At 55.3% G+C, this 57,671-nt stretch carries 53 protein-coding genes and 1 riboswitch (1 of these 54 running past the window's edge); of the genes, 27 read left to right on the forward strand and 26 right to left on the reverse strand.

Features of this window, described 5'->3' with window-relative positions; translation table 11 throughout:
• Positions 1-338 precede the first annotated feature (338 nt).
• The 5 genes from K9N21_13995 (at position 339) to K9N21_14015 (ending at position 6,624) form a co-directional block, all read left to right on the forward strand.
• Positions 339-716: a DsrE family protein gene (locus tag K9N21_13995; GenBank protein MCF8145024.1), complete on the forward strand. Its 378-nt coding sequence runs from the start codon at positions 339-341 to the stop codon at positions 714-716.
• A gap of 285 nt (positions 717-1,001) precedes the next feature.
• On the forward strand, positions 1,002-1,583 hold the full coding sequence (locus tag K9N21_14000) for a rhodanese-like domain-containing protein (GenBank protein MCF8145025.1): 582 nt from the start codon (positions 1,002-1,004) through the stop codon (positions 1,581-1,583).
• 3 nt (positions 1,584-1,586) lie between these two features.
• Positions 1,587-2,336, forward strand: a complete 750-nt coding sequence (locus K9N21_14005) for a rhodanese (protein MCF8145026.1) — start codon at positions 1,587-1,589, stop codon at positions 2,334-2,336.
• A 195-nt stretch (positions 2,337-2,531) separates the two neighbouring features.
• Complete coding sequence (locus tag K9N21_14010) at positions 2,532-2,945, forward strand: hypothetical protein (protein ID MCF8145027.1); 414 nt, start codon at positions 2,532-2,534, stop codon at positions 2,943-2,945.
• 352 nt (positions 2,946-3,297) lie between these two features.
• A complete protein-coding gene (locus tag K9N21_14015; GenBank protein ID MCF8145028.1) occupies positions 3,298-6,624 on the forward strand; it encodes an AAA family ATPase in 3,327 nt (1,108 codons plus the stop codon).
• 92 nt (positions 6,625-6,716) lie between these two features.
• Here K9N21_14015 and K9N21_14020 read toward each other — a convergent pair whose 3' ends face one another.
• Both K9N21_14020 and K9N21_14025 read right to left on the reverse strand, forming a co-directional pair.
• Positions 6,717-6,965, reverse strand: coding sequence for a zf-HC2 domain-containing protein (locus K9N21_14020; GenBank protein MCF8145029.1), 249 nt, complete (start codon positions 6,963-6,965; stop codon positions 6,717-6,719).
• Positions 6,962-7,576 carry a sigma-70 family RNA polymerase sigma factor gene (locus tag K9N21_14025; GenBank protein MCF8145030.1) on the reverse strand — a complete coding sequence of 205 codons (615 nt, stop codon included), beginning with the start codon at positions 7,574-7,576 and terminating at the stop codon, positions 6,962-6,964. The genes K9N21_14020 and K9N21_14025 overlap by 4 nt, the downstream gene beginning before the upstream one ends.
• Before the next feature lie 331 nt (positions 7,577-7,907).
• Here K9N21_14025 and K9N21_14030 point away from each other — a divergent pair, with 331 nt between their 5' ends.
• The 3 genes from K9N21_14030 (at position 7,908) to queG (ending at position 11,218) form a co-directional block, all read left to right on the forward strand.
• A complete protein-coding gene (locus K9N21_14030; protein ID MCF8145031.1) occupies positions 7,908-9,131 on the forward strand; it encodes a hypothetical protein in 1,224 nt (407 codons plus the stop codon).
• Positions 9,132-9,355: 224 nt separating this feature from the next.
• Entirely contained in the window at positions 9,356-10,246 is an 891-nt protein-coding gene (gene map / locus K9N21_14035) for a type I methionyl aminopeptidase (protein MCF8145032.1), read from the forward strand.
• Positions 10,247-10,279: 33 nt separating this feature from the next.
• Positions 10,280-11,218, forward strand: coding sequence for a tRNA epoxyqueuosine(34) reductase QueG (gene queG / locus K9N21_14040; protein ID MCF8145033.1), 939 nt, complete (start codon positions 10,280-10,282; stop codon positions 11,216-11,218).
• 217 nt (positions 11,219-11,435) lie between these two features.
• Here the strand turns inward: queG and K9N21_14045 are convergent, their stop codons facing one another.
• The 4 genes from K9N21_14045 to K9N21_14060 all read right to left on the reverse strand — a co-directional run bounded on the left by K9N21_14045 (position 11,436) and on the right by K9N21_14060 (position 13,766).
• Positions 11,436-12,032, reverse strand: coding sequence for an IMP cyclohydrolase (locus K9N21_14045; protein MCF8145034.1), 597 nt, complete (start codon positions 12,030-12,032; stop codon positions 11,436-11,438).
• A 199-nt stretch (positions 12,033-12,231) separates the two neighbouring features.
• Entirely contained in the window at positions 12,232-12,657 is a 426-nt protein-coding gene (locus K9N21_14050; GenBank protein ID MCF8145035.1) for a DUF1178 family protein, read from the reverse strand.
• A gap of 60 nt (positions 12,658-12,717) precedes the next feature.
• Entirely contained in the window at positions 12,718-13,419 is a 702-nt protein-coding gene (locus tag K9N21_14055) for an XRE family transcriptional regulator (protein ID MCF8145036.1), read from the reverse strand.
• Between the two features lie 140 nt (positions 13,420-13,559).
• Positions 13,560-13,766 carry a dodecin family protein gene (locus K9N21_14060; protein ID MCF8145037.1) on the reverse strand — a complete coding sequence of 69 codons (207 nt, stop codon included), beginning with the start codon at positions 13,764-13,766 and terminating at the stop codon, positions 13,560-13,562.
• Positions 13,767-14,114: 348 nt separating this feature from the next.
• Here K9N21_14060 and K9N21_14065 point away from each other — a divergent pair, with 348 nt between their 5' ends.
• Both K9N21_14065 and rsmG read left to right on the forward strand, forming a co-directional pair.
• Entirely contained in the window at positions 14,115-14,768 is a 654-nt protein-coding gene (locus K9N21_14065) for a TIGR00730 family Rossman fold protein (GenBank protein ID MCF8145038.1), read from the forward strand.
• Positions 14,761-15,429 (forward strand): 16S rRNA (guanine(527)-N(7))-methyltransferase RsmG, encoded by a 669-nt coding sequence (gene rsmG, locus K9N21_14070; protein ID MCF8145039.1) that lies wholly within the window; start codon positions 14,761-14,763, stop codon positions 15,427-15,429. The genes K9N21_14065 and rsmG overlap by 8 nt, the downstream gene beginning before the upstream one ends.
• A gap of 246 nt (positions 15,430-15,675) precedes the next feature.
• Here rsmG and K9N21_14075 read toward each other — a convergent pair whose 3' ends face one another.
• Positions 15,676-15,885, reverse strand: a complete 210-nt coding sequence (locus K9N21_14075) for a dodecin family protein (GenBank protein MCF8145040.1) — start codon at positions 15,883-15,885, stop codon at positions 15,676-15,678.
• Between the two features lie 291 nt (positions 15,886-16,176).
• A riboswitch (cobalamin riboswitch) is annotated at positions 16,177-16,496 on the forward strand.
• 66 nt (positions 16,497-16,562) lie between these two features.
• Here K9N21_14075 and cobT point away from each other — a divergent pair.
• Positions 16,563-17,618 carry a nicotinate-nucleotide--dimethylbenzimidazole phosphoribosyltransferase gene (gene cobT / locus K9N21_14080; GenBank protein ID MCF8145041.1) on the forward strand — a complete coding sequence of 352 codons (1,056 nt, stop codon included), beginning with the start codon at positions 16,563-16,565 and terminating at the stop codon, positions 17,616-17,618.
• Positions 17,619-17,710: 92 nt separating this feature from the next.
• Positions 17,711-18,514 carry an adenosylcobinamide-GDP ribazoletransferase gene (locus K9N21_14085; GenBank protein ID MCF8145042.1) on the forward strand — a complete coding sequence of 268 codons (804 nt, stop codon included), beginning with the start codon at positions 17,711-17,713 and terminating at the stop codon, positions 18,512-18,514.
• A gap of 418 nt (positions 18,515-18,932) precedes the next feature.
• Here the strand turns inward: K9N21_14085 and K9N21_14090 are convergent, their stop codons facing one another.
• The 9 genes from K9N21_14090 to K9N21_14130 form a co-directional block, all read right to left on the reverse strand.
• Positions 18,933-20,393 carry an ATP-grasp domain-containing protein gene (locus K9N21_14090; GenBank protein MCF8145043.1) on the reverse strand — a complete coding sequence of 487 codons (1,461 nt, stop codon included), beginning with the start codon at positions 20,391-20,393 and terminating at the stop codon, positions 18,933-18,935.
• An 18-nt stretch (positions 20,394-20,411) separates the two neighbouring features.
• Positions 20,412-21,449 (reverse strand): ATP-binding cassette domain-containing protein, encoded by a 1,038-nt coding sequence (locus K9N21_14095; GenBank protein MCF8145044.1) that lies wholly within the window; start codon positions 21,447-21,449, stop codon positions 20,412-20,414.
• 32 nt (positions 21,450-21,481) lie between these two features.
• A complete protein-coding gene (locus K9N21_14100; GenBank protein ID MCF8145045.1) occupies positions 21,482-22,435 on the reverse strand; it encodes an ABC transporter ATP-binding protein in 954 nt (317 codons plus the stop codon).
• The gene (locus tag K9N21_14105; protein MCF8145046.1) at positions 22,436-23,341 is read right to left on the reverse strand and encodes an ABC transporter permease; all 906 of its coding nucleotides are present in this window, start codon (positions 23,339-23,341) and stop codon (positions 22,436-22,438) included.
• 153 nt (positions 23,342-23,494) lie between these two features.
• Positions 23,495-24,472, reverse strand: coding sequence for an ABC transporter permease (locus K9N21_14110; GenBank protein ID MCF8145047.1), 978 nt, complete (start codon positions 24,470-24,472; stop codon positions 23,495-23,497).
• A gap of 97 nt (positions 24,473-24,569) precedes the next feature.
• Positions 24,570-26,309, reverse strand: a complete 1,740-nt coding sequence (locus K9N21_14115) for an ABC transporter substrate-binding protein (GenBank protein ID MCF8145048.1) — start codon at positions 26,307-26,309, stop codon at positions 24,570-24,572.
• Positions 26,310-26,363: 54 nt separating this feature from the next.
• A complete protein-coding gene (locus tag K9N21_14120; protein ID MCF8145049.1) occupies positions 26,364-27,359 on the reverse strand; it encodes a glutathione synthase in 996 nt (331 codons plus the stop codon).
• Complete coding sequence (locus K9N21_14125; GenBank protein ID MCF8145050.1) at positions 27,341-28,243, reverse strand: RimK family alpha-L-glutamate ligase; 903 nt, start codon at positions 28,241-28,243, stop codon at positions 27,341-27,343. The genes K9N21_14120 and K9N21_14125 overlap by 19 nt, the downstream gene beginning before the upstream one ends.
• 12 nt (positions 28,244-28,255) lie before the next feature.
• Entirely contained in the window at positions 28,256-29,938 is a 1,683-nt protein-coding gene (locus tag K9N21_14130) for a radical SAM protein (GenBank protein ID MCF8145051.1), read from the reverse strand.
• 441 nt (positions 29,939-30,379) lie between these two features.
• On the opposite strand from K9N21_14130, the gene K9N21_14135 reads away from it, so the two are divergent.
• The gene (locus tag K9N21_14135) at positions 30,380-31,492 is read left to right on the forward strand and encodes a hypothetical protein (GenBank protein MCF8145052.1); all 1,113 of its coding nucleotides are present in this window, start codon (positions 30,380-30,382) and stop codon (positions 31,490-31,492) included.
• Between the two features lie 148 nt (positions 31,493-31,640).
• Here the strand turns inward: K9N21_14135 and K9N21_14140 are convergent, their stop codons facing one another.
• The 3 genes from K9N21_14140 to K9N21_14150 all read right to left on the reverse strand — a co-directional run bounded on the left by K9N21_14140 (position 31,641) and on the right by K9N21_14150 (position 34,262).
• Positions 31,641-32,492 carry a hypothetical protein gene (locus K9N21_14140; protein ID MCF8145053.1) on the reverse strand — a complete coding sequence of 284 codons (852 nt, stop codon included), beginning with the start codon at positions 32,490-32,492 and terminating at the stop codon, positions 31,641-31,643.
• Between the two features lie 74 nt (positions 32,493-32,566).
• Positions 32,567-33,901, reverse strand: a complete 1,335-nt coding sequence (locus tag K9N21_14145) for an ammonium transporter (GenBank protein ID MCF8145054.1) — start codon at positions 33,899-33,901, stop codon at positions 32,567-32,569.
• 22 nt (positions 33,902-33,923) lie between these two features.
• Entirely contained in the window at positions 33,924-34,262 is a 339-nt protein-coding gene (locus tag K9N21_14150) for a P-II family nitrogen regulator (protein MCF8145055.1), read from the reverse strand.
• A gap of 346 nt (positions 34,263-34,608) precedes the next feature.
• On the opposite strand from K9N21_14150, the gene K9N21_14155 reads away from it, so the two are divergent.
• The gene (locus K9N21_14155) at positions 34,609-36,321 is read left to right on the forward strand and encodes an NAD+ synthase (protein ID MCF8145056.1); all 1,713 of its coding nucleotides are present in this window, start codon (positions 34,609-34,611) and stop codon (positions 36,319-36,321) included.
• Positions 36,322-36,342: 21 nt separating this feature from the next.
• Here the strand turns inward: K9N21_14155 and K9N21_14160 are convergent, their stop codons facing one another.
• The 3 genes from K9N21_14160 to K9N21_14170 all read right to left on the reverse strand — a co-directional run bounded on the left by K9N21_14160 (position 36,343) and on the right by K9N21_14170 (position 40,588).
• Entirely contained in the window at positions 36,343-37,869 is a 1,527-nt protein-coding gene (locus K9N21_14160) for a sigma 54-interacting transcriptional regulator (protein ID MCF8145057.1), read from the reverse strand.
• 70 nt (positions 37,870-37,939) lie between these two features.
• Positions 37,940-39,013 carry an iron-containing alcohol dehydrogenase gene (locus K9N21_14165; protein ID MCF8145058.1) on the reverse strand — a complete coding sequence of 358 codons (1,074 nt, stop codon included), beginning with the start codon at positions 39,011-39,013 and terminating at the stop codon, positions 37,940-37,942.
• Between the two features lie 387 nt (positions 39,014-39,400).
• Positions 39,401-40,588 (reverse strand): DegT/DnrJ/EryC1/StrS family aminotransferase, encoded by a 1,188-nt coding sequence (locus K9N21_14170; protein ID MCF8145059.1) that lies wholly within the window; start codon positions 40,586-40,588, stop codon positions 39,401-39,403.
• Between the two features lie 463 nt (positions 40,589-41,051).
• Here K9N21_14170 and K9N21_14175 point away from each other — a divergent pair, with 463 nt between their 5' ends.
• From K9N21_14175 to K9N21_14200, 6 genes are all read left to right on the forward strand, one after another.
• On the forward strand, positions 41,052-42,218 hold the full coding sequence (locus tag K9N21_14175) for an exo-alpha-sialidase (GenBank protein MCF8145060.1): 1,167 nt from the start codon (positions 41,052-41,054) through the stop codon (positions 42,216-42,218).
• A complete protein-coding gene (locus K9N21_14180) occupies positions 42,218-42,829 on the forward strand; it encodes a hypothetical protein (GenBank protein ID MCF8145061.1) in 612 nt (203 codons plus the stop codon). The genes K9N21_14175 and K9N21_14180 overlap by 1 nt, the downstream gene beginning before the upstream one ends.
• A 336-nt stretch (positions 42,830-43,165) precedes the next feature.
• Positions 43,166-44,182 (forward strand): glycosyltransferase family 2 protein, encoded by a 1,017-nt coding sequence (locus K9N21_14185; protein ID MCF8145062.1) that lies wholly within the window; start codon positions 43,166-43,168, stop codon positions 44,180-44,182.
• Positions 44,179-45,111, forward strand: a complete 933-nt coding sequence (locus tag K9N21_14190) for a flippase-like domain-containing protein (protein ID MCF8145063.1) — start codon at positions 44,179-44,181, stop codon at positions 45,109-45,111. The genes K9N21_14185 and K9N21_14190 overlap by 4 nt, the downstream gene beginning before the upstream one ends.
• 9 nt (positions 45,112-45,120) lie before the next feature.
• Positions 45,121-46,248 carry an LPS export ABC transporter permease LptF gene (lptF, locus tag K9N21_14195; protein MCF8145064.1) on the forward strand — a complete coding sequence of 376 codons (1,128 nt, stop codon included), beginning with the start codon at positions 45,121-45,123 and terminating at the stop codon, positions 46,246-46,248.
• 6 nt (positions 46,249-46,254) lie between these two features.
• The gene (locus K9N21_14200) at positions 46,255-48,084 is read left to right on the forward strand and encodes a glycosyl transferase (protein ID MCF8145065.1); all 1,830 of its coding nucleotides are present in this window, start codon (positions 46,255-46,257) and stop codon (positions 48,082-48,084) included.
• Here K9N21_14200 and K9N21_14205 read toward each other — a convergent pair.
• On the reverse strand, positions 48,077-48,805 hold the full coding sequence (locus tag K9N21_14205; protein MCF8145066.1) for a molybdenum cofactor guanylyltransferase: 729 nt from the start codon (positions 48,803-48,805) through the stop codon (positions 48,077-48,079). The genes K9N21_14200 and K9N21_14205 overlap by 8 nt on opposite strands.
• 23 nt (positions 48,806-48,828) lie before the next feature.
• The gene (gene fdhD, locus K9N21_14210; GenBank protein MCF8145067.1) at positions 48,829-49,644 is read right to left on the reverse strand and encodes a formate dehydrogenase accessory sulfurtransferase FdhD; all 816 of its coding nucleotides are present in this window, start codon (positions 49,642-49,644) and stop codon (positions 48,829-48,831) included.
• A gap of 331 nt (positions 49,645-49,975) precedes the next feature.
• Between fdhD and infA the strand changes: the two genes are divergently transcribed.
• A complete protein-coding gene (gene infA / locus K9N21_14215) occupies positions 49,976-50,191 on the forward strand; it encodes a translation initiation factor IF-1 (GenBank protein ID MCF8145068.1) in 216 nt (71 codons plus the stop codon).
• Positions 50,192-50,202: 11 nt separating this feature from the next.
• On the opposite strand, the gene mce is transcribed toward infA, so the two are convergent.
• Positions 50,203-50,610 (reverse strand): methylmalonyl-CoA epimerase, encoded by a 408-nt coding sequence (gene mce / locus K9N21_14220; GenBank protein ID MCF8145069.1) that lies wholly within the window; start codon positions 50,608-50,610, stop codon positions 50,203-50,205.
• Positions 50,611-50,821: 211 nt separating this feature from the next.
• Here mce and K9N21_14225 point away from each other — a divergent pair, with 211 nt between their 5' ends.
• The 6 genes from K9N21_14225 to K9N21_14250 all read left to right on the forward strand — a co-directional run bounded on the left by K9N21_14225 (position 50,822) and on the right by K9N21_14250 (position 57,354).
• Positions 50,822-51,070 carry a cytoplasmic protein gene (locus K9N21_14225; GenBank protein MCF8145070.1) on the forward strand — a complete coding sequence of 83 codons (249 nt, stop codon included), beginning with the start codon at positions 50,822-50,824 and terminating at the stop codon, positions 51,068-51,070.
• Between the two features lie 108 nt (positions 51,071-51,178).
• Complete coding sequence (locus K9N21_14230; protein ID MCF8145071.1) at positions 51,179-52,765, forward strand: FG-GAP-like repeat-containing protein; 1,587 nt, start codon at positions 51,179-51,181, stop codon at positions 52,763-52,765.
• Positions 52,766-52,923: 158 nt separating this feature from the next.
• On the forward strand, positions 52,924-53,097 hold the full coding sequence (locus K9N21_14235) for a DUF1573 domain-containing protein (protein MCF8145072.1): 174 nt from the start codon (positions 52,924-52,926) through the stop codon (positions 53,095-53,097).
• Between the two features lie 66 nt (positions 53,098-53,163).
• A complete protein-coding gene (locus K9N21_14240; GenBank protein MCF8145073.1) occupies positions 53,164-53,892 on the forward strand; it encodes a hypothetical protein in 729 nt (242 codons plus the stop codon).
• 8 nt (positions 53,893-53,900) lie between these two features.
• A complete protein-coding gene (locus K9N21_14245; GenBank protein MCF8145074.1) occupies positions 53,901-54,827 on the forward strand; it encodes a hypothetical protein in 927 nt (308 codons plus the stop codon).
• A 112-nt stretch (positions 54,828-54,939) separates the two neighbouring features.
• Complete coding sequence (locus K9N21_14250) at positions 54,940-57,354, forward strand: penicillin acylase family protein (GenBank protein MCF8145075.1); 2,415 nt, start codon at positions 54,940-54,942, stop codon at positions 57,352-57,354.
• Between the two features lie 79 nt (positions 57,355-57,433).
• Here K9N21_14250 and gcvT read toward each other — a convergent pair whose 3' ends face one another.
• A protein-coding gene (gene gcvT, locus K9N21_14255; GenBank protein MCF8145076.1) for a glycine cleavage system aminomethyltransferase GcvT crosses the window boundary here: on the reverse strand, positions 57,434-57,671 show its final stretch. It continues 2,417 nt past the right edge of the window; only the last 238 of its 2,655 coding nucleotides appear in the window; the start codon falls outside the window, past its right edge — the gene reads right to left on this strand; its stop codon occupies positions 57,434-57,436.

Raw genomic sequence — 57,671 nt, forward strand, 5'->3', positions numbered from 1 at the left:
CCCGGGCTCCGGATAATGTTTACGGAAAGGCAGCAAGGACATACCGTCCCATAAAAGGCTGTACTTGGGGCTGGAACAGACTGTATTGTAAAGCCCTGCTGCCGTCCCCAGGAGCTGTATTCGGTTTTTGCAGCTCTTGGGCAGAGACCCCCACGGGCAAACTTCTTCGCACGTTGCAGAGAAGTTACAGACAAAGAGTCTAAGGCGGCCTAACAGCCGCCGGTCCCTGGCGTATTCCGGTGCTCATGCGGAGGATCCAGTCCCCATTTGGGGGGTCCCATACAGGATGTCCTATCAGGTCAGGAGACTTTCAAAGTCAACATAAAGAGGTAATTGCAATGACTGAAAAAACAAAGCCAGAAAAGATCGTTTACATCTCAACCAACGGAATGGAAAATCCTGAAAAGGCAAGCCTTCCATTCGTCCTGGCAAACGCCGCCATGGTCATGGAGGTGGAGACCCTGGTGGTTCTCCAGGGCCCGGCCGTTTTCTTATCCAGAAAGGGGTGTCTGGAACATGTGCATGCGGCCGGTTTTGCCCCCTTAAAGGAGCTGGTGGAGGCCTTTTTTGACCAGGGGGGAAGACTGGCGGTGTGCGTTCCATGCATCCAGGAGAGAAAAATCGACGTTGCAGACCTGATTGAAGATGCCATCCCGATGGCCGGAGGCACCTTGACGGAAGAGATCCTGTCCGCCAACGCAACGCTGGTCTATTAGCGGGAAACGACGATTTCCCCTGCCGACGTCCCTGCATGGGGGAGTATATGGGAGGCCAAAATCGTGGGACGCATGGGGCATGGAGCATAGGGCAAAGCGAGAAGTCGCAGCCTGCATCCCGCAACGAGTGCCTGAACGAAAACCCCGTTCAGGGACAATTGACTATTCAAGAATTGAAAATTGAAAGTTTCTTGATTTTCCGGGTTTCCGTTCGGGTACGAATTCCTCTGAAGACGGGATTTTCGACCGGTAACCAGTAACGAGCAACGAACAAAAGGAGGGTGTATGAACAATAGAGGATGGACGAAACGGACAACCGTAGTTGCCGCCATGATTTTTGCCTTTTCCCTCGGCCTGGCCGGCAATGTTTCTGCCGAGGCTCCGGCTGCAAAAGCGGAAGCGGACGGAGCGCTCGAGATCAAAGGACAGGTCAAGGCGGTGTCAAACAAGGCCAAGACCATCTCTGTTACGGTAGGAGGCAAGGGCGTCGTCGTGGTCAGGTTCGATGATGCCACTGAATTCGTGAACTTCGAAAAGACGAAAGAGATCCAACCGCCGACCGGTGTTCTGGTCAAATATAAGACGGTCGGTCCTGACAAGGTGGCAACCTATATCAAAAAAACCCTCATAACGCTGCCGAGCGGGGTGACGGAGATCAAGACCAAGGAAGTGGCCGAATTGGTCGCAAAAGGATCTGTTGAAGGAGATTATTGTCTGATTGATTCGAGACCTGCAAAGATCGCCGCTGCGGAACACATCCCTACTGCCGTTTCAATTCCGGTGGATGTGCTTAAGGAGAAGGGGGAGAAGCTGCTCCCCTGTAATAAGGATAAGCTGATCATATTCTACTGCGGCGGCGTTACCTGAGGCATGAGTCCCAAATCCGCCGGTCTGGCGAAGAAATGGGGATGGAAGAATGTGCGGGTGTATATTGAAGGGATGCCTGCATGGAAAAAGAGCGGGAACTATACCGTATCCACGCCCGATTATGTGAGGACGGCCAATATCGTTCTGATCGATCTCCGGGCCCCCGCCGCCGTTGCCGCGGGCCACATCCCGAGGGCAGTGGGGCTTCCTGCAGGCAATCTCGAGGCGGCCAAAGATTCATTTCCAGAGTCCTTGACAGCTCCGATCGTCTTTTACTCGGATAATTTGGATGAATCCGTAAGGGCGGTGAAGACCGCCCGCAGCTGGAGGTACAAGAACGTCACCCTCCTCGAATTTCCCGGGATCCTGGAGTGGCAGAAAAAGGGCTATGACGTCAAGACAGGGCCTGCAGCAACGGAAATCGTCTATATTCGGAAGCTGGAGCCGGGCGAAATCAGCATCCCCGACTTTGAGGCGGCCTTGAAAACCCAGGCCATTACGGTCGTTGATGTGCGCGCCCCTTCTGAATATGCTGCCGGACATTTTCCGGGGGCCATCAATATATCCCTTGATGAACTGCCCACGCGATTGGACCAAATCCCCAGAGACAAGTTTGTTGTGGTCCATTGCAGAACCGGTGTCAGAGGGGAGATGGCCTATCTGCTTCTCAAGGAAAAGGGCTTTGATGTGAAATACCTCAAGGCGGGATGCAAGTGCAACCTGGACGGGACCTATCTGATCTGGGAATTGTAAGCCCGGCTCACATGTTTCGATGACCGCCCCGGCCAAGACCGGGTCGGTCATCCTGTGAGTTCACCCAACCTCATGCGGTTTCCGGTGCGCTTTCATGACGGACCCTATGCTTCACGGAGTCATTGGTAACGCCTTTACACATCGGTTGCCCCTGTGGTATCATCCAATTCATTCCAAATTAAGGAGGTGTGATCCGTGAAACACGGGCGTTATGTTGTCTTGGGGATGTTTGTCTTAGGTACGCTTCTTTTTCTGCCCCTGAATGTGGCTGCAGCAGACGCCGAGGGACCTGCCCCGGACAAGGCCCTCTGCGCCAAGATGATTCAGACCGGGAAACAGGCGTATCAGGCGGGGAGGTTTCTTGACGCCAAGGAGTACTTCAGGAAGGCGGTGCAGGCCGATCCCTCGTCCACCGCGGCCTGGGACCACTATGATCTGTCTGTCATCAATGCCCTGGGGGAGAAGGTAAATAAAAATTCGGGCCTGATCGCCCCCGGTGCTTCCGGAGAGGAGCCAGCCAAAGGGATAGAGGCCCCGCCCCCCCCGCCGCAAGCGCCGGCACCTGCCAAAAAGCCCAAATTCGTGATTGAAGACGACGAAGGCTGTTGACGGACCATGCGGTTTAAAAGGGAGGGCATAACTCCCTGTGAAGTCGGCGATACCGAGTAGGGATCCCCGGCCGTCATGAGTTGTCCATGTCCTGAGGCTGCGGCACGCTGATGGCAAGACACCCGCTTCTACACCCATTTCCGGAGTAACCTTCGAATTTTGGCGCGGTGCGAAAAGCCAATTCCCATTGTGAATCGACCTCCCCGATAGTTTAGAATCTTTTGTGGTAATCCCGCCTTGCGGGACACCCTGCAGAGAAGTTGGTGGCGTATGGGTAAGCGCCCGGAAAATTCCGGGAGTTGTACCAATACCTTTTTGGTTGCGGCTGTCAGGCCGCCTTGGAATCGTGTCCATGAAATGTGAACGCTGCCAGTTTGAAAACCCCGAAGGAATGAACTTCTGCGGCAAATGCGGTCATCCCCTCTCCGTGCCATGCCCGAAGTGTGGACATGCCAGCCCTGCCGGGTCACAATCGTGCGAAAACTGCCACGAACCGCTGCCCGCAACGCCTTTTTCCATCTCTACAGATATGTCTCCTCATGAGTATACCCCTCGCTTCCTGAAGAAGGAAATCCTGAGACAAAAGAGCAGCCTTCAAGGCGAACGGAAGATCGTGACCGTCCTCTTTGCCGATGTGGCCGGATCTACGCGCATGTCGGGAAGGCTCGATCCTGAAGACATCCACGATATCATGGATGAGTGTTTTGACATCCTGGGTCAGGAGATCCATGGGGCCGGGGGGAGCATCAATCAGTACACTGGAGACGGAATCATGGCCCTTTTCGGCGCGCCTACCGCCTATGCGGACCATATCCACCGGGCATGCCACGCAGCGCTTCGCATACAGGATCGCATGAAGGCCTATGGGGAACAGGTACAGCGCCGTTATGATATCACTTTCCAGTTGCGGATCGGGATCAACACGGGGAAGGTGGTGGTGGGGGCCATCGGTATTGATTTGAGACGGGACTATACCGCTGCGGGCGAGACAACCAATCTGGCAGCCAGATTGCAGACCCTTGCCCCGCCGGGCGGGACATTCGTTTCCGAGAGGGTGAGAAACGGGGCGATCCGGCTTTTCAGGTTTCGAAGGGCAGGGTCATTCATGGTGAAAGGAAGGGATACGCCGCTTACCGCATATTCCCTGATTGGAGAGCGGAGGCATATACACCTGCTGAGAACTGATAAGGGGCGCTCCACACCGTTTTTCAACCGAAAAGACGAGCTTTCGGTAATGACGCATGTCCTGACGTCCGCCCTCGCGGGTGCATCCAGGATGGTGGCGGTGGTGGGAGAGGCGGGTATAGGGAAAACACGTCTGCTGGCTGCTTTTCGGGACGCCATCCGCATTGAAAAGGCCCTGATCCTGGAAGCTCGTTGTCTCCCCTATGGAGAGTCCACCGTCCTTTACCCGATAACCCAGATGTTCAGGACCTACTTTGAACTCCCGGAAAATGAATGCCTTTCGGTGGCAAAAAAGCGGTTCCGGGACAGGATACGGGAGAAATCCCTGGTCTCTCGATTGGACAAGGTATGCGATCACCTTTCTCATTTGAGCGATGAAGGGCGCACCACTGTTTCATTCGAAGGAAGAAAGCGGTCAATATTTAGATCTCTACATTCGCTGGTAAGCGCCATAACGAGGGCAAAGCCGCTCATCCTCATATTTGACGACATGCAATGGGTCGATCAGACCACACGGGATTTTCTCCTTTTTCTCATCCGGACCGAGTCACCCGGCCCCCTGTTTATCGTCTGTTCAGGGCGAATGACCGAGAAGGCCTGGTGCCCGGACTCCCCCGAACGGGTTCTCCATCTCGGGCCGCTAACGGACGACGCTTCCCTCAATATATTTCATTCGGTCCTCGGTACGGAACTGCTGGATAAGACCATATCACAAAAGATCCTCGATCAGGCAGGGGGAAATCCCCTCTTCCTGGTGGAAATGGCGGAGACCATCAGACACCGGAAACTCATGGTCTGCGATTCCCATGCATGCACCCTCACCTCGGAGGTGGAGGATCTCGAAATCCCCGAGACCATCAGAGACGTCTTGACGGCACGCCTGGATGCGCTTCCCGGACCCGCCAAACGGGTGGCTCAGCTGGCATCGGTCATCGGCGTCGAGTTTTCCCATGAGCTGCTGAAGCGTCTTTCAAGGGATCATGACCGCCTGAAACAACACCTGAAGTTTCTTGAAAAAGAAGGGATTATACACAAGACATCCTCTGATGTCGGGGGCAAATACGCATTTCATCACCAGATGATGCAGGAGATTGCCTACCGAGGTCTGTTGCGCCGCAATCGGAGGGAGTATCACCGTCTGGTGGGCGAGGCCATGGAGAGACTGTATCGAGACGACCTTTCCAATCATGCCGGTTTCCTGGCCTATCACTTCTACCAGTCTCAGGACTGGCCCAAGGCGCTGGCCTATACTCTCCATGCGGGGGACCGGGCAAGGCGCTCGTTCTCCTGTCAGGAGGCCCTAGAGTGTTATGACAGGGCCCTGGATATCCTTCAAAGGGGGAGGTGGGACCACGCCCGGGAAAAGGCGCTGCAGATTTACAGATGGAAGGGGGGAATGCATTTCTGTGCAGGCCAGATGGAAAAAGGGAGATCCACCTTCAAAAAGATGTATTCCGAAGCAAAGGCCCTCAAAGACGATGAGGCAGAAGCAGAGGCGCTCTTTCGGCTGGGGTGGATCTCCTTTTACATGCACCATCCCCGTGCTGCCGTTGATTTCCTCCACAAGGCCATTCGACAGAGCCGGGAACCGTCGCTTTCAGAGCCGCTCCTCAAGGCCACCAGTTTTTTGGGATTTGTCTATTCGGTCCTGGGTAGGTTGAAAGATGCCAGACCCCTCTTGTTTAAATCCGTTAAACTAAGTAAAGACGTTTCCAGCCTGGAAGGAAAGGCATGGAGTCTTTCGTATCTTATTCAGTATCATAACTGGACCGGTGAGTTTGATAAGGCCCTGGCCATGTGTGATGAACTGCGGGTCCTGAACGAGACCATCCAGAGCCCCTTTTTTCATATCGTCCTTCATTTTCGCAAAGGCCTGGTATACGGGGCATTGGGGAGACTGGATGAGGCGGAACGTGTCCTCACAGAGGGTCTGAATCATCTGGAAATCGGAGATGAAAAATTCTGGAGACCCCGTATGTTAAATACCCTCGGCTGGGTTTACAGCGAAGGGGGCCGGATGGAAAAGTCCCTGGAACTGAATCAACAATCGTTGGCAGAGGCCCTCCCCACCGGCGATCCGGAAACGATCCATAATGCCACCATCAATGTGGGAGAAAATTATCTCCGGTTGGGCGATATCGGGAAGGCCGGCGAGGTGCTGGAAGAGGCCTGGAAAAAGATCAAAGGCACGGGGATCACCTATACCCGATGGCGCTACAAGACCAGACTCCTTATTGCGCTTGCAGAACTCTATGAAAAGACCGGGGAAAGAAAAACGGCCATCTCCATGGTCAACAAAGCCCTTCAGGCAGCCAGGGACAAGGGCGCCAGAAAACACGAGGCCAGGGCCCTTTATGTGAAAGCCGGGATCCTTTCACGAACCCGGCCCGAAACGGCCCGGCGGTACTTCGAAGAGGCCCTTGATCTGAGCGTTAAAATGAATGCGCGGCTCCTTGCGGAACAGATCAGGGGAAATTTAGGGATGAGGAATTAAGGAATTAAGGAATCGAAGGATTCAGGAATTTAAGGAGTGATACCGGCGGACTCTGCGTAACCTGTGCCGGAATCGCGGAGAACCGGAAGCGGTCACTCAGGGTGGCTGCGGCTGATGCATTCGCGGAGCATAGACATGAGTCGCTCTCGGGCGTCGGCCGGGATCTCTTCCCTTGCCGCCTCTTTGCACAGTTGGATGGTCTTTCTCATGGAGTCGACACACTCCCTGCACTCAGGGCAGTCACGAAAGTGCCGTTCGATCTCTCGACATACGTCATCGTCCAGTTCGCCGTCCAGATATTCGGACAGCTTTTCGAAATCCTTTTTGCAGTCTTCCCTCATCGGATGGCTTCCTCTTTGTAGGAGGTGGATATCTTTTCCCTCAGGAAGAGGCGCGCTCGGTGCAGTCGGGTCTTGACCGATTGCGTGGATATTCCGAGGATGTCGGCGGTTTCCTGGGTGCTGAATCCCTCGATGTCCCTGAGATTGAACACCAGCCGGTATTTGTGCGAAAGTGAGTGAATGGCGGCGTCGATGATCTTTTTCAGCTCTCCCTGCAGCACACGATCTGATGGATTTTGAGACCAGTCCGGGATGTCGTATGTTGCGTGATCGCCATCCTGGGGAATAAACGATTCCAAGGAGATTTCATGGTCCGGTTCGGCCTTCTTCTTCCTTCGTTTCCGGATGCAGGCCGTGGCTGCGATCTTGAAGAGCCAGTTCTTCAATTTGGTCTCCTCCCGGAAGTCTTTGAGATATCGGAAGGCATTCAGGAAGGTCTCCTGGGCGATGTCTTCTGCATCCTGAAGATGCCCGCACATCTTGAGACCAAAGATAAATATCCGGTCCTCATACCGTTTTACGATTTTTTCCATGGCCTCCATGGAGCCGGCCTTGAAATCGGAGATCAGACGATGGTCGATAGGATCGGTGGCTGTTTCGTAGTCGTTCATGTAACATCCCTGCTTCAGATCGGTTGTTTAGAAAAGAGCGGCCCGACGATCTCCAACCCCGGCATCAGGCATGTGTCTCACTGTATATGAAAGCGTGTCCGATTTCAAACGGAATCATCCGGGGACAGAAATGGGATTTCGCTGCCGACCTTCAAGCGTCCCAGGGTCGTCTTGATTTTTTCGGGCTCTCGTGAGATAGTCTCTCAGGGGCGGGCTCAGGACGCCCCCGAAAGGAAAAAACGTCATTTCACGCAGATTGCAGGCTCGGTTGACATGCGGGAAAAGGGGAATAATGGGGGTAAGAGATTTTTTGAAAACCCGGAGCGAACCGATGAAGAAGACCCGAGACCCGGTGGCAGGGATATGGCAGAGACCGCTGATCGGCCTCACGGTTTTTCTGTTGAGCTGGGCAATGCCCTCTTTGTCAGGGGCTCTGGAATACGGAATCGCATCTCAATATGTGGGGGATCGGGGCATTGAGAATGATCCGAATGTCATTTTTTCAGAGAATTTTGAAGGAGAGGGGATTGAAACGGTATTGTCGGGATGGGAGTATGCCACCCATGAAGAGCGGATGACCGTCAGCTCAGACACCCCTGTTCTTTCCGCTGGAAGCCAGTCCCTGTTCATGGGAGGGAGCGCGGATATGTACCAGCGGCTCCTGCCCGGCCATGATCAGCTCTATATTCGATTCTATGCCAAGTTCGAGTCGGTCTGCCAGGCTCCCGGCCACTGGGTCTGGCTCGGCGGACGGAATCCCTCCGTTCCCTGGCCCTGGCCGGAGGCGGGCACGTGCCCTGATGGGGATGAACGGTGGGCAACCGGCGTAGAGCCGATGGGGACACATTGGGCCTGGGATTTTTATACCTACTGGATGGGCATGCGATCCGCGCCCAGCAGCGATTGCTGGGGCAACACCTTCAGCGGCCGGCCCTCTCCCTGGCCTGTTCCGAAGAATGAATGGATTTGCGTGGAATTCATGGTGAAGATGAATGACCCTGTGACCGCTCATAACGGTGAGCAGGCGTTCTGGATCAACGGCCAAAGAATGGCCCATCTCGGCCCCGGGTTCCCTGTCGGGACTTGGATATGGGACGGGTTTTATCCCGGCGTTGACGGGCGCCCATTTGAAGGGTTTCAATGGAGGAAGGCCCAGGGACTCAACATCAACTATGTTTGGCTCGAACACTATGTGCCCAACGACTCCGGCTGCGGCTGCTGGTTTGACGACCTGGTGATCGCGAAAAAATACATCGGACCGATTTCGGGCGCCTTTCTGACGGTCCATGTGGACCCTAGCGGTCCATGTAATGGATATATGCCATGCTTTTCAAGCATCCAGGAGGGGATCGATGCTGCGGCAAGCGGTGCTACCGTCAAAGTGGTCGAGGGAGGCTATCCTGAGCACCTTGTCATTCGGGAAACAAGAGATCTGGACCTTAAGGGGGGGTGGGATGCCGGCTTTATGAACCAGACCTCAACCACCACAGTTCGATCCGTTACCATCGATGGCCGTGCCGGAGCAGTGGTTGTAAGCAACCTCACAATTGAATAGCAGCCGCATCGCCCTGTAGTTCCTGAGGCCTTCTGCCGAGCCCCACATCCGGTGGCCTCTATGTCACACTGCCAAAGAGATCCGAAACATCGAGCCTTGCGGATATGGCACTTAATCGTTGATTACAGAGGCGTTTTCGTATACATTGGATGCCCGACACGCCGGCAGCAGGATCAGGATACATGGGAAGAGAACCGGATAAGGGGGGTAGAAAAAAGGTTTTGATGAAACATAGAGCACTCAAAGTCCGTAGAAATGATCCTTGCCCGTGCGGGAGCGGGCTCAAATATAAGAAGTGCTGTCTCAACAGGGAAACCATCGATCCTTCGGCCCAGAACAAGGATCTGTACCGCCAGAAGTACAATATCCGGCTGAAAGAAGAGGCGGATATTCGAGGTATTCGGGAGGCAGGGCGTCTGGCCTTGAGTACCCTCGATCTGGTGGCCTCGCACATAGCGCCGGGAATAACGACGGATGACATTAATTCCCTGGTTCACGATTTCACCATAAGACACGGTGCTGTCCCTGCCCCGCTGAATTATCGCGGATTTCCGAAAAGCGTTTGCGTATCGGTCAACGAGGTGATCTGTCATGGCATCCCCGGAGAACGGGTGTTGAAGGACGGGGACATTGTCAATGTGGATGTCACCCCCATTCTGAACGGCTATTATGCGGATACGAACAAGACGTTTTTTGTGGGGACGCCGGGGCCGGATGCCCGGAAGATCGTAAAGGTCGCCAGAAAATGCCTTGAACTGGGGATGTCGGCGGTCCGGCCCGGCAACAGGATCGGCGACATCGGATGGGCCATTCAGACCTATGCAGAAAGTCAGGGATGTTCGGTGGTCAGGGAATTTGTGGGCCATGGCGTGGGATTTGATTTCCACGAGGCCCCCCAGATCCCTCACTATGGACGTCAGAGCGAGGGGATTGTCCTGGTTCCGGGGATGGTCTTCACCATTGAACCGATGATCAACCTGGGGAAAAAGGATCTGAATGTCCTGAGCGACAACTGGACCGCCGTCACCCGTGACAGTTCTTTGTCAGCGCAATTTGAACAGACCCTCCTGGTTACAGAGACCGGATATGAAAGCCTCACCCCCTTTGATCTGTAATCGCATCGGGGCCCGGAAAACCCTTCATGAACGATGGATCTGATCCGACAGGCAGGCAATTTGGGCTTTGTTGCCGTGGGTTTTTCCCGTCCCGGTACCCCCCTCTTTTTTGACCGGTTCCGCGCCTGGATATCCGAGGGGAAGCACGGCGGTATGGCATGGATGGAGAGGAACCTGGACCTCAGGGAAGATCCTTTGAGGCTCCTTGAAGACTGCCGGACGATCGTTACCCTTGCCTATCCCTACTCCCGACGGAAACCCTCTACGCCTGAAGGCCTGTCCGCGGCCAGATACAGTGAACCCCGACAGATGGATTACCATAACCGGCTGAGAAAGAAGGCCAAAGAGTTGGCAAAAGCCCTTCAGCGGCAGTTTCCCGGGACCCGAACCCGGGTCTGCGTGGATTCGGCGCCCATACTGGAGAGGAGCCTTGCGTACCAGTCCGGGATCGGCTTTATCGGAAAGAACACCCAGTTGATCCTCCCGGGCCATGGGTCTTATCTCTTTCTGGTGGAGATCCTTACCACCGCCGTCCTTTCCTTTCCTGAGCCGGTGCTTATGGATAACCGATGCGGTTCGTGTACCCGATGCCTGGATGCCTGTCCCACCGATGCACTCGAGGCCCCTTACCGCCTCAATGCCGCGAAATGCCTGTCCTATCGAACCATTGAACAGAAGGAGCCGGTGGACAGTGAAACGGGCAAAAAGATGGGGGACTGCTTTTTCGGCTGTGATGTGTGCCAGGAGGTCTGTCCTCTGAATAAGGGAGATGAATTGGAAGAAATCATCCTCCCTTCGATACATGACATCCTCCACATGGACGAAGCGAACTTTCGGGCCTCCTATGGGAAAACCGCCTTTGCCCGGGCCGGGCTCAATAAGATCCATAGCAATATCAGGGCGATGGCAAATAATGAACCCCTATGGGAGAAGGAGCTGGATGGAATAAAAAAGAGGGAGGGGTCGGTTTAGCAGAGGGCCGGGGATTGAAATGATTATGGAATTTTGCGATCTCAATTGCCAATATGCGAAATGGCCGGAGGATGAGGGGCTGGATGGATCCGGCAGCTGCAGGACGTTTCAGGCGATTTACTGTACCAAAAAGGCACGGCATGTCCACAAGAACATGCCGTGCCCCGAGAAAAAGAAAAAAGAGTCCCGGTCCGCGGTCATGGAAGAGGGACGGTCTTCATAGGGACGCGGCATCGAGGTATTGGGTGATGGCCCCGTCATACTCGTGGGTCAGGCGGAAAACCTTTTTGGCCAGGCGGAACCGGGTTTCGAGGGTGGTCTCTCCGCCGGAGGCCGCCATCTCTTTCAGCACTGTATCGTAATCAGCCGGATCCACGAGCACCGTCACAAACCTGAAATTCTTGGCCGACGACCGGAGCATTGACGGCCCCCCGATATCGATGTTTTCAATCGCCTCTTCCAGGGTGACCCCCTCTTTAGCGACTGTTTTTTCGAATTGGTAGAGGTTTACCACCACCATATCGATGGGCGTGATCCCGTGCGCCTCCATCATTTTGACATGCTCGGGGTTGTCCCTCAGACCCAGCAGGCCCCCGTGAACCTTGGGATGGAGGGTCTTGACACGGCCGTCCATCATCTCCGGGAAACCGGTGTATTCCGAGATGTCCGTCACCTCAATTCCGCCCTGGCGCAGGGCATTGGCGGTCCCGCCGGTGGAAAGCACCCCTACGCCGAATCTGGAAAGAGATGCGGCAAAATCTACAATGCCGCTTTTATCGGTAACGCTGATAATAGCCTTCCTGATCTTGCTCATCTGTAAAAAGTCCTTTCTGGATACTGGATACTCGATACTGGATTCTGGATGAAACCCTTCCGCCTAACGCCTTGTGCCTCCTGCATTGGATACTGGATATGGGCTGATGGCTGATAAACTCGTAAGCTATTGATATGCCGGACTAAATAACAGCTCAAAGGCCTCGGTCCTTACTGCTTACTCCCCACCCCTTACTTCCTCAGTTTGTCTTATTATCATCCTCTGACACGGGAAAAGGGACCTTGACAAAATCGACCCCTTCCTCCTTGAGGGTCTTCTCCTCATCCGTGGTTGCCGATCCGCGGATACTCCTTTTTTCGGCCACGCCATAATGGATTTTGAGGGCCTCTGAAGCGAATTGGGCCCCGACATCCTCGGAATTGGTCTTGATATATTCCACCACCTCTTTTGCAAGGCGCTGATAGTCAATGGTCTCCTGACCGGTTGGCGCAACGGGTTGGGATTTTCTGACCGCCACCGGCGACAGGACCTTTCGTATATCTGAATCGTCACACACCGGACAGCGGACAAGGCCGTTTATGTTCTGTTCTTCAAAGGATTCATTGCTGTCAAACCAGCCTTCAAATATATGTCCCTCGGGACACATCAGATCAAATACTATCATCTGTGAGTTATTCCTCCATTAACCGTCGCAGGACACTCAGGTTCCCCCAGCAGCGGCACCCTATTTCTCGGCATACAAGACCGCTAAAATCAGGGTCCTCTCCCGGCCATGGCATTTTACCAGATGGGGGACCGTCGAGTCGTAGTAGATGGCGTCCCCCGGCTCAAGGAGATGGATCTCCTCTCCCAGACGGACCTCCATGGTCCCCTCCAGCACATAGATGAATTCCTGGCCGTCATGGGTGGATCGTTCTTCTTCGGTTTCGGCGGGATCAAGGGTGACGAGGAAGGGCTCCATATGCCTGTCTGTCTTATGGGGCGCCAGCGACTCGTAGCCGTAGCCATAATAGGCCCCCTTTTTGGAATCATATCGGGAGATCACCTTCCGGTCGTCTTTCCGCACAATGGTATAGGGCCGGTCTTCTTCGCCGGATATGAAGTAGCCCATCTTGAGATCAAGGGCCTTTGCCAGCTTGATGACCGTCCCCAGGGGCGGGGCCAGACTCCCATTTTCGATCCGCTCCAGGAGGGACACACTTAGATCGGTCCTCTGGGAGATATCCTGGAGGCTCAAATTGCGTTTCTCCCTGACCGCTTTGACCCGTTCGCCCACATTTACCTGAATATCTTCCTGGGCCGGACCTTGACTGATGCTGTCCAGAAAATCCTTTTCCTGATCCCTTCTTCCGAACTGACTGCTGACGTCGGTCAGGTAATCCCGATGGGCATCATGGGTGTCGGCCGGGTCATGTTTTTTTTCCATAGTCATTTCCTCAACTAAAATATTTCGGCTCCCCTCAAACAACAAGGGTCGATGCGAAAGGCCCTACGCATCCTGCTGAATATATGCGGCATCGATTTCTCACGGGCCGGGCAAGCATTCCGCATGGGTTTTTGACAGCCTCAGGCCTCGAGGACAAAAATCACTTCCATCCTGACCCGGTATTCACTGATCATGTCATCTTCAACAGATACCCTCTGCTCAAGGACTCTCAGCCCGGTAATCCCCCTCAGTGTCTTGCTGGCCCTTTCGAATCCGACCCTTATGGCATCGTCAAAACTGGTTGGAGAGGCGCCGATGATCTCCGAAACTCTTGCCACACGTTCCATTAGATGACCTCCTCATTCATGTACAGGTAAATAAAGCATCTCACAAATTATACACCTTATTGAGAACACAGGCATTTGTCGGGGTCTGGATTTCTGCCGAACACATGAAATACCGCTCCCCATCCCCAGCCTCTATTAACACCCTATCGTGAACACGCCCCAGGGGTAAAGGAGTGTTCGAATTCAAGATGACCGATGGGATGATGGATTGCCCGTTTGCGGCAAAACACGACCCTTGACACCCGTTGCTCACGGAATTATGATGACGCTGCCTGAAAACTAAAGGATAAAGTCAGAAAAATCAATGATTTTTTCGTTACCCCCATCGAAAGGAAAGGACTTCTAACCATGCGGGAAAAGCAATATATCGTGGATGACCTGACGCTGAGCGAATCCTGGCGAATGTTTCAGATCATGGCCGAATTCGTCAAGGGGTTTGAGGCCATGCCCGATGCCTATCCGGCGGTGAGCGTCTTCGGTTCATCCAGGACCGACTCCAAAAGTAAGGCCTACAAGGACACGGTCAAGGTGGCTCGTCTGCTGGTGGAAAACGGGTTCAATGTGATTTCCGGCGGGGGCCCGGGCGTTATGGAAGCGGCCAACCGGGGGGCCGCAGAGGCCGGGGGAAAGTCCGTGGGCCTTCACATTGAGCTTCCCAGCGAGCAGAAGCCCAATGAATTTGCCAATCTCCGTCTCGATTTCAAATATTTCTTTATCAGAAAGGTCATGTTTGTCAAATATGCGGTGGCCTACATTATTATGCCGGGTGGATTCGGCACCCTGGATGAACTCTTTGAGGCCCTGACTTTGATTCAGACCAAGCGGATCAGATATTTTCCCGTTATCCTTATGGATTCCAGTTACTGGAGAGGGCTTCTGGCTTGGATTGAGGAAACCCTGATCACCGAACGGACCATTTCGAAAATCGATTTTGATATATTCAATGTGGTAGACACCCCGGAGGAGGCGGTGGCTATCGTAAAGAGACGGGTCGTTGTCTGATCCGGCCAAAGACGTTCAAGAAAGATTCACACCGCTGCTGCGGGAATGGGGGGTCCGCCTCCATTCGGACCAGGACCGGAAGTTGGGTGTTTTCCTGGATGAGTTGGAACTCTGGAATAAGAGGATAAACCTGACAGGTCTTTCTTCCCGTCAGAGAATCGTGGATGAACTCCTGGTCGATTCCCTCCTGCCGGCCCCTTTTCTGCCTGACCAGGGGACCCTCCTGGATGTCGGTTCGGGAGGAGGGTTCCCTGCTATTCCCATAAAGATCTGCAAGCCCCGGCTCAGATGCCGGTTGATCGAACCCAATGCAAAAAAGACCCATTTCCTGAAACAGGTCATCCGGCTTGCACGGCTCGGGAATATCGAGGTGATTCAAGGACGCATGGAGGAGCAGGAAGGGGTGCTTTTCCCCGAAGGATACGATGTCATCACATCCAGGGCCTTTGTCCCCTTGGCCGGGTATCTGACCCTGTGTGGGCCCCTTCTTTCCCCCGGGGGCCGCATGGTGGCCTTTCTCGGCAACCAGAGTGAATCCGCGATTCAAGAAAGCGCGAAGGTCATTGACATGCACCGCCTCTTCCCCTTCAAGAGGATCTCCTACCGGCTACCCGGGAAGGGGAGGAAGCGGGAGATTCTCATCTTAAAAAAAGAGACCTGACAGGGCGGGAGGGGATTCAGTGACCGGGATTCCGGGGAAATGGCAACCCTTCACAGGGTTCAGGAGCGATAGCGTCGAAATCCGAAATGCGAGGCGACGTCCAATACCAGGCGAAAGATCCTTCTCGGCGGTTCCTCAGGGAAAGGGCTCCCCTGACAGGCGATCGGACCGGCATCGGGTCGGCATCTCGCATGTTTCACTTCGGATTTCGATGGATGGAGTGTGAACATCAGGCGCCGGTCAGGCCTACCTGACATATTTGAAAGAAACATTCACCCTGGTGCGATATGCCACCACCTTGCCGTTTTCAATGGTCATATCCAGTTTGGTTACCTCAGCAATCCTCAGGTCCTTCAGGCTTTCTCCCGCCGTTTCCACAGCAGTTTTAGCCGCTTCTTCCCAAGATTGGTCGCTTGTCCCAACCAGCTCAATGATCTTGTAGGTGCTTCCAGCCATTTTCATCCTCCTCGTGTCGGTAAAGGTTATGCCCAAAGACGCAACTTCCCCCGATGTCTCACCTCCTTTCAGTCGCAGATATCCCATAGAAATTTAAAACAGTTTATCAGATCGCAGTAACCTTGGCAATAGGCTATTGCATCCGTTTAATAATCAGCGAAAAAATGTCATGGAGGCAAAAATCTTTTGACAACTGCTGGAGATCGGGCTAATGTCATGGCGATATTGTGTTGAATGTGTGTACGCGCACACATGATCGGTGTTCGCAGGAGGGCCTTCGAACGGTACATCTCAGGAGACCGTCAGATGAGCCCTGCGTTGCGGATGAAAAGGGAAGGCGGTGAGATTCCGCCACACGCTGGCCGGTGCTGTGTCCCCGAAACAAGGCATGCCCCGTGTTTGAGGGCATCGATCATTCAGCGAAGTCCCGGTGAATCATTGACCGGGTGAAAAGTCACTGCCGTTTAATGCGGTCTTGTGATCGGTTCCGCGGGCATTTTTTTTGAAGTGCCGCCATTACCTCGGAGACTGAAATCAAGGCTGCGTTCAGGGCGGGAAGGCGAGCTGAGTGAGGGGAAGTCAGAAGACCTGCCGATCATGACGGATGGAGTCGCCAAAACCCCGTTCGGGTCTGTTTCCATGTGACCTGGGCGGGGTTATTTTTTTTAAGGAGGTAGATGGATATGTGGAAACAAGACCTGAAGCGGGTTCAACCCGTCTCAACCCGGTGGTTTGGGGTGGCGCATGACCGGTGGGACAGCCTTACCAAGCCTAAGAAGAGCCTGGGGATGCTCGAAGAGATCGCCGCCCGGGTGGTGGCGATCAGGGAAGAAAACCTGCCGGCGATTTTGGGCAAGGAGGTGTTTGTATTCGCCGGCGACCACGGCGTCGTCTCAGAAGGAACCAGCCCCTATCCCCAGGAGGTGACCGGATTGATGGTGAGAAATTTCCTGCAGGGGGGCGCGGGCATCAATGTCCTGGCCCGATGTGCCGGGGCAGGGGTTACCATCGTCGATATCGGAATGAAGGACGACCTCTCAGATGTCCAGGGTCTCGTCAGAAGGAATGTCAGGAGAGGGACCCGAAATATGGCGGAAGGCCCGGCAATGACGCTGAAAGAGACGGAGGCGGCGATCAATACGGGAGTGGACATGGCTGAAGCGGCCTTCAGGAGGGGGGCCTTCATGGTGGCCACAGGCGAGATGGGCATCGGAAACACCACGCCCTCTGCGGCCCTCTTCTCAGTGCTCCTTCCGGCCACGGTCGAGGAGGTCACCGGGAGAGGGACCGGTCTCGATGATGACGGACTGAGGCGCAAGACGGCCGTTATCGCCAAGGCCCTGGAGGTAAACCGCCAGGCAATAGAAGACCCCCTTTCAGCGCTTTCCGCGGTAGGCGGCCTCGAGATCGCCGGGCTCTGCGGTCTCTGCATCGGAGGGGCGGCCAGACGGATGATGGTGGTTGTGGACGGCTTCATCTCCACTGCCGCGGCCCTGGTGGCCATGCGTCTCAATCCAGACATAAAAGAGTATCTGTTCTTCTCCCATCAATCCTCTGAAAAAGGACATGGACTTTTTTTTGAAAAGGAGGGCATCCGTCCGATCCTCGACCTGGGCCTCCGTCTCGGAGAGGGGACCGGCGCTGCCTTGGGCATGCAGATCATTGAAAATTCCCTGAGGCTCTACCGGGAGATGGCCACCTTTGAAGAGATGGGCATCACGCCGGGGGCGTAGTGGACTGACGATTGAAAATTTTCTATTGAAAATTGAAGACGGATGGTCCCCCGAAAGTAAAAAACCACATACATGAGCAATAGGATTGCCATATGACAACATCCACAAATCGCTTTTCACTGAACGGTCTCGGGACTGCGCTCAAGACCCTTACGGCCGTCCCCTGGCCGGGACGCGATGGGGATGATTTTGCCGCATCTCTTCTGTGGTTCCCGGTTGTCGGGCTCCTGTTGGGAGCTATCCTGTACGCCCTGAGTTTGCCATGGGAACTCCTCCCGGTCGCCCCGTGGCCTGCCGGGGCAGCCCTCCTTTTAACAGCCGCGGACGTCTGCCTCACGCGGGGGCTCCATCTGGATGGGCTGGCCGACTGGGCCGACTCCGTCGGGGGCCTTCTCGGAAGGGAGAAACGACTGGCCATCATGAAAGACACCGCCCTCGGGACCTTCGGGGGCCTGGCCCTGATCCTGGCCCTCTTGGCCAAATGGATCGCCTTTGAAAGGCTCATCTCATGCGGCAATGCAGTCTGCCTGATCCCGGTCTTCATTATCTCGAGGACCATGATGGTGGAACTGATAACCACGCTCCCCTACGCCCGCACCACAGAGGGGATGGGCCGGCCGTTTGTTACTGGGGCATCCGCCCGGCAGCGGGTCCTGTCCCACGTGATAACGGCTTCGCTCTGCATTCTTTTCGGCCCTTTTTTTCTGCTCCTGTTCTGCCTGGGGTGGATAGAGACCCGGTTCTTCGGGATTCGTTGCCGGCACGCATTCGGGGGGATCACCGGGGATCTCCTCGGGACCGCCAATGAGATGGTGGCGATCACCCTGTTGATGATATGTGCGTTTGCGGGGAACGGCCTCCTCCCTTTTACCGGGTGGGGTTGGCTCTTCAAGTGATCCCTCCGCGTCGGGCTGCCCTGTTTCCCCGGTTCCGGGCACCTTCTCGTTTTCAAACTCCTCAACCCCTCTCTGCCTGATCGAAAAAATGATGCGGGATTCCGGGATTAAAAAACGATGCATATGAACTCAATTAATTGTAGTTAACATTAATCATAATCCGTTTTTAACAATGTCGCTTGTTTTGGTTGCATCCGGAAGTGCTATGTGGTAGATTGGTCATAATGTTTCGAATCAGGACCCCCAGCACCTTGTGTGCGTCGGAAAGGCAGTCTGAATTCATAGGGGTTGGACCACGTGGGCATATCTCAACATCTTGGTGTCCTGTAATTTTTGAGGTTTCCAGAAGATACTTTTTATCGGGGGAGAAAATGAAGCAGGTGCTTATCAATTTTGATTAAAAGGATTTGTGCTTTCCTCATTCATCATTCAAGCCGTAGATCCAGTCGAGCACCCTGCGGGCATGGGGGGTCAGGGCGGTCCCGGCATCTGAAACAGGGTAGGAAAAAAGGAGATGACACAGCCTTGAAAAGGAATCCCCAGAGATCCTCTCGCCGGTTCCTGATAGGGGCGGCCCATCCACCACGACAAACTGGTTCTGGTTCCGGATATCCCGGTACCCTGTTCCCTCCCTGACAAACCGGACGGCCTTGTCTCTCGGCCCGGCCTCGTAGACGCCGGCCCGAAGCCCGAATCCCCGCACCTGTCGCCCATGGGGTGGAAAAAAGAGGAGGAGATGGCTCCCTTTCAGAGGCGTTTGATATCGCCTGTTCAGTTCTGCCACGTCTATCCGGTAGGGGAGATCCATGAACTCGAGGATATGGAATATGTCCAAGGGGATGATCCCGTTTTGGATATGGAGGAGCGAGACCATGGGAAACGCCCCGGTAAGGCGCGGGTTGATCTCGATGGGATAAACCCCTTCGGCCTTTTCATCGATCACGAAGTCGATTCCCAGGATCCCGCGGTATCCCAGGGCGGCCACATATTTCCCGACCTTCTCGGCCTGTTTAATGGCCGCGGAACGAACCGCCGGAGCCCAGGGGTTCCCATCCCATACGTGGCCGCAGAATATGCCGTTCTCAGCGGGATTTGCGCAATAGGGGAGGTCGATGAGCTGTTTCTGGAGCCCTGATATCAGGATGCCGTGTCGCGTCACACAGACGGCCACGCTGGCCGCGATTCCCTTAACGAACCTACGGATCAGGGCAGATGTGAGACGGATATCCCGCCAGACATGCCCTTTCAACCGCTCCCTGAGCCGGTCATAGTCCTGTGCCGAACGGATAAAGAAGGTCCCTCTCCCCCCGCCCTGGGCGATGTCCGGGAGCTGGACCACCAGCTCCGGTCCCAGGTCCCCGGCCCACACTGCGTAGTCCTTTTCATGAAGGACTGCGATGGGTTGGATGGCGCCGGGCACCTGACAGAGATCCAGGTCCGCGGCCATCTGCTGAAAAAAGGCCCGCTCCCTGAGCCTGAGACGGAGGTCTGCCGGGTTGGCCAGGGGAATCCATCCCTCTTCCCTCGCCAGGTCCTTCAGATCCGGATAGCTCTGATACAGGAACAGGTACTTCAACCCCGGCAAACTGTTCAGATAGCCCCTTGTCAGGGTATGGGCAAGGAGGGAGGCGGAATCGCGGCTCTGTTCCGGGAGCGTTCCCCCGGCTTCTTCCAGGCAGAAGATGTCGGTCCGTTTTCTCAGAAGGGGGAGGTCGGCGGTTCTGCTGACGGTTGCCACATGATAGGAGTCGAGAAAATAGGCGGGGACAATCCGTGAAAAGGCCGTTATGCTCACCCCGACCAAGCTGCCGGCAAGGGCTTGAAACCGTTTCCTGACGTGCTCCAACTCCTGCAAGAACATCGGCGTTACCCCGGCCACCGGACCCTCACAGCCGGGTCATTGGCCTTCGGCCAGACCATATGAAAAGGGGTTCAGACTGCTCTCACTGCTCCCCTGGCGAAAACAGGCGACCCAGCAGCCGGTCTTGATCTCGGTCAATCCGGGTTCTTTTCGGGCGCACAGGTCATTATCGGCGACCGCGCATCTCGGATAGAAGATGCACCCGTTGTCCTCTCTGTCCTCCTGATCCTTGACGAGAAGGGTCCCGTACCGTCTGGCGTCTTTGCTGTGTCCGAACTTGGGAACGGCATCGATCAGGGCCTGGGTATAGGGGTGCCGGGGATTCTGGATGACCCCCTCCGCCGGGCCCAGCTCCACCAGATGCCCACGGTAGATAACGGCGATCCGATCACAGAGGTATCGGGCTGCGGCCAGACTGTGGGTAATGAACATCTGGGTGACCCCGAGGTTCTTCCTCATGGTCAGCAGGATGTTGAATATCTGGGCCGAAATAGAGGCATCCAACATGGAGGTGGGCTCGTCCGCAATGACGAACTCGGGATTCAGGACCATGGCCCTGGCAATGGCCACCCGCTGCCGCTGGCCCCCGCTGAGTCGATGAGGATATCTGTAGAGATAATCATCGGGAGGTGAGAGACCGACCGCTTTTAAGGCTTCTCTGACCCTGTCCTTTCTATCGGAAGCCTTCCCCATCCGGTGGATTTTCAACGGCTCGGATACCGTATCATAGATGGATCGCTGGGGATTCAGAGACTGATACGGATCTTGAAAGATCATCTGGACCTTTCGACGGAAGGCCTTAAGGGACCGCCCCTTTAATCTGCTCACCTCATGGGTGTCCAGGAATATGCGTCCGGACGTCATCTCCTCCAGTCTGACAATCAACCGTCCAGCGGTGGTCTTGCCGCTGCCGCTTTCTCCCACCAGCCCGAATATCTCCCCCTTAAATATATCGAGGGAAATGCGGTTGAGGGCAATGACGTCCTTCCCCGAACCCCGGAAAAGGTTTCCCTTGCCCCTGTAGATCTTGTTGATGTTCCTCATCTGGAGAATCGGTCTGTTTTCTTCAGCCATTTTCAAGCTTCCAGTTTCCAATCTCGATCCCTTCAGACCCTGCAACAGAGAACCCTGTGCCCTGAACCGATGTCCACCCACTGCGGGGGGGTACCTTTGCAGAACGTCTGGGACTCTGGACAGCGATCACAGAAACGGCACCCGATCGGCGGGCTGATCAGATTGGGCGTTTCCCCCGGAATCGGTATCAGGTCGGTCTTCTTGCCGGTCAGTGTGGGAAATGATGAGAGGAGGGCCTTTGTATAGGGATGGGCCGGAGTTTCAAACACGGTCTGCCACGGCCCGAGTTCCACCAACTGACCCGCATACATGACGCCGATGTCGTGACACATATCCGCCACGATGGAGATATCGTGGGAGATGAATATGATGCCGATATTGAATTCCCGTTGCAGGGCCCTCACCTCATCCAGGATCTGATCCTGGACAATGACATCCAGGGCAGTGGTGGGTTCGTCGGCAATGATCACCTTGGGATGGCAGGCCAATGCCATGGCGATGACCGCCCGCTGTTTCATTCCGCCGCTATACTGGTGAGGGTAGTCTCTCAGACGTTCCCGCGGGATCCCTACCAGATCGAAAAGCCCCTCCACCTGGGCAAGGGCCGCGTCCTTATCGAGGGATAAATTGTGGACCAGTATCGCCTCTGCGATCTGATCTCCCACCCGTTGCACCGGGTTCAGGGCGTTCATGGCGGCCTGAAAGATCATGGCCATCTCCCGCCACCGGATGCGGCGTTTCTCCTCTTCCGACATGGCCAGGGTGTTTCTTCCTTCCAGCAGAATGCGACCGTTTCTGACCGAGCCGTTGGGCGGAAGCAGCCCCATGAGGGCCATGCCGATGGTGGTCTTGCCGCAGCCAGATTCCCCTACCAGGCCGAGGGACTGTCCCTGCTCCAAGGCAAAGGACACCCCTTCCACGGCCTTCACGTAGCCTTTCCGTGTATTATAACCGATGCTGATGTTGTCTACCTCTAATAGGGCCATCTAATCTGTCTGGTCCTCCTTCCTCAGCCTCGGATCGAGCACCTCGTCCATGGCCCTTCCCAACATGTAAAAGGAAAGGGTGATCAACGAGATGCACATGCCCGGAGGGAGAAGCCAATAGGGCGCCTTGAACATATGGCCGGTCTTCCATACCCATTGGAGCATCATGCCCCAGCTTACGGTCCCGGGATCTCCAAATCCCAGGAAGGCGAGGGCGGCCTCGGTGATAATGGCGGACGTGACCCTGAAGGTCATGAACAGGAAGGCGAGGGGAAGGACATTGGGCATTATATGCTGAAAAATAATCCGGGAATGGGAGGCTCCCGCCACCTTGGCAGCCTCGATAAAAGGCCGCTGCTTCAGTGAAAGGGTTTGGCCCCGGATGATCCGGGAGACCCCGGGCCACCTGAACAGGGCGATAATCAGGACAATGGTCCAGATATTGAGCTGACCGAATACCGCGGAAAGGATCAGGACCACCAGAAGGGTCGGCATGACCATGATCATGTCGGCCAGTCTCATGAGAAGGGTATCCATAAGCCGGCCCATGTATCCGGCCGTCATACCGATGGCAACACCCAGGACAATACTCATGACCGCGGCTGAGATGCCCACCATGAAGGCCACCCGGGCCCCTGCCAGGAGTTGGCTCAGGATATCCCGACCCATGAAGTCCGTCCCCAGCCAGTGTTTCAGGCTGGGAGGCGTGCAGCAGGTGATGTCCGGATCAACCCCGGTCATCGGGTTGTACATCGGATCTATCCATGGTGGGATATAGCTGCACACGGCCATCAGGGCAAATAGGATCAGGAGAACCAGTCCGATCCTTCCCACGAGGCTCTGCTTGAATATGGACCAGCCTTCCAGGAAGCTGTTCAGCAGGGGATATTTTTCTCTGGCTGTCATAGGATCACTCAAATCTCACTGCCGTGTCCGACGCCGATCGCTTTAAAATAACTTCAGGCATTTTATCTACTTACCATTCTCAGGGTCCGCAACCCGCAATGGGTGATGGGTAACGCGTCCAAATTTCAAATATCTATGGTCAGGCATTTTCTGTTAATACCGTATCCGCGGATCCAGATATGCATAGAGGACGTCCACCACCAAGTTGGAGACCAGGACCACTGCGGCAATCAGCAAGAAGGAGGCCTGGGCCAGGGGGTAATCGTTCTGGCTGACCGCGGACACCAGCTCCCTCCCGATGCCCGGCCAGGTGAAGACCGTCTCGGTCAATGCCCCCCCGTTGATGGAGAAGGCCAGGCTCAGGCCCACACTGGTGACCACCGGGAGGGCGGCGTTCGGGGCGGCATGCCGGTCCCGGATCACCTTTTCCTCAAGCCCTTTGGCCCTTGCGGTCAGTATGTAGTCCTCTTTCAGGGTCTCCAGCATGCTGCTCCGCATGATCAGGAGGTAGGCCCCGAAGTGGATCAGGAAGAGGGTGGACAGGGGGAGGATCATGTGATACGCGACATCCAAAGTCTTCCTAACAACGCCTGAATCCGGATCCAGCCATACGTCTTCCGAAATCATTCCGGTGATGGGGAACCAGTTAAACTTGTAGGAAAAGAGCCAGATCATGATGAGGGCAAGCCACGGCAAAAAGACCGTGTGGGTCACCAGGGCTCCGATGGTCAGGAAGGAATCGATCTTTTTTCCTTTGTGCCATGAAGCGATCTTGCCCAGGAATACGCCCACCAGTGCCGATAGTATAATGGATGTGGTGAACAACAGGACAGTGTTGGGGAGGCGGTTCCATATAATATTGACCACCGGTTCCCCATAATGGAACGAAAATCCGAAATGACCGGTGAAAAAATTTTTGAGATAGACCAGATATTGTATTCCTAACGGCTTGTCCAGGCCCAGCTCGACCATGAGTCGATGGGCATCCTCAGGCGTCATATCCGGATCCACCATTCGCGATACCGGATCGCCCGGCGCCAGGCGGAACAGGAGGAAGAGCACCGTCAGGATGATGAAAAAGATAATGACGATCTGGACCAGTCTTCGGCCGATATATTTTCGCAGTTCCATATTTTCCCGCGTGGTGCATGGCGCAGAGCGCAGGGAGCAGGGGGCATGCAGGAAGACTTTCCGGTATGCACGATGCCCCTGGCGCTTTGCGCTTATATCATTTGGCCGGTTTTAACTCGCAAAACGTCCAGACGCTGCCGATGCCCCCCAACATCTGAACCCATCCGGTAAACCGCCCTTTGCGTACGGCCTCAACCAGCTTCGGGTTGTAGAGGGGGAGATATGGGACATCCTTCATGATGATCTTCTGCATCTCCCAAATCAATGCCTGCCGCTTGTCGCGGTCCATGGTGCGTGCGGATTCGTCGGCGATTTTGTCAAATTCCGGGTTGTTATACCCGCTCATATTCCATCCGCTGGGTTTGTCGTTGCGCGAGATGAAAAAATTCCGCAGGTAATCCGGGTCCAGGGAGAGATTGCCATATCCCAGGACAAATGCCTCAAATTCATGCCGGGCCTTTACCTGCTGCAGCAGTGCCCCGAAGGCCATCGGCTTGGAAAAAGCCGGGATGCCCAGCATCCTGAGCCATTCCTGCATCATCATGCCGCACATGGCCCGGTGGGGGTCATAGTCGGCCGGAGGCGTCAAAATGGTGAATTTCTCCATGGGCCGGCCGTCCGGGTGCATGATCCCATCGCCGTTCACCACCTTTCCCGAGGCCTCAACCGGATCGATCTGCCAGGTGTATCCCGCATCCCGAAGGATTTGAAAGGCCTTCCGGATACGCGCTTCCCTGTCGAGACCCACGGCGTATTTGGGAACATCCGGGCAGTACCAGAAGGTATTTCCCGCAGGGACGATGGAATACATCTTTGCCCCGTATCCCTGAAGGATCCGTTTGATGATGAAATCTTCATCCACCAGGGTGGCAACGGCCCTCCTCAGGTTCGGATCATTGAACGGCGGCTTCCTGACATTGAACCCCATATAGTAGAGGGAGCTCTTTTCGTTTTGAAATAACTCTATATCCGGATTGGCCCTCAAGTCCTCCATGTAACCGGGCTGAACGCCCCACCAGAACATATCGATGCTCCCCTTCTTCAGGGCCAGAATGGCGGCGTCGGAGGTCCCGAAAATCTTGAAGATCACCCCGTCGATGTAGGGGCCCAGAAGTCGCCCATTGATGGTTTTACCGGTTCCGAAAAAATGGGGGTTCTTCTGAAGGAACAAATAAGATCCGTCCCGCCACTCCTTCAGAACGAACGGCCCGCTGCTGACCGGGATTTCTATTTTTTCATTGAGGAGCGTTCCCAGTGGCTTTTCGGTCTTTTTTGCGGCCTCAATCCGATCCACCCACTCTTTTTTCTGGACAATCGGGGTGGTCAGGCTTCGACTGACAAAGATGGCCTGCGGTTCCTTGAGGTAAAACTTTACCGTATGTTTGTCCGGGGTCTCTATCCTGTCGATGAAGTTCCACTTGGAATAATATTGCGGGATCTTGAACTCGTTGATGAAATTCGCCGTGAACGCCACATCCTCTGAGGTCAGTTCCGTGCCGTCAGACCACGTCGCGGGCCGGAGCTTGATGGTATACGAGAGGTCTTTTTCATCAAAAAGGGGCTGTTCGGCCGCCAGCCAGGGAATCAGCATCAGGGTTTCCGGGTCCCGCACATAAAGGGGTTGGTATAAAAGCCCCAGCACCTTTCGTGACCACGTATCGCTGGCCCGCCATACATTGAGGGTCTTGGGCTCTTCCAGAAAACCCATTTTGAGCATTTCTCCTGCAGCGGCATTGGAACCGGCAAAGAGAATGCCGGAAAATATCATGACCGCGCATGCGAGCATCAGGACCCAACCGCAGAAATCTTTCTCTCTTTTTTGATACATAGGGTGCATTGTTTTTCCCTTTCTTTGGTTAAATGGTTTTCTTCTTTATTGCGTTCGCCGAAATCAGATCGTTCCTTTCATCTCAGCGACTTTTTGCTCAATAAAATCGATAACAGCCACCTCCAATCGGACCTTGTCCAGCCGGTTGATGCGGGGGATGCCTCCCGGGCTGAGACAATTAATTTCTACCAGTTTGTCGCCGATCACGTCAACTCCCACGAAAAATAGGCCGTCCTCAACCAGTTTTTTCTTGATGGCCCGGCAGATCTCCCTCTCCGGATCGGTCAGATCGTGCTTGAACGCCCTTGCCCCGGCGTGGATATTGGTCCTGAATTCTCCCTTACGGGGCCTTCGTTTCATGGCCCCCAGGATCTCTCCATTTAACAGGAGAATCCGGACATCCCCCCCCATCCCCACCACATCCAGGTATTCCTGCACCATGATCGCCGCTCTCTCAGGATAGGAACGATAGGCCTTGACATAGTAATTGATGAGGGAGTGGAGGTTTTCCTGGTCCTTGACGCTCACCTTGATCACCCCTTCGCCCCCATATCTCTGAAGCGGCTTGACCACCATGGCCCCCCCGAAATCATTGATGATTTTTCTGAGCCTCGCAGGATCTCTGGACACGTGGGTTTCCGGGATAATATCCGGAAAGTTGAGGATATAAAGCTTGCTGTTGGCCAGGATCTGGCCGGCGGCGCTGTTGATCATGAAGACCTTGTCGCTCACCGATGACAGAAATTCCATGGTCTGATAGACGATGGGCGGATTTTTTCTCAGAAAGAGGGCGTCCAGGTCGGAGATGGTCTCGAATACGAGTTCGTCCTTTTTGAGGCACTTGATGAGGGCGCGCCAGTATTGTCTCATGGAGAGGCCGGGGTCCACCGTGATGTTGCGCATCCTGGCGACCACCGCCTTTTTCCGGATGTAGATGTCATGGGGTTCGAGAAAATAGACGGAATGTCCCCTCTGGTTGCATTCATACATCAGGTGGCTGGTGGTCTCCATTTCCGGTTCAATGGATTCCAGCCGGTCCATCAGAAAGGCGATATGCATGGCTTCCCCATCATAATTTTGTGAGATACATATCCGATGATCCGGGAGGCGATATCCACTCCGGTGGCCTGTTCCAGCCCCCTGAACCCTGGAGAATAATTGACCTCAATGATCTTCGGAGTCCCCTCTTTATCCACAATGATGTCTGTCCCGGCAATCTCCAGGCCCAGGACCTCGGCCGAACGGACGGCCAGTTCCGACAGCTCCTCATCCAATGTGAGCCCTTTTCCCGATCCCGTCAAATGAATATTCGATCTGAAATCTCCTGCAAGGGGGGTCAATTCCATGGCGGCCACGACCTCCCCACCCACTACAAAGGCCCGGATATCTCTCCGGTTCTCGGGGATCAGGTACTCCTGAACCAGCACTCCCCGGGAATTGTCCTGGAGATTCTCCATGACAAAATCCGATGTGATTGCTGAATCGATACGGAGCACACCCTGGCCCTGCCTGCTGGAGGGCATCTTGGCCACCACCGGATAACCCCCAAGGGTTTCCGCGGCCTCTTGAGCCCCCCTTGCATTAACCGCCAGCAGTGTGTCCGGCACCGGAAGACCGGCCGCGGCCAGGGCCTGGAGACTCAGGAATTTATTTCGTGCCAGAAGGATCGCTTTAATGCCGTTGACCACAGCCACGCCCGAGAGTTCAAAATGACGTACCACCCCTAAGGCATAGTCGTTGATGGTCGCCCCGATCCTGGGGAGGAGGATATCCGGTTTGCCCCCACTCTCCACGGTCATCCCGGGTCGGCCGCCGATGATCTTTGGAAGGCAGTCCCTGGTGTGGATGAGCCTGGCCCGGTATCCTGACCGGGCTGCGGCCTCCATCAACCTCTGGTTGGGAGGGTATCGCTCGTCTTGTACGCTCAGGATTCCGATGTCCATGTCTTGCGCCCGTCACCTGACCAGGGTCTCCAGCTCTGAAAGGATCTTCTCGGTTTCTGAACCCCGTTCACCGGCCCGGATCCCCTTTATACTCAACTGCAACCCTCTCTTCAATCGAAAAAGTTTTCTTATTTCTGCCGGAGCGTATCCTTCCCCCCGGAGGAGCTTGTAGATCTCCTCGACATAGGCCTGACCGTCGGTAAAGCTTTGGTCGACCCTTTCCACCATTTGTGCCATCAGCCGGGAGGCCTCCATCGAATCCATGGTATGATGCCGCCATGCCAGGCCGAGGCCTTCAAGGCCGAGGGTCTTTCTCTCCCGGTGCACCAGGGTGTTTCCGGTATAATAAAAGAGATAGGGATGATAATAGGGAAGCCCGCTCTGGTTTATGAATTGGATGGTCTCTGAAAAGGTATCCACGGTCTCGCCGGGATAGCCGATGATAAAACTCCCCCTGCTCTCAATGCCGTTATCGTTGAGCATCTGTATGGCTTTCAGGGATTGTTCCTTTTCCAGCCGCTTGTCCATATTGTCCAGGATGGTCTGGCTCCCCGATTCCAGCCCCAGATCCACGAATTCGCATCCGGACGCCTTCATGAGCCTCACCAGTTCCGGCCTCAAGGCGCTGGCCCGCGCAAATGACGACCAGGTAAACCCGAACCCCTGGGCGACCATCATCTCCAGCACGGACGTCATTCTTTCCCTGTTGGCAGTAAAATTGTCGTCGGTAAACCGGACGTGGGTGACAGACCCCAGCGCATCGATTCTCTTCAGCTCATCCTTCAGAACATCCATTGATTTGTAGTGGACCTTTGGAAACAGCCAGTGATAGGTGCAGAAACGACACCGGTAATAACAGCCCCGGCTGCTGTTCACCGGAAGAATATTGCGGAGATAGTTTTTGGGGACCCGGTCCCATGCAATCGCGGTCTGGTCCATATGGATCTCTTCCTGTTCCCGCGGGGTGAAGACCATGCGCCCCTCTCCATTAAAATAGGCCAGATTGGGGACACAATCCAGATCCCGTCCCTGTCTCAGGGCCGCCAGGAGTTTCACCAGGGTCGCCTCTCCCATGGCCTCCACCACAAACGCATCCACATGGCCGTGAAAACCGCCCATGAAATCCAGGGTCTTATCTGAAAACCGCTCCCCATCATTCAGGACCTTTTTGACCAGCATCCCCCCCGCAATAACCGGTACGTGCGGGGCGATCCGCTTGATAACCCCGCCCATTTCATTGATATCGTTCATGAAGATGAAATTGGAAGAGATGCATACCGCCAGCGGATCCTCCTCAAGGAGGCCGGGAAGATCGGCCGTGGCATAGTTCTGGACAACGACCGGATCGTATCCGTGCGCGAGGAGGTATTGATAAAGATAGATGCCGTTGAGGGTCACGGTATTGGCCAGGGAATAGTGCTGCGTCACGTTCTCCGGGGTGATCTCTGGAATGTGGCGGCCGCATCTTACAAAATTCATCAGATCCAGGAGGTCCATGTACCGGCCGTCGATAAACAATAGGGATTCCATTATATTCCGGTGGACGCCCTTTTGAATGGCCGAAAGGTCCAGGTCGGGAAAGCGGGCGGACTGTCGCTCGGCCCTCTCCTCGGCATCCGCCAGCTTACGCCTCAGGTGGGCGTCGGTATCCAACGGCTGGTTCTGGGCAATGACAATGACTCTCGGGTCTTTCAAGATCGGTTTCGGCCCCCTGCCTGTGATTCGCGGAATGGATTTCCGCGCATGGTAGGTAAAACCGGGTCCGATGTCAATGGGCATCTTTTTGCGTATTCAGGACGGGGGCCGCCCCCTTGAGGTTTTCTGTCTATCAAACCCCGGCCCGGCAGGATACACGTCTAAAATTCTCAATATCATTACGCGGACCCATAAGACGGGGCGAGGCCCGGGTCCGTGAGCGATAGGTTTGCCAATTCTGCCGGCATGAACGATGCGCATGAATTGCCCTGTTTTCACCGTGTGTGTAGGCAATTTTGACGGTGTGACGGAGCGATCGGCATTCCCCCCAAGGCCCTGCAGTATTGAAATTTCCTGTTATTCGAAGGACTTGAGAAAACGGGACATTGAATTGTGATGGCATGGATATTGCTGTCTATATGCGGAAGAGGTATTTAAAAAATGGGCCACACGATCGAATCCATTCAAATTCAGCGCATGCAGGGAAAAGCGCGTGCCCCGGGCACGAAGAGCGGGGATGCGCCGTCCGGATTTAAAGAAGTATTGCAGCGCCGGATTCAAACCCCAGAGACCCAAAGGGTTTCAGGTTCCGCCCCCCCGTCGGGCCATGGCAACGTCGGCTCCGGCCTGATCCATGTCGGGACCATCTCCCGGGAAGCCCCCACCGCCTCCCATCTGCTCATATCCCATCCCGACCTTCGAAATGACTGCTGGGAGATCATCCATTCAGAGGCCAATGCCCGGAAGGCGTTTCGAACGCTCCATGAAGGAGAAGACATATTCATCGATCGTGCCACCCATGAGGTGGTATGGGAGGGTCAGTCAATTTCCCCCTTGCAAGGGCCTTCCCCTGATACGCTCGACTCTTCGGTTCCTTCGCCCGGCACGCAGGCCGCGAAGCAGGAACTTTCATCTCCCGAGAAAATCGGGAAAGTCGCCGCACGCACTGTCCGCACCGGTGATGTTTCAGGGACCCTGGCAACGGTTTTGAAGCCTCATATCGGAACCCCTTATGAAAGGCTTGACTGTTATGAACTGGTGGTGGCGGGTCTCAAGGAGATGGGCGTTCGTTACGGCGGCAAAGATGGGCTGCAGGCGCATCTCATCCATGCCGCAAAGGAGAATGGACTTCCAATGAATGCCTACCTGACCGGCAATGGGTTGATCGAGGCCTCTTCCACCCCGGTGTTTGACCGGACCATCACAGGGCGTGATGGGGCTCAGCCGCGTGCTGCCGAGATCTGGAAAGATCTGGAGCCGTATTTGGAGGCGGGTCTTATCGTCTCATTTTCAGCCGGCGACAAGGGGCATACGGGAGTGGTCTCCAGATACGGCGACACATGGACGTTTCTCAATTCAGGGGATATGGACAACGATGTCCGGTCCGAGGTCCGGAGAAAAGGGGTCGGCGAAGAGGACCTCAAGTCCGAGATTTCAAACTGGCTCAGGCGTGCACGGCAAAGCAAAGATCCCCTCAGGATTTCCCTGGGACGGTTGGACAGGGACAAGCTGGCCGCATTCCAGGGCGCCTCTTCATCCCTCCGCACTGCATGAGGCGCCGGAAGCATCTGAGACAGCTTTCACTGCCGTATCGCCTTGGACGTGTATGCCTTTAACCCTTGCAGGGGGGTTGTTTTTTTAAAGCCCCCTGCAGCAGGTCGACCAGCCGCAGAGGGGCTTACGGGGAGCTTGAAAAATGGGATCAGAATGCCACGGAGAGCGTCACCCCGCCGAAGACATGGTTGGCATTTCCCCCCCAGCTCAGGGCCTGCATTTCATTGTCCGCCTGGTGGGACAGGGGAAAGGCATAGGCAATGGAGGGAACAACGGTGAAGTATTTCCAAAATGGTATGGTCAGCCCCACGGAGACGAGACCGTCGTGGAGCCCGCTGAACCGCTCGGCAGTCCTTGACAGGTCGCTGTTGTATTCCACCATATTGTCATTGTCAGACCCCCAGTAAGACACGGATCCGGCCAGGTCAAGGGTCATCTCCCCGGGCAGCTCAAAGGAATGGGATATCCCTAAATTGACATACCACCCCTGGTTTTTGGAGATCTCCCTGTAAACCGTGAGCGTGGGGGCCAGAAGGGTGTCCACCCCGAGACTGAGATAAACCTCCTTCCAGTCGTCGGCCCCGTCCAGGGCATAGTAGATGAACCCGGCGCCTATCCCCAATATCCCGAAACTGGTATCATACCCGAAGGTGAGGTCTGTTTCGTTCCACTTGGAGTCTCCCTCGTAAGCGCCTTGATAAACATCGGTATCCAGGTTGCCCCAAAGATTGAGGCTGAACCCTTTAAATGCGGCCGTCACCGCCGGTTGAATCACCAGACTGTCCTTGCTCAGGGCATATCCCCGCCAGATGTACTGGCTGAGGAAGGCCACATCCGCCGAGGCGGTCGGCCGGTCTGTAACCTCCTGATCTGCCGCAGCCACGGTTGTGCCTTCTCCGGGGGGGAGGTATTTCTCCGTTGCCCAGGCCGGGGGGGCCAGTCCCAGTGCAAGCCCTGCAATCCACAGCATCATGACCCTTTGACCTAGTTTCCGTTTCATCTCTTTCCTCCTTATTTTAATTTGGGGGGCGCGGACGCCCCTGTAAATGATTTCATGGATGTCATCTTTAAGATCTAACGCTGCACATAGGTCGATATCTCGAAGTCGGGATAGGCATTTCCCCTGTGTTCCGTATAGTCGAGCCCTTCGGCCTCCTCTTCAGGGGTGACCCTCAGGCCGATGGTCTTATGGATGATCTTGAACAACAGGTATGCGGTGCCGAATGTCCACAAAAAGCAGACGCCGATCCCCAGTAGCTGAATGCCGATGATCCTGACCGACGTACCGCCCATGGCGAAGATTCCGGCCGCGAGGGTGCCCCAGGCCCCGTTGACCCCATGGACCGAAACAGCGCCCACCGGATCATCCACCCTGATCCTGTCAAAGAAGAAGACGGATACCACCACCAGTATCCCTGCGACTGCCCCGATGATCACCGCGCTCGATGGGGATACCGAGGCGCAACCGCTGGTAATGGCCACCAGTCCGGCCAGGGCGCCGTTGAGGCTCATGCCCGCATCGGGTTTGCCGAGCTTAATCCAGGACGTTATCATGGCGAACACGGCGCCGGTGGCGGCGGCCAGGTTGGTATTGACAAAGATCATGGCGATATCCTTGTTGGCGGCAGTGGTGGAACCGGGGTTGAATCCAAACCATCCCAGCCAGAGGATAAACACCCCCAGGGCGGCCAGGGGGAGATTGTGACCCAGAATCGGCCTCACCTTTCCGTCTTTGTCATACTTTCCGATGCGGGGTCCCAAGACAAGGGTTCCTGCCAGGGCGGCCCAACCGCCGACCGAATGGACCACCGTGGACCCGGCAAAATCGATGAATCCCAGTTTTTCCAGCCAGCCGCCCCCGTGAAACAGGCCGCCCCAGGCCCAGCTTCCAAATATCGGATAAATGAATCCGCAGATAAAGAGACTGTACAGGAGATACCCTTTGAACTGGGTTCGCTCCGCCATGGCCCCCGATACAATGGTGGCCGCAGTGGCGGCGAAAACCACCTGAAACATCCAGAATGCGAGGACCCACGGATCCCCATCGGGCGTAAAGTCGCTCAGGAAGAATCCGGAGGTCCCGATCCACCCGGATCCTGACGCGCCGAACATGAATGCAAAGCCGATGGCCCAGAAGGCCAGGGTCCCCATGGAAAAATCCATCAGGTTTTTCATCATGATATTGATGGCGTTTTTGGCCCGGGTGAATCCGGCCTCCACCATGGCAAAGCCTGCCTGCATAAAGAAGACCAGGGCCGCGGCCACCAGGGTCCAGACATAATCCGCATGGGTCTGAACCAGGGCAATGGCCTCCTTGTTGGACATGGGGGTCGGTAGATCATCCTCCGCCCATGTCACGGAGACCAGAAGGCTGCTGAACAGCATCAAGAACATCACCATCGTTTTCATCACAACTTTCCTCCCTCTTCATTTAGATAGCATCTTTACCGGTTTCCCCGGTCCTGATGCGGACAACGTCTTCAAGCGGCAAAACAAAAATCTTGCCATCTCCTATGGCGCCGGTTCGGGCCTGTTCCTGAATCGCGGCCACGGCCTTCACGACCATGGATGCCTCAAGGACCGCCTCCAGCTTAACCTTTGCTACAAAATCCACCTGGTATTCAGCCCCACGGTAGACCTCCTTATGCCCCCTCTGACGGCCAAAGCCCCTGACCTCACTGATGGTCATCCCTTTTACCCCGATTCCGGCCAGGGCCGCCTTCACCTCATCCAGCTTAAATGGTTTGATGATTGCTTCAATTTTTTTCATGAGAACCCCCTGCGAGCCTTAATGCAGAATATTCAATCCCCGGGATAAACTTGTTTTCTACCATGAGCAAGGAACATACCATAGGAATCGATAAGGATTAGAGACATTATAACTATCTGTATTTATGGATTATAACGTGATACTGAGGCGGGGAGGGGTTGGGATAATTAATTCAGTTTTGTAGCATAGCTTAATAAATATGACATAAATGTAATATTTTAATCCCCATGTCATTTTCAATGTGAGCGGTCATGAAACGTGAACCTCTGAACCCAATTTGCACTTGTTCCACGGTGAAATAAATTGCATAATCCTGTGCGTCACCATCAACAGGGAGGTTCGCCACATGCCTGTCATCAGGATTGCCCAGGCCCAGATCAACACCACGGTCGGTGATTTCTCAAATAATTCGGCGAAGATCATCGAAGCCATTCACCACGCGCGCGACCAAGGCGTGGATATCATCACCTTTCCGGAGCTTTCAGTCTGCGGATACCCGCCGGAAGATCTCCTCCTGAAGCGCGGATTCCTGCAGGACAACCTCGATTGGCTGGAACGGGTCGGCGAAACCACTGAAGGGATCACGGCTGTCATAGGTCATGCGGATCATATCGATGACAAGGTGTATAACGCGGCCTCGGTCTTTCAGGACCAGACGCGGATAGCGAGTTATTATAAGATTGAACTTCCCAATTACGGGGTATTTGATGAAAAACGCTATTTTGTAAGAGGATCAGAGGCGGGCGGGTTTAACCTGAAACAGATGCGCTTCTTCTTGACCATCTGTGAGGACATATGGATAGACGGCGGCTGTCAGGAATCGTTCGTAAAAACCGCTCATGCGGACATCATATTAAATATCTCGGCCTCCCCTTTTCACGCGGGCAAACTGGGCCTCCGTCTTCAGAGGGCGAGCCATTTCGCCCGCCTCGGAAACGCCTTTTTCTGTTTCAATAATCTGGTGGGAGGGCAAGACGAACTGGTGTTTGATGGCGGCTCATTTGTGATGGATCCACAGGGGAGGGTGGTGGCGCGGGCGAGACGCTTTGAGGAAGAAACCCTGATCACCGATATTCAGGTTGAAGCGTCAAGGGTGCCTGAAAGACCAGGACTGCCGGATGAACCCCGGTTGGTCTCCGCCCGCCTGGAATCTTATGAAGATCACCCAAACCCGGAAGCCTCCCTCCCCACCACGGACGGGTACGGCAGGCTGGAAGAGATCTATCAAGCCCTTGTTTTGGGAATAAAAGACTATGCGGCCAAGAACGGTTTTGAAAAAGTATTGATGGGGCTGAGCGGGGGGATCGATTCGGCCCTGACCGCGGTCATTGCGGTGGATGCATTGGGTCCGGAAAATGTCGTGGGAGTCACCATGCCCTCGCAGTACACCTCTTGCGAGACCCTCGGCGACGCAGGCCGTCTTGCTGAAAACCTGATGATTCAACTGATCACCGTCCCCATTCTGGAGATTTACGAGGCCTACCTGCGTGCCACCGATACGATTATGGATAACACCCGTCACAGCCTTGCCCACGAAAATATCCAGGCCCGCATCCGCGGCAATATATTGATGGCGCTCTCCAACCAGTACGGATGGCTGGTGCTCACCACCGGCAACAAGAGCGAAATTGCAGTGGGGTACAGCACCCTTTACGGCGATATGGCAGGGGGATTTGCAGCCATTAAGGATGTCCCCAAGACCCTGGTGTTCGAGCTTTCACAACATGTGAACCGTTCCCGGGACCGGGAAGTCATACCTGAAACCACGATTGCCAGGCCTCCATCCGCGGAATTGAGGCCCGATCAGAAAGACGAGGACAGCCTCCCCCCATACCCAGTGCTGGACAGGATTCTGCATGCCTATGTGGAAGAAGACAAGGCCCCGGATGAGATCATTGCCGCAGGGTTTGACCGGAAGACGGTCAAGGATGTCATCCGCATGGTGAACCTCAACGAATACAAGAGACGCCAGGGGCCGCCCGGAGTGAAGATCACGCCCAAGGCGTTCGGCAGGGATCGGCGGTTGCCCATTACGAACGCCTACCTGAGAAAGTTCTAATCGGATGCGTTGCGCCTGCGGCTACCTGTATTGCTTGGGTTCGATCCCGTATTTTTTGACCTTATAGCCGAAAATGCGTTCCGTGGTCTTGAGGGCCATGGCCGCCTGCCGCATGTTGCCGCGACTGCTCTTGAGTGCGTCGATGAGAAGTTCTCTTTCAAACCGGTCCACGGCCTCAACCAGAGACTGGATCTGCTGGGTCCCGGTCTCCTGGGCGGTCTGCAGGGTAGGGGGGAGATGGTAGCTGTGAATGACCTGGTCGTCGCACAGGAGGACGGCCCGTTCCATACAATTCTCAAGTTCCCTTACATTTCCGGGCCAGTGATATTGGGTCAGGGCCTCAATAGCCGGGGTTGAAATCCGTTTGATGTCCTTGCCGTATTCCTCCGCGTATTTTTCCAGGAAGTAATCGGCCAGCAACAAGATGTCCGCCTCCCGTTCCCTCAGGGCGGGCATATATATCGGGTATACGTTCAGCCGGTAAAACAGGTCTTCACGAAAGGTCCCCTGTTCAACGGATTGGGCCAGATCCCTGTTTGTGGCGGCGATAAGACGGATATTGACCTTTATGACCTGTGTGCCGCCCAATCGTTCCAGTTCCCTTTCCTGGAGCACCCGCAGGAGTTTCCCCTGGCTCTCCAGGGCGAGAGATCCGATTTCGTCCAGAAAGATCGTGCCGCCGTGGGCCAGCTCGAATTTTCCCGCCTTTTCCCGATTGGCCCCGGTAAAGGCCCCTTTTTCATAGCCGAACAACTCGGCCTCCACCAGGTTTTCGGGGAGGGCCGCGCAATTCACCTTGATAAAGGGCTTGGTGGCGCGGAGACTGTTGTAGTGAATGGCATTTGCGGCCAGCTCTTTCCCGGTGCCGCTTTCTCCCAGCAAGAGCACGTTGGCATTGCTCTTGGCCACCTGGGTGATCAGATAGAACACCTCCTGCATCTTGCGGCTGTTCCCGATGATATTGGAAAAGCTGTATTTCTTGTCCAGCTCTTTCCTGAGACGGAGATTCTCCTCTTTGAGCCGTTCCTGCTCCCTGTTGATGCTCTCCAGGACGGCCACTTTCTGGGCGATGAGGGTGCTGATCACCGTCAGGAGCCTCACGTCTTCTTCCAGAGGGGCGGACCCTTCGAATACCCGATCCACGCTCAACGCCCCCAACACCTTTCGACCCTCTTTTATGGGCACGGAGATAAACGATATGGTGGATTTATTGATCCGGCTCCTGGCGCCGGTCCGATCCAGAAAAAGCGGCTCGTCATCGATCTTGGGAACGGCCATCGGCCGCCCCGTTTCGATGACGCGGCCGGTGACGCCTTCGCCCAATTTGTACCGGCCTCTGGTCTTTTCCGAACTGGATATCCCATGGGCCACTTCTATACGGATCTCGGAGGTATCGGGGTTGAGGAGGGCAATGGATCCCCGATTCATCCCCAGATGTTCCGACATGAGGGCAAGGGCCTTGTACAGGGCCTGTCTGAGATCCATGGTGGCATGAATCGCCTTGGTGATCTCATAGAGACAGATAATTTCATCGGGTTTGTGTTTCATTTCTACACGAATTCTGGGATTGGCGAATTGAGGGATTGAGGAATTCCGGTTCCCCCATTTGCATGTGTCTTCACGTAAGGATCCTCTCGTAGAGTTTCTTGATCTTGTCCCGGGTCATGATCCCTCTCCAATCCGGACCAAGGGCGTTCTCCCATAAAGGCTCAAGGACCAGGGCCACGTCAACCATTTTTTCGATTTCCTGTTCGCCGGAAGCCGGCAGCAGATGCCACGGGAGGTCGATGGTGTGCTTCTTCATCATGTGACGGAATTCCGCTACCCCCTCAGGATAGTATTCCTCCAGCTTGTCAAAGGCGAGACAATTGCCGATCCCATGATGGATCTCCAGTACAAAGGAGAGCCCGTAGGAGAGGGCATGGCAGATGCCCACCTGGGAGTAGGCGATGCTCATCCCCCCGAAATAGGAGGCCACCATGAGCTTGTCATCGCTCTCCGGCCCCCCGTCCAGGAATACCTCCCTGCAGAGGTCCATGGCCTTTTGACCATAAGACCGGCTGAAGGCATTGAGAAAGGAACCGCTCAGGGATTCCACGCAATGGATGTAGCAGTCCATTCCGGTATAGAAACGCTGGTCCGAAGGCGCACCGGAAAGCAGCTCCGGGTCCAGGATGATCTGATCGAAGGGCGTGTAATCGGAATTGATGCCGAGTTTCTTGTCCGGGCCGCAAAGGACGGTGGTGCGCGATGCCTCGGCCCCGGTCCCCGCAAGGGTCGGGATCCCCACGTGATAGACCCCGGGGTGCGGGATCAGGTCCCATCCCTGGTAATCGGCGGATGACCCCGGATTGGTGAGCATCAGGGATACTGCCTTGGCCAGGTCCATGGTGCTCCCCCCCCCGATCCCGATGACCCCGTCCGGGAGGTCCTCTGAGAAATCCCTGACCTTCTCTGTCAGCTGATCCACATAGGCTGTTTTGGGTTCGTCATCCACATTCACCCACAGGGTCAGGTCGCGGGGGCCTGCCGGTATTCTGTTTCTGAGGTCCTTGTCAGCAAAGACGTCATCCACCAGAAAGACCATGAACCCCTCGGGGTTCCGCCGTTTTTCCAGGAGGATCGTATCGAGCTGGTTGAACCCGTCCCTGCCGAAGACTACATAGGGAACTGTTTTGAAGTTTCGAAACATATGGCCTCTGAAACGGGACGTTGTCCCGGTTGGAATATTAGTACCGTATTCCCTGGTCTTCTGTCATAAAAAACAAGAAAATATGGCCATCCTTCCACTGTACGCTTAGCCTTCCGTCATTCCGGCACGATTCCAGCCGGAATCCAGAAGTACGGCGGACTGAATTCAGGCTAAGGGCATGCCGGAATGACGGGACAGCACACAGCCGTTTTGGTTGCGGTTAGCCGCTTAGAATTATAAAAAACCGGAATTGCGGGTTCAGCGCAATGAGGACGACTGATTCAGTGCGTTTCTCCTTCTCTTGCCCGTCATTCCATTACGCCTCGTCGTGACGATTCCGTCATGTTCAACTGGGATTCAGCATTTGAGGAATCAAAAATGCCCCGGTTACCGGGCAAACACCCCTTTGATCTTCTCAATTCGCTGTTTCAGGTCTTCCTCGGTCCACGAGAGCTTGATCTGCATGGAAAGGGTCCGGCTCATGACGGCGTCGGACTGCGGGAGCCTTACCTGCATGTAATCCGGGCAATGGTCAAAATCCTTGATCGGAAGCCTGGCCGCCGAAGAAAGGGCCTTGATATGGTCCCATCGCCGAAGATAGTGCCAGTTGTTATCGTACCAGTAGAAACAGCCGTCAATGCCCGCCTCACCGAGCCCCTTTGCCGCTGCCCTTGTCCTCTCCTCGTCGGGCAGGAAAAAAGAGAGGAATGTGGCCGAATCCCCCTCTTCATCGGGGATATTCCGGAAAGAGATCTCCGGAAACCGTGCAAGCGCCTCCTTTATGGCCTTTTTATGGGATCGCTGGGTTTCCAGAATGGCGTCCAGCTTTTTCAACTGGGCGAGCCCTACGGCCGCATTCAGCTCGCTGATGCGGAAATTGGTTCCTAAAATGAGATGGTCTTCAAGGCCCCGGTCGTTGCCCATGTGGTCATGCCCATGGTCGGCATAGGCATCTGCCGCCCTATAAAGGTCTTTATCCGCGGTGACCACCGCACCCCCCTCGCCGCAGGTAATGGTCTTGACCGGATCGAATGAAAAACATCCCATCCTGCCGAACGTGCCCAAGGCTTTCCCCTTGAACGCAGCCCCCACCGACTGACAGGCATCCTCTATGAGGATAAGGCCTTTTTGATCACAGACTTCCTTGATGTCGTCTATCCTTGCCATGGCGCCGCACATGTGGACCGGTATCACAGCCCTGGTGCGCGGGGTTATCACGGTCTCAATCCCATTGGGATCGAGGCAGAGGGTGTCATCGATCTCACCAAACACCGGCACGGCACCCGCCTGGAGAACCGCTTCAATAGTGGCCACAAAGGTAAAGGGGGGGACGATCACCTCGTCGCCCGCACCCACCCCGCAGGCGGCAAGGGCAATGGAAAGGGCGGCAGTTCCGCTGGAGCAGAGATGGCACCAGGGCGTGCCCAGGCGTCGGGCAAAGGCCTCCTCAAACTGCTTTGCCTTCCAGTGTCCCTGACGGGCCTGATCGAACCCATAGCGAAACAATACGCCCGTATCCAGAACATCCCGGACCTCTTTCCTCTCTTCATCGCCAAAAACCTCAAAACCGGGCATACGAGCCTCCTGAACGAAAAAGCGCCTTGCCAAGCCGCGGCGCCGGGTTGAATATCCATAAGACGGCCTCAAGATCTGAAAGCACAAAAATAAAAGCATACAAAAATGTAAGATAATTTGCAAGGGCTTTTTGGCCGGGCACTGTGATATGCTCCCCCCTGCAAGTTCATGCATTCAATGGGGTTCACCGGGAAAATTACATTGAATCATGGATGCCTTGTCGACGAACGCCCGGATCATCGGCAAAAGCGGCATTCGATGGATTCAGCACCAGTGCCCACACCGTGTTGAGTGGTCTTGATTTTACAATAAAACCAGAGAGATACCAAAAGAATAAGTTGACAAGGGCCTTTTGCATCGATATGGTGTATGAATTTAATTTTTGAATGCAAGGGGATTGGCCCTTGACTGTCACCCCTTGGCTATCCGGGCAAGCCGGAATTTAAAAAGACTCACACAAACCATGAATAGACGGCTCGTCATCACCCTCTGCCTGATAACTCTGGGCCTGTATGCTTGGCCCGCATATGAATGGGTTTCCTCAGGGAACCGGGATCGCGGTACATTTACGGCCGCCCCGGTCTCATCCTCGTCCCCTTCTGCCGCACCCTTTATGATCCGGGAATTCATCAGCCCGGATTCAGGGACCGGGATGGTTCATGTGGGATCCATTTGCGAGCTCCCCCGGGGGGGGCTGGCTGCGGCCTGGTACGGGGGGACCCGGGAAGGGGCCCGGGACGTGGCCGTCTTTCTTTCTTTGAAAGGTCCTGAGGACGCCTCCTGGTCAAGACCGAAGACCATTATGGACAGGGCGTCCGCATCCAGGGATCTGTCCAGGTACGTCAAGAAGGTGGGCAACCCGCTCCTTTTTTCCGGGCCCGGGGAGCGGCTATGGCTCATCTATGTGACCATCGCAGTGGGCGGGTGGTCCGGCAGTTCGCTTAATGTAACGTGGTCGGATGACAACGGGGCCACCTGGACCAGGAGCCGGCGATTGACACTCAGTCCCTTTTTCAACATCAGTGAGCTGGTCAGAAACAGGCCCCTTTCCATGAGCAACGGCGGTTTTGCCGTTCCCATCTACCACGAATTCCTCGGTTATTTCCCGGAAATGCTCTGGCTTCAACCACCGTTAAAGGGTCCGGAAATCCATTTTACAAAGAGCCGGATGACCGGGGGACAACGCTTTATCCAGCCTTCTGTGGTGGCTTTGGGGCCATTCGCGGCAAGGGCGTTTTACCGGTCCCGGGCCCATGAAAAGGCGATCGGCACGGCCGCTACAGAGGATGCCGGGGCAAGCTGGTCCGAGCCGAGGCCCCTCAGCCTGCCCAATCCGGATTCCGGGCTGGACGCTCTTCTCCTCTCAGATCAACGGATCCTCCTGGCCTTTAATGACAGCACCGTAAACCGGGAAAATCTGCGCCTTGCCGTGTCCGACGACCAGGGACGCCGCTGGACCCGGATAGCCACCCTCGACAGCGCCCCGAAAGGGGAATTCTCCTATCCCTACATGATCCGCACACAGGACGGCCGGATTCACCTGGTCTACACCTGGAACAGAAAACGGATCCGGCACATCGTGTTGAACGCGGCATGGATCGACGCCCGGATGAAAGGGACCCTGAAATAATGACTTGGGCCTTTTCATTCCTTTTTCCTTTTCTCCTGGTAACGGCCCTTTTGCAGGGTGTGACGGCACTCTCGGGCAGAACCCTGCAAGGCCGGGGTCCGGCCCTGGTATTGGGTCTCATAGGCGCCGGGATAGTCCTGTTTCCGGTGGGTGGATTGCCGTTGGCCCGCTGGCTGATCGGTTTCAATGCCAATTTCAGCATCCCCCTGACGGCGATACTCTTCTCCAGGGTTGTCAGGGCCACTTTTGGTATCAGGGTGCTGGATGACAAGGCCCTTCTGACATGCTGGATTTTCGCCATCACCGCAGGGGCGGCACTCTACCCGATGGCCCTGGGGCTGGGCCGGTGGGATCCCTATGCAGCCGGCTGGGAATTCTCATGGCTGTTCATCCTCTTGTTTTTTCTCACAGTGGTCCTGCTGATAATGAAAAACCGTTTTGCCATGGTTCTGATGGCCGTCATCCTGGCCTACCATCTCCGGCTGCTGGAATCCACAAACCTGTGGGACTACCTGGTCGATCCGTTCCTGGTAGTTGTATCGTGTATCGGGCTGGGAGGTAGTTTGAGGCGCAGGGCAGGAGGCGCAAGGCGCAAGGGGGTGCAGGATTGAAAATTCAAAGAGTTTACTTTTTTTGAGCTATCGTATAGTTTCTAAAGCGGATAACCGCAACCAAAACGGCTGGTGCTGTCCCGTCATTCCGGCATGCCCTTAGCCGGAATCCAGTCCGCCGTATTTCTGGATTCCGGCTAGAATCGTGCCGGAATGACGGAAGGCTAAGCGTGCAGTGGAAGGATGGCAATAATTTCTTGTTTTTCATGACAGAAGACTGGGGAATAAGAGTCTAAAAGCCGGTTCTCGTATTTCAGCCGAGCCGCCCAATACCTTTCTGGCTGCGGCTGTTAGGCCGGCTGAGGCATAGAATCAGGTCGATTGATGAAGGGACGCATGACAAAAGCCGATTCACCATCCAGGGAAGCAGGGGAATCAACGGCCTTTTCAGGGTCTGAAGACGCATCCGTCGGTCCGGAGATTTCCATCGTCGTTCCCGTGTATAATGAGGCGCCGAATCTCAAAGACCTTGTGGAACGGATTTTTCAGGTGATGCGGCCGATGGGCCGTTCATTTGAGGTGATCCTCATTGATGACGGGAGCACGGATGAAAGTCCTGATCTGCTGCGGGCCATCAAACAGGATTACAGGGAACTCCGGGTCATCCTGTTTCGGCGGAACTTCGGCCAGAGCGCCGCCATGACCGCAGGCTATGACCATGCCCTGGGGGACATGGTGGTGACCATGGATGGAGATCTCCAGAATGATCCGCAGAATATCCCTCTGATGATCACCACCCTCGAACAGGGATATGATCTGGTAAACGGATGGCGGAAAGACCGGCAGGACCCCTTTCTTTCCAGGCGGCTTCCCTCTCTGATCGCCAACTGGATGATCGGGATGGCCACCGGGGTGCGGCTTCACGATTATGGATGCTCTCTCAAGGCCTACCGGAGCGACCTGACCAAACACCTTCTTCTCTATGGCGAGCTTCACCGGTTTATACCGGTCCTGGCAGGGTTTCACGGCGCCCGCATCGGGGAGGTGGCGGTATCCCACCATGCACGGGTCAAAGGAAAAAGCAAGTACGGGATCGGTCGTACCTATCGCGTGCTCCTGGACCTGGTTCTCATGCTCTTTTTTCAGAAATTCGCCACACGGCCCCTTCAGCTCTTCGGGCTCAGCGGCGGTCCCCTCCTTGTGGCCGGTGTGGTCATCGAACTCTATCTCACATGGCTGAAGCTGTGGCATGGCGCGGATATCGGCGGGAGGCCGCTCCTCCTATTGGGCGCCCTTCTGATCATTACGGGGATCGTTCTCATCGGAATCGGTCTCTGCGCCGAACTCGTGGTCCGCACCTATTACGAATCTTCGGGCAAACGGATCTATACGGTGCGCGAGGTGCTGGAGTGACGGATAATGCGCGCCGTAAGGCGGGAAACCTCATCCGGATCGGCATCAGCATGGGACTGCTCATCTGGCTCCTCTGCCGGTTTGATCTGGAAGGGGTGTGGGGCTATTTTGAAGACCTGCGGATATCTGTATGGGCCGCCGCTTTTCTGATGGTCCTGCTGGCCCAGGTCCTCAGCAGCATCCGGTGGTGGATCATGGCCCGAACCGTGTCATTCCAGGGATCCTGGCCCACCTATTTGGGATTTTACTATGTGGGGATGTTTTTCAACCTGTTTCTCCCCACCGGCATCGGAGGCGATCTCTTCAAAGCCCACTTTCTGTCCCGGGAGGAGGGAAGGAGGGTTATGGCCCTGTTCACGGTGGTGGGGGACCGTTTCTTCGGTCTGATTGCCATGCTCCTCCTGGGAGGGGCGGCGGTCACCCTCTGGTCCGGACTCCTTCCGGAACCTTTCGCGGGATTTCTGACCGTCAGCAGCCTTCTCATCCTGGGCGGCCTGGCCGGGCTTCCGTTGCTTCAACGGGCCATCCGGCATTACCTGCCCCGGCTTTCCAGGCACCTGGAAGGACTTCTTATTCTTTGGCGACATCCGAAGCGGCTCTTCTGTGTGCTGGGCCTCTCTTTCTCTCTTCAGATATTGGGCATGGGGGCGGTGGCCCTTCTCGGGGGAGGCATCAATATCCACCTTCCGCTGTCTTTTTACTTTGCCAGCCTTCCCCTGATAGGAATCATAACCCTCATCCCGGTCAGTTTTAACGGGATCGGCGTCCGCGAGGGGGCCTTTGTCTATTTTTTCGGCCTCAAAGGGATAGCGGCAGAACCTGCCTTCGGTCTCGGACTCCTCTTTTTTTCAGTTCAGGTAGGCCTGAGTCTCATCGGCGGGATCGCCTATGCCTTAGGCGTACACCGGCGGTCCATCATAGATAAGTGACTTCTCGAAATGACCCTTTATCGCTATATCATCAACGAGATCTGGCCCACCTTTCTGGCGAGCCTGCTGGTATTTATTTTCATCATGGTAGCGGCCCAGATGCTGTCCATTACCGAATTGATCGTCACCCGGGGCGTCGCCATTACCCGGGTGGTCGGGATGGTCCTCTACCTCCTCCCTGACATCCTGACTTTCGCCCTTCCGGCAGTGACCCTCATGTCGGTGGTGGTGGCGTTTCTGCGCCTCTCGGCAGACAGCGAGATTATCGCCCTGAAATCGTCCGGGATCAGCCTCTATCAGATGCTCCCCCCTGTGGTGGTGTTCTCTGTGGTGGTGTTCCTGGCGGGGATTGCCATCAGCATGTTTGCGGCGCCGTGGGGCAACCGGTCGTTCAAGGACCTTTTGTTCAAGATCGCCGAGTCACGGGCGGACCTGGGGATTAAGGAACGGGTCTTTTGTGAGCCCTTTGACAATCTGGTCTTTTATGTAAACAGCTTTTCCAGGCAGGAAAAGGTATTGAAAAATGTCTTTGTGGTGGACAGCCGTGACGAGGAGGTGACCAATACTATTGTGGCCGAGGAAGGCCGGATGATTGTGCAGCCCGAGCAGCGCATTATCACCATTTTCTTTTCAAAGGGCACCATATTCGCGGTAGAAAAAAACCTGAATACCGCCCGGACCATCAAATTCAACACATATGGCTTAACCATCGGCCTGAAAGATGTTATGAAGAACCTTGAGTCTAGGCAAAAGGCGCCCCATGAGTTACCTGTGGGGGAACTGATCCGGCAGATCAAGGCGTCTCCGAAAGGGGATGTGGACCGAAGCAAGATGATGAGGGAACTTTTTGAGAAGTTCTCCATCCCCCTGGCCGTGATCTTCATGGGGATCATCGGGGTTCCACTCGGCGCCCAGATGAGGGCCAAGGGACGCACCGCGGGAATCGGGGTGAGTCTGGCGGTCTTTTCCATCTACTACATCTGCTTGATGGTCGTGCGGAGCATCAGTTCCAGCGGTTCGGTTCCCCCTGCCGCGGGCGTATGGATCCCGGACCTTTTTCTGATCATGACCATTATATATCTCCTGCGACGCGCCGCTGATGAACGCTCGATCAATTTTCTGAAATCGAGGCATTAGCTGAAGATGCCATTTTATTTTTATCTATCCGTTTTTGGATTCAGCGCCATCCTGTCGCTTATTCTGACTCCCCTGGCGAGAAGACTTGCCATTCGATGGGGACAGGTGGCAATGCCGAAGGATAACCGGTGGCACCGGAAAGAGACCGCCCTTATGGGCGGTGTCAGTATTTTTACGGCCATGATCACGGTCTGGATCCTGGCAGCCTACCTGACGGGCTGGTCCGCTTTCGGGCAGCCCTATCTGATCATGATCCTCTGTTCGGGGGGGATATTCGCCCTCGGGCTCATAGATGATATCTTCAATATGGACCCGCAGCACAAACTGGCCGGCCAGGTCATTATCGCCTCAATCCTCATATTTTTCGGGTATCGTCTCGGCTGGACCGACTCCAAGACCCTTAACCTGTTTCTGTCCATCATCTGGATTGTGGGGATCACCAATGCCTTTAATCTCCTGGATAACATGGACGGGCTTGCATCGGGCATAGCCCTTATCGCCGGAGGCTTCCTTTTCCTTCACCTCTATTTGGACCCGGGCTCCGGCTGGATTTCCGCACCTGCTCTCCTGGCGCTCAGCGCCTATCTTGGCGCTGTCTCAGGCTTCCTGGTTTTTAATTTTAATCCGGCCTCCATATTCATGGGCGACGCGGGCAGCCTCTTTGTCGGGTTTGTACTGGCCTGCCTGACCATTACCGGGACAGCATCCCAGACGGGTGAAAGGGACTTTTTCCATCTCCTGTATGTCATTGCCATCCCTGTGCTGATCCTGTTTATTCCCATCCTGGATACCGGTTTCGTCAGCCTGATGCGCAAACTGTTCCGCCGGCCTATTTCTCAGGGGGGGCGTGACCACTCTTCCCACCGCCTGGTGGCCATCGGTTTTTCCGAGAAAAAAGCGGTCCTGGTCCTCTACGCCTTTTCCGGCGTATCCGGACTGATGGCCCTCGCCATCAACCGCTTCAACACCGGCACCAGTCTGGTCCTCATTGCCATATACCTCCTCTTCATCGTATTTTTCTGGATCTATCTGGCAAGGGTAAAGGTGTATTCGGAAAAGTCGATCCTATCCGGCGAGGTTTCAGGCCTGGTGACGCCTCTCCTGATTGATATGACGTTCAGACGGCGGATTTTCGAGGTCCTTCTGGATCTGGTCCTGATTACCGTGGCATACTATACGGCCTATCTTCTCCGGTTTGAGGGGACCATCGGGCCCAATTTTGATTTTTTTCTCCACTCCCTCCCCATCGTCATCGCCTGTCAGATCCTCTTTTTTTATGTTTTCGGCATCTACCGGGGCGTGTGGGAGAACACGAGCGTTCGGGATCTGATCTCCTATGGAAAGGCGATTACGGCCGGGACTGTTCTCCCCATCCTGATCCTTCTGTTTATCTATCGGTTTTACAGCTTTTCCCGAGCCGTTTTTGTCATCTACTGGGGGTTGATGCTCATCCTGGTATCACTTTCGAGGCTTTCTTTCCGGCTCCTGGATGAGGGGGTCCGCGGCGCCAACAGGGAGGGGAGGCGCGTCCTGGTGTACGGCGCCGGCCTCGGCGGGCAGATGGTTCTCAGGGAGATTGAAACCAACCGGGATCTCGGCTTGACAGTGGCGGGCTTCATGGACGACAATCCGCGCATACAGCGGACAAGCCTCCGCAGCTATCCGGTATTCGGGGGCTTTAAGGACCTGGAACGGATCATCGCCGACCAGAAGATCCAGGAGATCATCATCTCTTTCAAGATGAACAGCTCGGAGAAAAGGAGGGAAATCAAGAGATGGTGTGAAGAGATGGGCGTCGACGTGGAGGTAAAGGAGATGCGCCTCACCATCACTTAGGCGTTAAAGCCCTGAGGGCGTCACCCGGCCCGGGTTCCGACCGGGAGGCGCCATGTTGCTGCGAGCGATCTCCGGGTGCAATCCCTTGTCCGGACCTGGATCGTGCCAGTCGCCTCAATTCATCGGGGGTATTGATATTCAGAAAGGATGTCAGGTCAGGATCCCATCTCCTGACCTCATCCTCATCCACAAAGCGCACCGAGACCGATGAAAAAAACCTGAAGATCTGGTATGTCCCGGACCGGATCAGGCCTTCGATGCCGGCCAGACACCTTTTGCCATATACCCCGTGAAGGGCCTCTATCTTTCCGGAAATCCTCGGGACCACCACGTCGAAATCATCCCTGATCGCCACCATATGCCGGATCAGACAGGGGTTGAGAAACGGCATATCGCAGGCGACAAAAAACCCCGCGCGATCCGGGATCACCTTCAGACCGGTATAAATCCCGCCCAACGGCCCCAGCCCCCGGATAACATCCTGGGCCATCGGAATCCGAAGATAGGCATATTCGTCCGGCGTGTTGGTGATCATGACGACGTGATGAAAGATGGCGCCCATGACCTGGAGCACCCTCTCGATCAGGGGCACGTGGTCCAACTCCGCCAGGGCCTTATTTTTCCCGTAGCGGCTGCTCCGGCCCCCTGCCAGGACAACACCGGTAACGTCCTCGATCTTTTCAGCGCTGCTGGAAGCGCGATTCTCTGATTCAGGATTCACAATTTTCCCATCCCTGTCCACACCTAAAACCCTTGGATGCGGCGGGCATGGCTGTATATCCGGTTGGTGTCCCTGGCCAGGTCTATGAGGGTGATATTATAGAACTTGGCCGCTTCCACGGCCCGCGAGGTGGGACGGGACATCACCAGAAAAACAGGAAAACCGATTCTCGCCATCTTCAGGATCATCTCCAGGCTGGCGCGACCGCTCGACACCAGCGCCTTGTCTTCCGGTGGGATTCCCTGGATCAGTGAGGCGCCGATGACCTTGTCCAATGCATTGTGCCGCCCCATGTCTTCGGCATGAAGGACCTGATTTCCTTTTGAATCAAAAAGGACCGCTGCGTGAGCCCCCCCTGTCCGGATGTAGAGGGGTTGAAACGCCTTCAGCCCGTACGAGGCCTTTTTCAGCATGTCCATGGTAAACCGATGCCTGCTCTTTACCCGCCGCAGCCTGTCCCTTAAATGATAGTAGTTTTCCGTACCGCAGATACCGCAACTGGAGTATGATATCCGCTTTCCGCTGACTGCCGAAGAAAAGGGTCCCTTGGATGCGATTTCCACCCGGGCCTCGATAATCTCATCGCCATCGGCCCGGCGGGTTGTACAAATGCTGAAATCGACGATCTCCCTGAAGTCGCTTATCAGACCTTCCGTAAAGATAAATCCGACCACTAATTCTCTGATCTTATCCGGGGTGAACATGACCAGGGTATGAGGCTGGTCATTGACGATAATCTGGAGAGGGACCTCGACCGTGAGATCGGTCAGATTGGGAGATATCCTGCCGTGGTTCAAGGTAAATGTTCGGAATGTCCGATAGATTTTGTCCGACATCATGATTTACAGTATCCAGTCACGCTTCCTGCGGGATCTACGCATTACGCCCATTAAACAAACCAAATTTCAGATATCCGGCAATCACCATCCCATGTTTACATGAAAACAGGGCGTCAGGGCAAAAAAAAGTGCACATTTGATTGACATCAGGAAACAAAATGGTATGGTAAGAGTTTCATATGAACCTTCTGCGAGCAATAGGAATCCTGCGGCTTCACAGACACTCTCCCTGACTGCTGACAGCCGTCCGAAAGCGGGGAAACCTCTTTTAACGCATCAGAACGAAATCGGCAATCTTTATTAAAGACTTTCATGCCGAGAAAGGAGCAACTTGAGTCGAAATGATCTCATCCAGTTAGAGGGAGTCGTCGCCAAGGTCCTGGGTGGCGGCAGCATGGAAATCCAATGCGAAAACAATATGGTCGTAAGGGGTGTGCTTTCCGGGAGGATGAAGAAACACCGGATCAAGGTCATGGTTGGAGACAAGGTCCAGGTCAGCGTCTCACCCTACGACACCTCTCATGGATTAATCACCTACCGTTTTTGAGCCCTTGCCTCTCACGAATCTCTTTCACAGAGTTCCACCAGGACGCCGTTGGTTTCTTTGGGATGGATAAAGGCGATTCTTGCGCCCCCGGCCCCGCGTCGAGCCTCTTGATCGATCAGGCGCACCCCTTTTTCCTTGAGCTCCGCGAGAGCCTCATCGATATTTTCCACTCGAAAGGCCACGTGCTGGACCCCTTCTCCGCGTGCATTGATATATTTGGCAACCGGTCCGTCCGGATCGGTGGACTCCAGCAGTTCCACTTCGCTGTCGGTGACCGGGATAAACGCCACGTTCACCTTCTGGTCCGCGACATTTTCTATCCCGGTTATCTTAAGACCGAGGATGTCGGTATAAAATTTGCCCGCAGCTTCAATGCCGTTGACGGCGATACCGATATGATCAATATGCTTTACCTTCATCATCTCCTCCTGTCGGATTCTCCCGCCGGATCCCAAGAAGACGCCATCCCCTAGGGGGTCACCGATTCCGATGGAAACTCACACAAACCGTTTAACAGCCATCGCTAAAAGCCCTTGCCTTTACAGACCTGTATGATTATTATAGGACAATTTTCAGCTGCGATATCAGCAACCGTACCATAACTTCAATATCAAATCCAAGGTTTTCTCAATGAATGACAGCCCGTATGACTTTGCACGTCCCCCTGCCCAAACCAGGGCGCGCCCGGATCATTTCAGGGAACTGGATGCCACCGAACTCTACTGCCCCAACTGCGGGCGTGCGGTTCCGGTCAATAAATTCCTTCTCCTGGTCCTGCCGGACGGTGACAGATATGAATATCGGTGTAAATACTGCGGCACCAAGGTGGGGGACAAGGTCGATCATTCCGGACAGTTTTACGGCATCCTGAAGGGTTGAGATGCCCATCGCGTCATCTTTACTCGTTAATATCCATATGCATCAAAAACAGGCAGCCCTGTGTCAAGGCCCGGCCAGGGTGTCATACCCATTTAATGAAGGAGCTCCATGAAAACAAAGACAACTCTCCTGTTCGGCGTCCTTGCGATGCTGTCCCTGTTCACCCTCATCCAGGCGGCTGTTTCTGCAGATGAGACCCCGAAAAAGATCGCTGTGCTCCCCTTTACCATGAACGCGGACCGTGACCTCGGCTTCCTGCAGACCGGGATCATGGATATGCTCAATTCGCGACTGGCCTGGAAGGGAAAAGTGCAGATTATCGAAAAAGGCGTGGTCCAAAAGGAGATTGAGGCGGTGCCCGGCCCTTTGGATAAGGAAAAGGCATTGCGCGTGGGGAGTGCCCTGGGGGCCGACTATGTAATCCTGGGAAGTCTCACCGTTTTTGGAGAGAGCGTGAGCATCGATGCCAAAATCCTTGATGTGGCCAAATCAGATGAATTGGTTACCGCCTTTGACCAGTCCAAAGGGATGGACGGGGTGATCCCCACCGTGAACCAGTTCGCCGAAGATATCAACGCCAAGATTACGGGGAAAGAGGTATACCGGCCGGAGCGTTATGCCGATGAGGAGCAACGGGCATCCTCCGGACCGATTATCGCCACGGGAGACGGGACGGGCGACTCCGGAAGCACCAGGCCGTCTTATGTTCAGCGCTATAAGCTGGAAATCCGGGGCCTGGACGTGGGGGACGTGGATGGTGACGGAAAGATGGAACTGGTAATGATCGACAAAGACACGGTGTACGTCTACAAGTGGGGGAAAAACAGGCTTCTTCTGTTCAGGGAGGTTAAGGGGACCTGGTCGCCCAATTTCATCTATGTGAGTATTGCCGATCTGAGCGGCGACGGCCGGGACGAGATATACGTGAGCAACCTGACCGCCTCGAACGCGTCCACCTTTGTCCTGGAATGGGACGGCAACAACTTCAAAGAGATTACAGGCAGGGAAAGCTGGCTGATCCGGGTGGTCGATCTCCCCGGACGGGGCAAGACGCTCCTGGGACAGAAGCGGTCAACCGAGGGAAAGTATATCGGAGATGTCTATGTACTGAAACGGGAGGGGAATGGGTTTGTCGCCACCGAGCCTTTAAAACTGCCGAGATATTCAAATGTCTTCAATTTTGTCCAGAGCGACCTGGAAGGGAAGGGGGCGATATATACGACCCTTCTGGATCCCTACGAGCATCTTATCGTGTACAATCAGGAAGGGGAGCGTCTGTGGAAAAGCGATGAATATTTCGGTGGGAGCATCAGCTATATGGAATATATGGATGTCAATGTCAACCGTATGGTCCACACGGGGATACGGCTCTTTATCCCCTCCCCCATTTTTCTGTATGATGTCAACGAAGATGGAAAGCAGGAGATCGTCATTTGTCAGAACCACTCGAAGGTGGCGCGCATATTCGGAGATCTCCGCTGGTTCGGCAGCGGCAAGGTCCATTTCCTGGAATGGGACGGTGCCGGTCTTCTCACGAACTGGGTGACCCCTAAGACGTCGGGGACAACCGTCGGGTACAAGGTCGCCGATCTGGATGGTGACGGTCTTCTGGAACTCGTCGTGGCCTCCGTCACCAGCGAGAGCTACTTTGTAGGGCTGCCCCAGAGCCGACTTCTTGTGTATGATCTCAAGTAGATGAAGGGACCGTAATGCCGCACCCGGTATCCGGATCCGGCATCCGGCGGGGGTGTAAAATTGTTAATTGTAAATATATGTCATGATGGATCAGAGGGGTTATGAGAGTGAAGAAAGGCGTTTTTACAGCTTTTTGCGGCATTTTAGGAGTTTTTTTAGTGACCTTTGGTTCCGGCGCCCAGGAGGAGACCCCGGGGACAGCGTCGGTCTCCTTCCCTGAACCCGCCTATACCTTCGACGCTGTATTTGAAGGGACGTCTGTTTCGCATGAGTTTGTCATCCGGAACAAAGGGACAGCGATTCTCGAGGTCAAACGGGTTGAGGGAGGGTGAGGGTGCGTCGTTGCCTCCTTCACGAGGGAGATCCCGCCGGACGGCGAGGGAAAAATTTCTGTAAAGGTGAATACGAGCGGTTATGGCGCAAGGACCCTGAAGAAGACGATCTCGGTGTATACCAACGATCACCAGCATCCGGTCTCGGGCCTCACAGTGACGGGCGAGGTCAAGAGGTTGGCAATTGTTACCCCGTCAAGGGTCGCACTGAACGGCGAGGTCGGAGAGAACCTGAGGATTGCGGTGAAGATCTCACCCGTCTCAAAGGGACTGTTTGAGAGCATCGCGGCAAAGGCGGATCGGGGAGAGCACATCCGTCTCACCCTGACCGAAGAAAAGGGAACAACCGGGGACAAGATCTATACCCTGGTGGTGGAAAATACGAAGATAACAGCGGGACAATTCCATGACATCATCCGTCTCCGAACCACAGACAAGATCCAGAAGGAAATCCTGATACCGGTTTCGGGAAATATCCGGCCCCTCCAGATTGCCGCTGTTCAGCCTCGCCACCTGGTACTTAACGGACCTGCCGGGAAATCGATCAAGGGGGTGGTCACCATTGTTCCCCGGGACGGCTATCCCTTTTCCATCATCGAGACCAAGGCCCACAGCGGAACATTTATCAAGTGGGATCTTCAGGAATCCGTAAACTCCGGGAAAAAGATCTATACGCTTACGGTCGAAAATCTGAAAACCGAAAAGGGGCGGTATTACGACGGCATTTTCTTAAAGACGGATCGTAAAGACCTGCCGGAAATACGGATCAGCGTATCTGGCCGTATCACAGATTAGCGGAATCGATGGAAACCCCAGGGTCCGATGATATACGGGACCGGCCATTCCTGGCGCATGCCGACATCCTGCAACTGAATTTTATCCGGAGTCCGGGCAAATATGTCTTCAGGCGACATTATCGTGCAGGGCTTCGTTCCCATCTCATGGAGGTCCTGGATCCGGAGGATGTGACCCGGGAAAGCCGCGGGGTGCTGGCGGACGGGTTGTATCTGTTTCCCAGGGCGGTCCCCCTCAAGATGCTTCGGATCTTCAGGAGGAGGTTCAACGGCCTGACAGAGGCGAGGGAAGAGATCCGGCGGGTCAAGATCGTCGAGGCCTCCCTCGCCCCGGACCATATCGCCCGGCCATCGGAATTTCTGGTGGACTATTCGGGGCCGGAGAAATGGGAGATCCTCCTTGCCGGGCTTCAGGAGTACGTTGCAGGAGAGGTGCTGGAGCCGTGGGGCGATCTGGGGAAAGGCCTCCTCAGCGGACTTTTGGACCGCATGCGCACGAATCACGGACCGGACCCGACCCGTGAAAGGGAGCACTGGGTCGAGGAGGTGCGGACCAGGGCCGGGGGCTTTGTTTCAAGGGTGAGACACCTGATTGTGGAACACCGGCTGATTCCGGATCTTGCGGGTGTCGGGAACCTTCTCCTCACCAAGACCGGGGACATCAAGCTCGTGGACATCAACAATATCTCCGATGTTTCCCCCGGCCCGAGTGTGGCCCTCGATGACCGGGGCTATCCGGTGTGCGATAAATCCATGGCCGTCCTGTTTCATTTGGAGGAAAAACTTACCAGCAGATCCCCCCGGAGGGATGACCCGGTATACGGTCCCTTCCTGGATCCCCGAAGAATCCAGAAAGTAAAGGCCCTTGAAAAAAGATTCCACCTGTCAACCGGGCCTTCAAGCCCCTGCCCCGGTCAGTGTGACCATGATCCATAATCCGCTTGTCCCTCATTGGCCACAAAAGATGGCGCCCGGCTGCCTGGCGGACACCGATGGTGATCATCCCCTCAAAAATAAGAACGGTAATTCAACGGGAGGCCCGACATAAATGAAATGGTTGAAAAGATTGCTGGTGGCAGGCGTTGTGCTGGGCATGGGGGTTGGGCTTGCTTTCTATTTGCTTCCCCGTTTCAACGATTATCAGACAGACGGAGAACGGGTCTTGAGCGGTCTTGAAAAGGACGTGATGGTCAAGCGGGATGAGAAGGGAATGGCCTTCATCTATGCCCGGGATCTTCCCGACGCCACCATGGGGCAGGGGTTTGTCACGGCCCAGGACCGGCTGTTTCAGATGCAGCTCACGCGACTGCTGGCCCATGGCCGCATCAGCGAACTGGCAGGGGCCTCCGCCCGGAACCTGGACATTCGCATGCGAACCATCGGCCTGGGGCGCATCGCCCGGAAACAGGCCGGGATTCTGGATGACGATACCCGGGCCTATTTTCAGAGCTATGTGGACGGGGTGAATGCCTTTATTCAAAACTGTCCCGAAGATGTGCCGATGGAGTTCACCCTGTCCGGTATCTCTCCCGAACTTTGGACGGTGAGCGATTCCCTCTCTGTCCTCTATTATATGGCATATTCCACGTCAGCCAACCTCCAGACCGAAATCACGGCACAGATGCTGTTTGAGGCCGTGGGACCGGAGAAGGGGGTGGAACTCCTCCCCATCAATATCAATCCGGACAGCCCGGGGGACACGGGGGAGACCCGGATTCCCGATCTTCCCCAAAACGCCTTCAACATCCGATTGAAATGCCGCTCCCTTCAGGCCTTGACCGCCCCCCTGCCACTTTGCATCGGGAGCAACAACTGGGTAACCGGTCCGGATATGTCTGCAGGCGGCCGGCCCATTCTGTCGGGCGACCCCCATCTGGATGCCAGGATCCTCCCGGGCGTATGGTATCCTGTAGGTATCGTCACCCCGAACATCCGGGCCGTGGGCGCCACCATTCCCGGTCTTCCCGGCATGGCCATCGGCCGGACCGATCACGTTGCCATTGCCATGACCAACAATTACGGGGACATGCAGGACCTTTACGTGGAGACCGTGGATCCCGCATCCCCGGACCGGTATCTGGAAGGGAGCGCGTCCGAACCTTTTCAGGTTATCGAGGAAACCCTTCGGATCAAAGACAAAAAGGCCCCCCAAGGGTTTCGCGAGGAGAAAATACGCATTCGAATGACGAAACGGGGGCCTGTGGTGTCCGACGTCTTTCCGGATCTCAAGACCGACCGGGTGGTCACCCTTAGATGGGCCCCGGCCGAATCCATGCTCTCCACCATCGGTCTGTCTTCCATTCTCACGGCACAATCGACCGAGGAGATCCACGAGGCATTGAAACAGCTTCCCATGCTCTGCCTGAACTGGGTCTTTGCCGACAAGAACGGCCATATCGGCCATCGGGCGTCGGGCAGGATCCCGGTGCGGGGGCCTGGGCAGGGGACCCTTCCCCATGTGGTAAAAGACGGTGAAGACAACTGGAAGGGCTGGATACCCCAGTCTCTGATGCCCCACGCGGACGACCCTGAGAAGGGCTGGCTGGGAACCTGCAATCACAAGACCGTCCCCCACGATTACCCCTACTACTACTCTTCGTACTTTTCCCCCTCCTATCGATACCGCAGGCTCAAGGAACTCATGGCCGATCCCGGAAAAAGAACGGTGGACGATCACTGGCAGTATCAGAGGGACGTGAAGAACCTCATGGCCCGGGCCGTAGCCCCGATTATGGCAAAGGGACTTCAGGCCCATGAGGACACCCGGGAGATGGGAGACATACTGGCCCGATGGAACTTCATGGACCGGCCGGACCTGGCGGCCCCAACCATTTTCCAGGCCACCTACATCAATTTCGCGAGACGGGTATTCGAAGACGAGCTGGGTCCCGAAACCGTCATGACCCTCCTCAACAACTGGTATTTCTGGGAGGAGCGCCTGGAGCGGATGGTGCTCGAGGGATCTTCCCCCTGGTTCGATGATCAGCGGACATCGGATCGGGTGGAAACCGCCGGCGATCTGTTCCACACGGCCGGTCAGATGACCCGCTCCCAGTTGACGCCGGAATTGGGCAAGGACCCGGAGGACTGGCTGTGGGGCAGGATTCACACCCTTGAACTGGTGAGTCCGTTGCGGCGAAAGGGGCCGGGTAAAGGGCTGTTGGGATCAGGTCCCATGGCCGCCGGCGGATCCGGGGAGACCCTCAACAGGGGATGGTACGATCTGGAGGCCCCCTTCGGGGTGACCCATTCGGCCTCCCTCCGCATGGTGGCGGACCTGTCCCAGGATGAGAAGGTGGCGGCCGTGCTTCCGGGGGGTGTCACCGGACGTCAGTTCAATCCTCACCAGAAGGATCAGGTGGGGGCATTCATGAACGGCGACAAGCTGTACTGGTGGTTCAGCGACGCCGCCATCGATGACCATACCCGCTCCACGCTTCACCTGAAGGCTGAAAAGCGTTAGCAGGACAGGTCAGATAAAAAGCTGCACATCCCAAATCGTCCGGGGTGTTCGGTCCGCTGAGAAAGGGCTGTTCGTTGCGCTACGCAATGAGCTGGTGCAGTCCCTGGATCAGGTCTTCGTATTCATCGCCCTTAAAACAGAACCTCAATTCCCGGAATTGCTCCCGTAACTTCAGGACCTGATCCAACACGCCGGCATTGTTGACAATCACATCATGCATCAACTGGGCGAGTGCTTGAAAATCCGCAGGCGCCATGCCGAACCGGGTCATCTCCGATACCCCCAGTCTGAGGGCCCCGGAGGCGGTGAACCCTTCC

It is taken from the genome of Deltaproteobacteria bacterium (assembly GCA_021737785.1).
Classification (GTDB): domain Bacteria; phylum Desulfobacterota; class DSM-4660; order Desulfatiglandales; family Desulfatiglandaceae; genus AUK324.

Bases quoted from the DNA above. Each gene is read 5' to 3' on its own strand.
- K9N21_13995 (MCF8145024.1), top strand. From the start codon at position 339: ATGACTGAAAAAACAAAGCCAGAAAAGATCGTTTACATCTCAACCAAC.
- K9N21_14000 (MCF8145025.1), top strand. From the start codon at position 1,002: ATGAACAATAGAGGATGGACGAAACGGACAACCGTAGTTGCCGCCATG.
- K9N21_14005 (MCF8145026.1), top strand. From the start codon at position 1,587: ATGAGTCCCAAATCCGCCGGTCTGGCGAAGAAATGGGGATGGAAGAAT.
- K9N21_14015 (MCF8145028.1), top strand. From the start codon at position 3,298: ATGAAATGTGAACGCTGCCAGTTTGAAAACCCCGAAGGAATGAACTTC.
- K9N21_14020 (MCF8145029.1), bottom strand. From the start codon at position 6,965: ATGAGGGAAGACTGCAAAAAGGATTTCGAAAAGCTGTCCGAATATCTG.
- K9N21_14025 (MCF8145030.1), bottom strand. From the start codon at position 7,576: ATGAACGACTACGAAACAGCCACCGATCCTATCGACCATCGTCTGATC.
- K9N21_14030 (MCF8145031.1), top strand. From the start codon at position 7,908: ATGAAGAAGACCCGAGACCCGGTGGCAGGGATATGGCAGAGACCGCTG.
- map (MCF8145032.1), top strand. From the start codon at position 9,356: ATGAAACATAGAGCACTCAAAGTCCGTAGAAATGATCCTTGCCCGTGC.
- queG (MCF8145033.1), top strand. From the start codon at position 10,280: ATGGATCTGATCCGACAGGCAGGCAATTTGGGCTTTGTTGCCGTGGGT.
- K9N21_14045 (MCF8145034.1), bottom strand. From the start codon at position 12,032: ATGAGCAAGATCAGGAAGGCTATTATCAGCGTTACCGATAAAAGCGGC.
- K9N21_14050 (MCF8145035.1), bottom strand. From the start codon at position 12,657: ATGATAGTATTTGATCTGATGTGTCCCGAGGGACATATATTTGAAGGC.
- K9N21_14055 (MCF8145036.1), bottom strand. From the start codon at position 13,419: ATGGAAAAAAAACATGACCCGGCCGACACCCATGATGCCCATCGGGAT.
- K9N21_14060 (MCF8145037.1), bottom strand. From the start codon at position 13,766: ATGGAACGTGTGGCAAGAGTTTCGGAGATCATCGGCGCCTCTCCAACC.
- K9N21_14065 (MCF8145038.1), top strand. From the start codon at position 14,115: ATGCGGGAAAAGCAATATATCGTGGATGACCTGACGCTGAGCGAATCC.
- K9N21_14075 (MCF8145040.1), bottom strand. From the start codon at position 15,885: ATGGCTGGAAGCACCTACAAGATCATTGAGCTGGTTGGGACAAGCGAC.
- cobT (MCF8145041.1), top strand. From the start codon at position 16,563: ATGGATATGTGGAAACAAGACCTGAAGCGGGTTCAACCCGTCTCAACC.
- K9N21_14085 (MCF8145042.1), top strand. From the start codon at position 17,711: ATGACAACATCCACAAATCGCTTTTCACTGAACGGTCTCGGGACTGCG.
- K9N21_14095 (MCF8145044.1), bottom strand. From the start codon at position 21,449: ATGGCTGAAGAAAACAGACCGATTCTCCAGATGAGGAACATCAACAAG.
- K9N21_14100 (MCF8145045.1), bottom strand. From the start codon at position 22,435: ATGGCCCTATTAGAGGTAGACAACATCAGCATCGGTTATAATACACGG.
- K9N21_14105 (MCF8145046.1), bottom strand. From the start codon at position 23,341: ATGACAGCCAGAGAAAAATATCCCCTGCTGAACAGCTTCCTGGAAGGC.
- K9N21_14110 (MCF8145047.1), bottom strand. From the start codon at position 24,472: ATGGAACTGCGAAAATATATCGGCCGAAGACTGGTCCAGATCGTCATT.
- K9N21_14115 (MCF8145048.1), bottom strand. From the start codon at position 26,309: ATGCACCCTATGTATCAAAAAAGAGAGAAAGATTTCTGCGGTTGGGTC.
- K9N21_14120 (MCF8145049.1), bottom strand. From the start codon at position 27,359: ATGCATATCGCCTTTCTGATGGACCGGCTGGAATCCATTGAACCGGAA.
- K9N21_14125 (MCF8145050.1), bottom strand. From the start codon at position 28,243: ATGGACATCGGAATCCTGAGCGTACAAGACGAGCGATACCCTCCCAAC.
- K9N21_14135 (MCF8145052.1), top strand. From the start codon at position 30,380: ATGGGCCACACGATCGAATCCATTCAAATTCAGCGCATGCAGGGAAAA.
- K9N21_14140 (MCF8145053.1), bottom strand. From the start codon at position 32,492: ATGAAACGGAAACTAGGTCAAAGGGTCATGATGCTGTGGATTGCAGGG.
- K9N21_14145 (MCF8145054.1), bottom strand. From the start codon at position 33,901: ATGAAAACGATGGTGATGTTCTTGATGCTGTTCAGCAGCCTTCTGGTC.
- K9N21_14150 (MCF8145055.1), bottom strand. From the start codon at position 34,262: ATGAAAAAAATTGAAGCAATCATCAAACCATTTAAGCTGGATGAGGTG.
- K9N21_14155 (MCF8145056.1), top strand. From the start codon at position 34,609: ATGCCTGTCATCAGGATTGCCCAGGCCCAGATCAACACCACGGTCGGT.
- K9N21_14160 (MCF8145057.1), bottom strand. From the start codon at position 37,869: ATGAAACACAAACCCGATGAAATTATCTGTCTCTATGAGATCACCAAG.
- K9N21_14165 (MCF8145058.1), bottom strand. From the start codon at position 39,013: ATGTTTCGAAACTTCAAAACAGTTCCCTATGTAGTCTTCGGCAGGGAC.
- K9N21_14170 (MCF8145059.1), bottom strand. From the start codon at position 40,588: ATGCCCGGTTTTGAGGTTTTTGGCGATGAAGAGAGGAAAGAGGTCCGG.
- K9N21_14175 (MCF8145060.1), top strand. From the start codon at position 41,052: ATGAATAGACGGCTCGTCATCACCCTCTGCCTGATAACTCTGGGCCTG.
- K9N21_14180 (MCF8145061.1), top strand. From the start codon at position 42,218: ATGACTTGGGCCTTTTCATTCCTTTTTCCTTTTCTCCTGGTAACGGCC.
- K9N21_14185 (MCF8145062.1), top strand. From the start codon at position 43,166: ATGACAAAAGCCGATTCACCATCCAGGGAAGCAGGGGAATCAACGGCC.
- lptF (MCF8145064.1), top strand. From the start codon at position 45,121: ATGACCCTTTATCGCTATATCATCAACGAGATCTGGCCCACCTTTCTG.
- K9N21_14200 (MCF8145065.1), top strand. From the start codon at position 46,255: ATGCCATTTTATTTTTATCTATCCGTTTTTGGATTCAGCGCCATCCTG.
- fdhD (MCF8145067.1), bottom strand. From the start codon at position 49,644: ATGATGTCGGACAAAATCTATCGGACATTCCGAACATTTACCTTGAAC.
- mce (MCF8145069.1), bottom strand. From the start codon at position 50,610: ATGAAGGTAAAGCATATTGATCATATCGGTATCGCCGTCAACGGCATT.
- K9N21_14225 (MCF8145070.1), top strand. From the start codon at position 50,822: ATGAATGACAGCCCGTATGACTTTGCACGTCCCCCTGCCCAAACCAGG.
- K9N21_14230 (MCF8145071.1), top strand. From the start codon at position 51,179: ATGAAAACAAAGACAACTCTCCTGTTCGGCGTCCTTGCGATGCTGTCC.
- K9N21_14245 (MCF8145074.1), top strand. From the start codon at position 53,901: ATGGAAACCCCAGGGTCCGATGATATACGGGACCGGCCATTCCTGGCG.
- K9N21_14250 (MCF8145075.1), top strand. From the start codon at position 54,940: ATGAAATGGTTGAAAAGATTGCTGGTGGCAGGCGTTGTGCTGGGCATG.